Below are 57,671 nucleotides of genomic sequence, written 5' to 3'. Positions count from 1 at the left end.
ACGCAGCGAGCGGCAGCTATCGGGTGATCATGAGTGTAAAGGCGGATGGCACAGAGGCAACCCAACAAACCACCTTCACCGTTGTCCGGTAAACGGCTATGCGCGTCTGATGCGTGGGGTCGCTCAGCTCACCCCATCGACGAGACACGCTCCGGCCGAACATAGAAGGGCGCGCTAAGGATGCCATTCAAAGACGAGATCGCTACTGCCGTCGATCGGCTCTCGAGCGAGCTGATCGCCACCAGCCGCTTCCTGCATCAGCATCCGGAGCTGGCCTACGAGGAGCAAGAGTCGGTACGACATCTGACCTCACTCCTCAAGGCGCACGACTTTGAGGTAATTGAGGGTGTTGGCGGATTGCCGACCGCCTTTGTTGCCAAGGCAGGTGTCGATCAACCATCCGCAACCATCGCCTTTCTTGCCGAATACGATGCCCTCCCTTCGCTGGGCCATGCGTGCGGCCACAACCTGATCGCCACCGGTTCCATTGGCGCTGCCCTGGCTTTACAGCCGTCTCTGGCTGCGCTCGGGGGACGAGTCCTTGTGATCGGCTGCCCCGCCGAGGAAAAGGGCGGCGGTAAGATTGCTCTGGTGAAGGCCGGTCTATTCGCCAACGTCGATGCAGCACTTCTCGTTCACCCGAGCAACCGAACCGAGATATTCAAGAGCGCGTTAGCAATGCGGGCGCTCCGGGTTGAGTTCTTCGGAAAGGCAAGCCACGCCGCGGCGGCCCCACATCTCGGCATCAACGCTCTCGATACGGTGGTGCTTGCCTTCACGAATCTTAATGCGCTCCGCCAGCAGATCCGGGACGATGCCCGGATCCACGGGATCATCACCGACGGCGGTCGCGCGCCCAATATCATCCCGGACTATACGGCCGCGCGATTCTGTATTCGGGCGCTCGACCTTGACTACCTGCACGATCTGCACCTCCGCGTAGTCGCCTGCCTCGAGGCAGCGGCCAAAGCTACGGGCGCCACAGTGACAATTCGCGAAGAAGGCGAGGAGTACCATCCGATGAAAGGCAACCGAGCGCTAGGCGCCCTCTTCCAGGCAAACCTGGAGGCGTTGGGTGAACGGGTGGAGCAGACGCCTGAGAATCAAGAAACGGGTTCCACCGATGTCGGCAATGTCAGTCAGGTGGTCCCCACGATCCACCCAACTATCGCGCTCACCGACCAATCTAGCGTGGTCTGCCACTCTGCCGCCTTCGCCGAGGCCGCCGGTGGGACATCCGGGGACCGAGCCATGCTCATCGCAGCCAAAGCACTGGCAATGACTGCGGTAGACCTACTCGCCGACTCCATCGTGCGACAGCAAATTCAGGAAGAATTTGGGAGAAAATGAGTCAAGCTCGACGAAGCGCCACAGCGTCCGCGCCAATCCACGACGCATGGCCCCGGTTTAAGCCTCAATATCGGTGTTCGCCCCAGAACACTCGATGAAGCTCTCAGTCGTCATCCCGGTCTACAACGAGCGGGACACCGTGGAGTTGCTCCTTAAGCGGGTGGAAGAGGCCCCCTACGAGAAGGAGATCATCCTTGTCGATGAGGCCTCAACCGATGGGACGCGTGAGATTCTGACCAGGTTGGCAAGGGACCACGAGATCAGGTGCGCCTCGTCCTTCACCAGGACAATTGTGGTAAGGGAGCGGCGATTCGAACCGCAGTCGAACACCTGACCGGCGACATCGTCATCATTCAGGACGCTGACCTGGAGTACGACCCCAAGGACTATCCCAGGCTGCTTGAACCCATCTTGGATGGCCACGCCGATGTCGTTTTCGGCAACCGATTCCATGGAGGTCCTCATCGTGTCCTCTACTTCTGGCACTACCAGGGCAATCGGCTTCTCACCACCCTCTGCAATATGATGACCAATCTCAATCTTGGTGATATGGAGGTCGGATACAAAGTCTTTAGAACCGAAGTGCTCCAACGACTGCGACTCAAATCAAACCGGTTCGGCATCGAGCCTGAACTGACCGTGAAGGTGGCGAAGCTTCACTGTCGCATCTACGAGGTCCCGATCGCCTATCACGGCCGGACCTATGCTGAAGGAAAGAAGATCACCTGGCGAGACGGTCTGGTAGCCCTCTATTCCATCGCCCGCTTCCGGTTGTTCGATTAAACCAATGGCGACAGACCTTGCTCACTTTTTCCCGTATCCGCCGTTGAGTGATCAGACCAATCAAGCCGTAAAACGGTAGCCATGAAAGTCATTGGCCTTATGTCGGGGACGTCGGCCGACGGGATCGATGCCGCACTTCTTGAGATCGGCTCAAACAAGGGGCTCCCGAAGCCCCGACTCCTGCACTTCGCGGTATTTCCTTTTCCGGATGCGCTTCGGGAGCGCATTTTGCGAGTAGCAGACGCTGGATCTGGCGCCACCTCTGAGATCTGTCGTATGAATGTCTTGCTTGGTGAGCTTTTCGCGAAAGCGGCGATCTCGGTGGCCCGGCGTGCCGGTGTGCCGCTACGCGATGTGACGCTCATCGGTTCGCACGGGCAGACCATCGCCCACTTTCCGAACCCCGGGGTTGAGCACGGCGTGTCGGTTCGCTCCACTTTACAGATCGGTGAACCATCGATCATCGCTGAGCGAACAGGAGTGACGACCGTGGCCGATTTCCGCCCGCGAGATATGGCCGCAGGCGGCGAGGGCGCACCGCTCACACCCTATCTACATGCGCTTCTGTTTCGACATCTCCGACGGGACCGGATTGTCCTGAATCTGGGCGGGATCGCTAATCTCACTTTCCTGCCAAAGGGGCGTGGGTTTCGCGGCGTGCTCGCATTTGACACCGGACCGGGTAACGTCTTGATCGATGGTCTCGTAGCACGGTTGAGCAGCGGGGCAATACACGTTGACCTAGACGGCCGGATCGCCGGGGCTGGAGAGGTCAACCGGCGGCTGCTGCGCTTCCTCATGGCTCACCCATATTTGAAGCGCCGACTACCGAAGAGCACCGGGAGAGACGCCTTTGGTCCACCCTTGATCGACACCCTGCTCCACCGCGCCGCAGTCCGCGGCATCACGGAGGAGGACATGGTCGCTACCGTCACCGCCTTTACGGCGGAGTCGGTGGCGCTTCATGTGAAACGCGAACTCCCGCGCAGTGCCGCTTCGGCGGAATTGATCACTTGTGGCGGCGGCGCCAACAATCCGATGCTCATCAAACAGCTTCAGGAGGCCTTGCCTGAGTGCCGTCTTCTCACCGCCAATGAGGCGCGCTTTCCCGGCCGGGCCATCGAGGCTTCAGCTTTCGCACTGCTCGCCTATCTCACCGCCCACGGCCTGCCAGGGAATCTACCCCGCATTACCGGGGCGACCCATAGCGCGATCCTGGGCAAGATTATCCCGGGACGGACATTTAGGGGGCTACGATGAACAATTCAGCGTATTACGAAGCCGTAATACAACTGCTCGGTGAGATTCAGCGGACTCAAACGGACGCGATAGACCGGGCCGCCGATCTGATCTTCTCATCCCTCGTCACTGACGGAGTCCTGCACATCTTTGGAAGTGGTCACTCCCATTCAGTGGCCGAAGAGGCGTTCCATCGCGCCGGTGGGCTGGTTCCCGTCAACACCATGACCGAGTCGTTTCTGAGCCCGCTCACGTCCCCCAAAAAGAGCGGACGCCTAGAGCGGCTGAGCGGCGTCGCCGCGATTCTTCTCGACTACCACGCGCCGCAGCGCGGAGAGGTCCTCATCATCATCTCGAACGCCGGGATCAACCCGGTCTCGGTCGAACTGGCTCTGGAGGCGAAGGAGCGAGGACTCACAGTCATCGCCATCACGTCGCTCCGCCACGCCCGAGCCGTAGCTTCTCGCGATCCCAGCGGTAGGCGCCTTTTCGAGGTGGCAGACCTCGTCATCGACAATGGCGGCGAGGCCGGCGACGGCGCCCTTGCCTTTCCCAGCCTAGCGGCGAAGGTGGGACCGACTTCACTTGTAGCCGGGGCCTTCATCATAAACTCGATCGTCTGCGGCGTCGTGGAGAGGTTCATCGTGAAAGGGCTTGTGCCACCGGTCTACATCAGCGCTAATCTCCCAGGCGGTGATGAACACAATCGCCGGCTTGAAGCGAAGTATAAAGGACGAATCATATTATTGGCTTGAGAAAGCCTCATTACTTTACACCCTGACTGATGATTTATGGCTACCTATGACTTGGTAATCCGAGGGGCTGACCTTATCGACGGGACCGGAGCCCCCGCGCGGCGGGCCGACCTTGCCGTAGCCGGCGACCGGATCGCAGAGATCGGACAGATCGCCCCCTCCTTAGGGTATCGGGTCATCGAGGCGACGGGTCTCACGCTTGCCCCGGGCTTCGTGGATATCCACTCGCACTCCGATTATCATCTTCTGCTTCAGCCGACGGCCGATAGCGCCGTTCGACAGGGGGTGACCCTGGAGATCGGGGGCAATTGCGGCTACGCGGCCGCCCCGATATGGGGACCATGGCTCGAAGAACGGGCGACCATGTACCGTGATCTCTACAGTCTCGACCATGCGTGGCAGGGGGTGGCGGAGTACTTCACGAGGCTGGAGGCAGCGGGGATCTCTGAGAACTTCGGCCTCCTGATCGGCCACAACACGCTGCGGGGCTCGGCTATGGGAGGCGCCAACCGGGAGCCGTCAACAGAAGAGTTGGAGGCGATGATCGACGGAGCGCGACGAGGGATGGCTGAGGGCGCGCTTGGTGTATCCACAGGCCTGGTGTATGCTCCGGCCTGCTTCTCCAGGCCTCAGGAGCTTACCGCGATTGCGGCCGCGGTGCGAGAGGCTGGCGGCGTGCTGACCTGCCACATGCGAAACGAAGGTGATGGGTTGCTTGAGGCGATCGAGGAGATTGTCGGCATAGCAGAGCATGCGCACATCTCTCTTCAGATCTCTCACCTCAAGACCTCCGGCGAACGCAACTGGCCGAAGCTAGTCGAGGCGTTTCGCCTCATCGAAAACGCACAGGCGAGAGGTCTTGACGTATCCTGCGACCGGTACCCGTACACCGCCTCCAACACCGGGCTTCAGGCGGTCTTACCGGATTGGGCCTTAGAAGGCGGACAACGGGGGCGGGTCGAACGGCTGCGCAACCCGGCAGCGCGCGCCCGAATTGCGCAGGAGCTGACCATGCGCTACCCAGCCGATTACTGGTCCCGACTGATGATCTCCGAAGTCACTCAGGAGGCACATCGACGATACGAAGGATTGCGCGTCAGCGAGGCGGCGAAACTGGCCGAGATGGAGTCGGTTGACTTTGTCCTCGAGCTGCTTCCGGCAGAGCGGATGCAGGTCGACGCTATCTTCTTCACCATGTCTGAAGACAACCTGAAAGCGATCCTCCAGAAGCCGTATGCGATGATCGGGTCAGACTCCGGCTGTCGCAGCCATCAGGGTCCGCTCAGTCACGGTCGTCCCCATCCGAGAACCTTCGGGACGTTCCCGCGGGTGCTGAGCCATTTTGTGCGAGAAAGGCGTATACTCGATCTGCCCACCGCTATCAGGAAGATGACCTTGGATCCATGCCGAAAGCTTGGCCTGCCGGACCGGGGGCGTCTGCAACCCGGCTGCGTGGCGGACCTGGTCCTCTTCGACCCAGTGACCATATCCGACCAGGCCACCTACGAGGCGCCGATCCAGTACCCCGCCGGCATTCACCATGTCTTCGTCAACGGGATCCCGGTGGTTGAGGCCGGTGAGCACACCGGCGCTCGACCAGGACGTATCGTGCGGAGGAGCTGTTCTGGGCCTCGTCGAAGGGGATAACGGATGCGACCGAAGATCGGGATTACGAGCTGGCACCATTGGGATGACGACGAGCGTTGGGAGGCGATCCTGGAGGCCTACCCCCGCGCTGTCCTGCAGGCCGGCGGCCTGCCGCTGATCCTACCGAGCAGCCATGCGGAGACTGCCCCGAGTCCCGTCGAAGGGCCCGCCCTGGCCGAGGCGTATCTGGACGCGATTGATGGGCTCCTCCTGACCGGAGGGGCCGACATCCACCCCTCCTTCTATGGGCAGATCGTGCTCGAACGATGCGGCGAGATCGACGAAGAGCGGGATCGTTTCGAAGTGGAGCTGGTTCACGCTGCCCGCAGCCGTGACCTACCGCTCTTAGGAATCTGTCGCGGCCTCCAGGTCCTGAACGTGGCCATGGGCGGCAGCCTCTACCAGGACCTCTCCTACCGGAAAGAGACCGACCCGGCCCATCAGAGCCTTCGAGAGCGGCGCGGGGAGCCGGCTCACCAGGTCACAATTGTGGAAGGCTCTCGCCTTGCCGGAATTCTTGAGATTCGAGAGTTGCGCGTGACCAGTACGCATCATCAGATTATCCGCGACCTGGCGCCCGGCCTCGCGGTCAACGCCGTGGCCCCTGACGGAGTCGTGGAAGGGGTTGAGGGCACTGGACGCTTTCTCCTCGCCGTCCACTGGCATCCTGAACGGATGTTCACCCATTATCCCAAACAGCTTACGCTCTTTCGAGCGCTCGTTGACGAGGCGGCAAAAGCACGTCATCGCTGAATACCCCGCCTCGAATCTCTCATCCCCCTTTTTTATAAAACGGAGTTCGGGGAGATTTGTATCTCACAAGCCGCACCTGTCGTATCAGGCGCAGCAAGCAGCGCCCCTACTGCTGCCCCATGCACTCTCCCTTCGCAGTGGCAATAAGGTCGTCGAAAGGAGGGGGCACGTCTTTGAGCGGCTCGTGCCAACTCCTCCCCTGCTCCTTCTGCTTCTCACGTAATATAATCCACATCGCGCACGTCCGACCGCTGTGAAGCCAGAGTCGAAGCCCAATACGCTCCGCGTTGATCTCCTGGGCTAAGGTATATTCGCTGCCACTCATCATGCCTTCTACGATCCCGGTCAGCAGGAGACCTCCAGGCACCACAGCGATAGCGGCAAGTTCTACGGCCTGACGACTGTCTGAGACATCTGTTTTACTGACGGGATGGGCCAGCAGGTCGTGACCCATGCTGTGGGCGATAAGCTGGACTAACTCGTCGTCGGACGCATCACGAGCTGTCGGCTGACCGATATAAATGATGCCTGGAGCGATATTCCACCCGGAGGCCCGGTCATCGCCCACAATGTGGAACGTAAACGAGCGCCTGGACACGTTTGAGGGGAGGGCCTTCACGAGCGACTGAGCGCTTCGCTCCACGCGGAGCTTCTCATCAGGGACCGACACAACTTGCAAGCCGGTGCCGGGAGCAGCGCATGCGGTAAGCGCCAGTACGATGAGCGGGACAACCATCCGGCGCCGACGCTTCATGACGGAAGCTGCGCCAGTCGCTCAATGAGTCGCCGATGGGCATCACAGCCCACAACCGTGCGGATCTCCTCGACGGAAGCGACGGGCTCGCGGCGCACTACCTGCGCCTTCGCCTTGGCGATGCGGTCACACGAAACCCGCACCCTCGCCTCGGACAGTCGTCCGGTCTCTACAGCTTCAGCCACGGCGCGGAGCGCCTGCCGCTGCGCCGCCTCGTCATGACAAATCAGCATCAGATCGCCCCCGGCCTCCAGGAACCGAACACCCGCCTCACCGGGAGGGGTGCTGTCAGCGATCCCCTGCATCAAGAGGTCGTCACTGATGACCAGACCGCGAAAACCCATCTGTTCTCGCAGTAGATCAGTCAGGATCGATCGAGACAGGGTGGCCGGCTGTTCCGGGTCCAGAGCAGGGATCAGGAGATGAGCCGTCATCAGCGCCGGGATGCCTGCGTTGATGGCGATGGCGAATGGAACAAGTTCGGCCGCTGAGAGCCTGTCGAGGTCATGCGGTACGACCGGTAGCGCCAGGTGAGAGTCAACCGTGGTATCGCCGTGGCCGGGAAAGTGCTTACCAACCGCCACCACTCCCTGGTCCGCGAGCCCTCTGAAAAAGGCGATCCCATGCCGGGCCACCATATGCGGGTCTGAACCATAGCTTCGACCCGCCATAACCGGGTTAGCAGGATTCGTGAGGACATCAAGCACCGGCGCCATATTCATGTTAATCCCGACCGCCATCAACTCCCTGGCGATCGATGCGGCTATCGCGTTGGTCAACTCCGCCGAGTCCGCCGTCCCAACCGCTTCGGCGGATGGCCACTGCGTGAAAGGGGGCTGGAGGCGAGCCACCTTCCCGCCCTCCTGGTCAATCGCGAAGAAGAGCGGCGTCAACGAGGCAACTTGAAGCGCGTCGGTGAGCGTCGCGATCTCTTCCGGGCTGCCAAGGTTACGCCCAAACAGGATCAATCCGCCAGGGGCGAGATCTCGCACAAAGGCCTCAAGAGCTTCGGATGGCTTATCGCCCTCAAACCCGAAGATGAAGAGCTGACCGATCGCCTCTCGCAGGGTCATCGCACCGTCGCCTCCTTGCTGAGGAAGGTCTGCCGGAACGCCTCCAGGTCCGAAGGCTGCACATCCGGCCATGTGCTCATCTGCTGGTAGAGCCCATTGGGATCAGTCTGCACCTGGTCGAACAGCGTCCTTGTCGCCTCAACTACCATCTTCACCCGGCGATCCATAATCGATGTGATAAGCGGTGACAGGAGCTTCGTCATAACATGGAAAAACGGGTGATCGATACGGAGATAAAAGTCTGGGTTGCTGTCCATGAAGATTCGGCTCCCTTCCCGCACTTCGCGATAGCGCAGGATCAGAACCATCCGACCGGTAAAGTGAAGGATATGCCCAAGGGATCGGAACTCTCCCTGGAACCGATAGATGCGTTGATCCCCCGTCGCAGCAATCAGCCTCGCGCCGCCTCGCAGGACGCCTCGGTCTTCTACCGTATACACGCCTTCTGCAATCTGCGTAACGGTGTAGCGCTCGAGGGGTGGGTGCAGGCGCCTGGCCAGTTGCGTCGCTAATGGCGGGTGCCTCACCAGGAACTCATAGGTACGGCGATCGCCTGCAAACCGTATCGGCGAGATTCGCCGCCGCAGAGTCGGCTGCGCGATGATCTCGCGGATCTCAGGGTCCTCAACGACCAAGCTACCTTCAAGCGCCGCCTCCGCCTTTGTCAGCGAGGCGAGCGCGACAGGCGAATCGGTCAAGGGTGAGGCGCCGGGGATAACGAGGAGTCCGATGATCACAATCAGGCCCACGCGAGGACGAAATGTCAACACGGACGATCCCGGTCGGCGCGCTGCACATGAGTTGAACGCCTCCGCATGAGGACATGGAAGAAGCCATTCAGCCCCTCGCGCTCCTCCTCGATCGCCAGGATCTCGCACCGCCCGCCGAAGATCCCGGCGAACTCACGCTTGACAAAGAAGCGGTCATAGTGGTTACGGTGGACCTGCCAGTTGCGTGTCCGCTGCTCGCCGGGATAGTGTCTGAACCTGGTGCTGAAGACCGTCAGATGGAAGTATCCGCCCGGCTTCACAAGACCCAACACCTGGTCGAAGTAGATCGGCCAGTCGGCCTTCCTGACGTGATGGAATACTCCGCTATCCAGCAGCGCGTCAAAACTGCCTGGTTTAAAGGGTGGTACGAGCGCATCGCCCAGCAGGAGCCTGATCCGTGGAGTAAGACGCTTCTCCCGTGCCCGTTTCGCCGTCGTCCTGAGAGGCGCAGCCAGATAGTCAAGACCAACGGTAAAGAATCCGGCTCTGGCGAAGAGGAGCGTATGTCGTCCCTCGCCACAACCCAGATCGAGTACCCGACCGCCCCTCTTGCGCCGCCTCAGCAGATGCGCCAATCGGCCGACAGCGGGTGTCGGTTCAGTGGATGGCCAAGGCGTCAGCCCGCCGGACTCGTAGACCTGCGCAAAGAAGCCCCGCTGCCGCCGGTAGAGACCTGTGCTGGAATCGCGCACTTCACGCCTCGTACCGGCCTCAATGCCGATGGCCACCCTCGGTCAAGCTCTTCATGTAGGCCACAAGATCGATGAGTTGCTGGACCGTCATCGTCTCGTTGTAGCTGGGCATCTTTGATTTACCGTCGGCACCGAGATACCCTTTCTTTTCATCCTTATGGTGCTTGATCCGCCACGCTACGGAGGCATTCGGGTCGATCATCGTCTCGAGGAAATACTCCGCCGGATGCATCGCCCCCATCCCTGAGAGGGCGGGTCCGACATTTCCCTGCTCGGCCTTGGGTGCGGGAAAGTCCTCACCAGCAACTTCATGACACTTGAAGCATTCAAAGTCGACAAAGACTTGCCGTCCGGCGTGATGATCTCCGGCCGGTATGGCAAACCGCCATCGTGGAGGTACCGCGAGACGAGGCTGCTGTTTCACCGGACCGGTCTGTTGCTTTATCTGCGTCGGCGGTGCCACCGCCGGATGATGGTGATGTCCACCCGCCTGCGGGGGTTCATCGCTCCACCCATTCCCGTTCCAGACCAAGAGCAGACCACACATCAGAACAGCTCCCCATATCCACATCCCGCCTTTGAGAACAGAGCGCCCATCGAACTTCGCGCCCCGCACTGCGCGCCCTCCCGCTCTCCTCCTGACCCCCATTGTCTCGCTCCCTCCCAATCTCACGATATCTCCTCGTTGCACAGATGACTCATAAGACGAAGACCCACACTGTACCCTTCCATCGCGTAATTCCACGCTCAGCGATGAGCTTGAGCCCCACCCGATAGGGCGCCTCGATTGACTTGCCCCTTGATACCGCCAACTTGCCATCTTTCGCGAGTGCGATGACCGTGATCCGGATCGTACTGTTGGACTCGATGATCGTCGGCTCTGTTGACAATCCGCCTCGGTCGGTCTTTACTCCGATTGAATATGAAATACTATCTGCGGCAATGAAGGTTCCCTCTGTCCATACCAGCCGAATGGTCGAGGTGGTAGGGTTGGAGAGGGTGAGTTGTACTTCGGCGGGCTCAGCCTTTGCTTGGTCAACCGTGAACGGCGCAGGCCCCATCCTCGTGGCCGGCTGAACCGTTACCTCGTGCTTAAGCGGAGACAGTCTGATTGGTGACTTGAGCGATCTGAGCTCTGGCGGAAGGAACTGACATCCTGACAGCAGCAACAGCCCCATCAGCCCTGCAACACCTGCAACCCTCGCTAAGTCCCGTTCAGACGAGATCTTCACCACCTCCTCTGCTTTGCCCCTCATCGCATCCGACGCCCGTCAAAGGTCGCTCCATACTGCTCAATCAGCCCTTCGTCGGCGAAGCTGTAATAGCGTCCATCACCGATAATCACGTGGTCGAGCACACCGATCTTCAGTAACCGCCCCATGGCAACCAGTTCCTCAGTAAGCGACTTATCAGTCGAGCTGGGGCGCGGGTTGCCAGAGGGATGATTATGGGCTACGATCAAGGCGGCGGCCTTATGCCGGTTGGCGAGGTTTACCAAGTCCCGGAGGTAAACCGGACTTTCGGTGAGCGACCCCTCGAAAGGGGTAGCGCTCTCCAACACCTCGTTATTACCGTTGAGCAAGAGCACTTTGAACACCTCTTTGGTCAGGCCCTGCATCTGCGGTTGAAGCCACTCGTAGACTTCTTTCGAGGAGGTCACGGCGCCCAGGACCTTCTTCTCCTCGGCCATCAGTCGACGACCCAGCTCCAGGGCGGCCTTGAGCTGGGCGATCTTCGCCAGGCCCAGCCCCTTCGCCTCTTGCAGCTCTTCGGCGCCCTTGCGGTCCAGCTCGCGCAGACCTCCGACCTTTTCTAACAGGCTGCGGGCCAGTTCTACGGCGCTCTGACCGCCGGTCCCGGTACGCAACAGAATCGCCAGCAGTTCCGCCGTCGTGAGCGCGCTTGACCCGTGCGCAAACAGCCGCTCTCGCGGCCGTTCTTCGGCCGGCCATGCCTTGATCGTTGACGCATATCGCTGCTTCGGCCCCATGTCCCCTCCGCCTCGCTCTCTTCTACCCTCTCTCCCCCAACCCTGTCAAGCCAAAGCCTGGTGGTCGCACTTCGATCAGACGATCGACGTCACCAACAACAAGAGCGTGAGGACCACCATCAGAAAGGCGGTTCCCCAGGCGATCAGGTTGTAGGTCGGCGAGTTGACGCGAATGCCCATGATCGCCCGATCATTGATCAGCAGGAGCATGAAGATTAACACAAACGGAAGCAAGATGCCGTTCAGCGTCTGGGAGAGATACATGATGGTGATGAGCGGTGCCTTCGGCCAGAGGATCAGCAGCGCGCTGGCCCCAACCATGCTGAGGTAGATGCTGAAGAACCCGGGAGCCTCGCTAAAGGTTCGATTGATGCCCGTGTCCCAGCCCAACCCCTCGCACACTGCATAGGCTGTTGACAGAGGAATAACCGCCGCCGCCGCGATCGAGGAATTAAACAGGCCGAAGCCGAAAAGAAATGCGGCGAATCGTCCGGCGAAGGGCTCGATCGCCATTGCCGCCTGTTCGGCCGTCTCGACCCGGATGCCGTGCGGAAAGAGCGTCGCGCCACACGCCACAATGATGAAGAACATCATAATACCCGCGATGACGCTGCCAAGGTAGGCGTCGGCCTTGGCATAGGAGAATTCGCGCGTGCTGATCCCTTTGTCCACGACCGAGGACTGTAGGTAGAAGAGCATCCACGGGGCGATGGTCGTCCCCACGACAGTGATGAGCATCGTCAGGTATGCACTGTCCATGTGGAAACTGGGGCGCACGGTCTCGTGCAGGACCTCCAACCACGACGGTCTCGCCAAGAAGGCCGAGACGGCATAGACAAGATAGAGGGCACTGGAGACGAGGAAGGCTTTCTCGACGAACCGGTAGGTCCCTTTCACAACCAGCCAACTGAGCAGGATGGCGCTGGCGGGTACGGAAAAGTACCGGCTCACACCATAGATCTCGGTGCTGGCCGCGACCCCGGCGAAATTCGCCACGGTATTGGCGAGATTGGCTAGGGCCAGCACGCTCAGGGCGACCATGGTCACCCGGACCCCTAGCCGTTCTCGAATGAGATCGGCCAAGCCTTTGCCGGCGAAGATCCCCATCCGAGCGTTCATCTCCTGGATCACCGCCAGGCTGATGACAATCAGTGGGATCGTCCAGAGCAGGCCGAAGCCGTAGCGGGCGCCGGCCAGAGAGTAGGTGGCGATCCCCCCGGCGTCCTGATCGACGCTGGCGGTGATGATCCCCGGGCCCATGATGGCCAGGAATCGGAGGATCCGCCGCTTCTTGATCCGCGAAAGCCGCATCGAGTGTCCTGGGTGTAGAAACGGCTAAAGGAACTTTTTCGCTGCCCGTTGTTTCCATATCATCGGGAGAAGCAGGTTTAGGACATCATCGACGGTGATGATTCCTCTTAGCTCCCCCCCCTCATCCACCACCGGCACGGCCATCAGATTGTACTTGGTAAAGGTTTCGGTGACCTCGCGCAGACCGCTTTCCGGTCGAACGCTGATAATCTGTCGCTCCATGATTTCTTCAAGCCGCTGGCCCGGGCCAGCCAGGATCAGCTCCCGAAGGCTCAGCACCCCGAGTAACCGATCCAGATCATCGGTGACGTAGATGTAGTAGATCGTCTCGGCCTTGGCCCCCTCAGCAGAGCGGAGCCGGCCAATCGCGTCAACCATGGTGAGGTCAGGCGGCAGACTAAACACCTCGGTGGTCATGAGCCCGCCGGCAGTATCTTCCTCATGTGTCAGCAGCTCAACCACGTCCTGGGCCTCCTCTTCCTCCATCGTCTCCAGGAGCTCCTGCGCCTTTGCCTCCGGCAGGTCGCTCAGGATGTCCGCCGCCTCATCGGGTTCCATGCGCTCCAGGATGTCGGCAGCCTGCTCGCTCTCCATCATCTGGACCATCGAGCTCTGGACCTCCGGCTTCGTCTCGGTCAGCGTCTCGGCAGCCGTCTCTTCGTCCAAGGACGCCAACACGGTCGCTCGCTCGCTCGGGTTCAACTCTTCGATGATGTCGGCGATGTCGGCTGGATGGAGCTTTGCCAGTTTGGCATAGGCTGTACGGTGTTTGGCCTTAGCCAGCTCAGTCTCCATCGGTTCGACCACCTCCCAGGGAACCGTCTCCCGTTCCAACCGTACGTTAAAAAGACGCTCGATCCGTTCAACAAAGGCATCGGATACGAGATGCCGCAATAGACCGCGGAGCCCGCCCTCGACTGCCACCAGTTGTAGCCGTCCCTGCGCTTCTTGGAACTCAAGATCATTGACCCGGATCACATTGTGATGCTTGGTGTCCACGACCTTTCGATCGACGAGGGTCTTTCCCAGCCCCATCTCTTCGGCTCGCGGCTCGACCGGCTGAAGTGCGTCACGCTCAGAAGACAGGCGAATCGCCGCCGGCTCCTGCTCTATGCGCGCCACGACGTCCCACGGCAGGACCAGATCCTCCTTCTCGGGTGTCAGGACCACGAGCTTGGTCACCGGGGGCAGGACTCCCAACGGTAAGAGGATCAGGTCCCTAAGGTGACCCACGAGTTGCCCCTCGGCATCGAGGACCGGACAATGTCGCAACGTGGAGAAGAGGAGAGGCATGGTTTTCATACGGTCTCCTTGTTGTTCTTCTAGTCTGAACCAGACCCTTTGTCAACCGTATTTGCGCCTGTTCCGTATCTCAATTGGCCACCGGGAAGACCTTCAGGGAGTTGATAGTGACCTCGTCAGGAAGGTAGAATCGGATGCGCTCACGGGTGCGCCGCAGAGCTCGATCGAAGGCGAGAGGCCGAGGACGCGGCCCGTGGAGGGAATTGTTCGCCGCCGGTCTTTGGCCCTCCACCACCCTTCATATCTGACCGCTTCGTATACCCCTACGGACTAGCGCATTGAAGGTGGAGGAGCTTGCAATATCCTTTTTGTAGATGAGGGGATCGTTCTGGAGTCGTTTCTGGATGTAGGCGTTCACTCGATTCCTTAGCTCGTATGGCAACGGTCGATCATCACCTGTCGTCTGAGAGGTGTCAGCCGGATCGCCGTACATCGGGTGAAGTTTCCTTAGCGCCGCAGCCGCGTGCTCCGGTGTTTGACTGTCCCCCGACTCTTTTAGACAAATGACATATCGCTGGAGCCCGTCAACCTTTTCCATTAGTACTCGCTCAATGGCGGGGAGATTCCACCACCACCTGATGTCTGCATCAGTAACACCTTCTTGTCTCTTCTTGGCCAGTTGTTCCTTAACGGACGGATCTGTCAATTCTCGTTGAAGCAACTGATCGCCGTAATCTTGAGGCAAGTGAGCTTCTTCTGATCGCTTCAACTCCTCTTTCGCGTCATGGATCATGTCTCGGGCGGTACGTCTTGCCTCACTGACCGATATTCTCATCAACGCCTGAAACATCCGAGTATGAGTTTCCTCAAGCTGACGTTCGTAATCTGACTGGCTTGAAAACAGACCGGATAGGAAGCCCATGGGTAACCCTCCCTATGGTTTATACCAACCTATAACGACATTGTCCACAGCATACCATACCGGAAAGGCGGCGAACTATTGAGTATGCTGATCGACAGTGTATGCAGATACAGTGCGAACACTTCTACACAATTCTCGCCTCGAGTCACACCCTTGTCAACTAGATCCCTCCACAATGGACCTTGATATGGCCATAGGCTGACTGTCGCCCCTCATGAGAAGTTTTAGAAGGTATGAGGAACCGTCCGGAGGACGAACTCCTCCATATGGACGACCCTCTGAATAGTGAGGAACGGAGTTGAAGACAATCGTCTCAAGCGGATAGACGGACACGGACCGAGCGTTCTTGTGTGGGCCTTGGAACTTCGCCTAATTTAGAAGACATCAGTTCTGTGGCCTAGTGGGCGCGGCTGGCCTCCGCCTGCTTCGCTGCCGCTGCAGGCTCTTCCTCGACGATCGAGCCTCGTTTGCTGAAGAGCACCGACAGTCCCAGGATGGTCACGCAGGCCAGAACGATCATCGCCCGAGTACCAAACCCAATTTGACGGATGGCCAAGGGTGCGATCAGAATTGCGACCAGGTTCATGACCTTGATCATCGGGTTGATGGCCGGTCCCGCGGTGTCCTTGAATGGATCGCCGACCGTATCGCCGATAACCGCGGCCTTGTGGCAGTCGGTTCCTTTGCCGCCAAACAACCCCTCCTCGATCTTCTTCTTGGCATTGTCCCAGGCGCCGCCGGTATTGGAGAGGAACACCGCCATGAGCTGGCCGGTGAGGATCGCTCCGGCAAGGAAGCCGCCCAGCGCCGGCGCGCCGAAGGCGAAGGCGACCAGGATCGGGCTGACGATCGAAAGGACGCCTGGCCCCAGCAGCTCCTTCTGTGCCGCGGCGGTCACGATCTCTACACACCGACCGTAGTCGGGCTTCTCCTTGAACTCCATGATCCCCGGCTTCTCCCGGAACTGCCGCCGGACCTCTTCCACCAGGAGGAAGGCCGCCCGGCTTACCGCCTGGATCGCAAAGGAGGAGAAGAGGAACGGGACGGCCCCCCCGATCAGGAAGCCGATGAAGACCTCCGGCAGGTTCACCTGGATCCCCTGCTCGAAGAGATGCGCCTCGTCGATGAAGGAGCGGAAGAGGGAGACGGCCGCGATAACCGCGGTGGCAATGGCCAGCCCTTTCGTCAGGGCCTTGGTCGTATTGCCGACCGCATCCAGCTTGGCGACAATCCGATGAGCCTCGATTCCTGATGGCGTCCTGGGGGCGTTCTTCAACGCGCCAGACATCTCGAAGATACCGTTGGCGTTATCGGAGATGGGACCAAAGGTATCTTCGGCTAGCACAAATCCGGTGGTGGCCAGCAGTCCAAGGCCGGCCAGCGCGATTCCATACGCCGACAGCGAAAAGCTTCCGCCGAAGATGCTGTAAGAGCCAAAGATGGTCGCGGCAATGGCCAAGGTGGCCCAGACGCTCGACTCGAGACCTGCGGCAAACCCGGAAAGGATCAGCGTCGCCGGCCCGGTTCGGCTGGAATAGGCAATCTCGGTCACCGGCTTCTTGTCGGTTGCGGTGAAATACTCCGTCAGCCACTGAATCAGCAACGCCAGGGCAATTCCCATGACATTGGCCAGGAAGACGCGCCACCAGATGGCGCCGTACTTCTCGCTGACGATGTCGCCAAGATAGAGGTAGCTCACGATCCAGAAACCGACGACGGAACTCAGGGCTGCCACCCAAAATCCGACGTTAATCGGCTTCATCGGGTTCATGTCCGGATCGTCCTTGCCTCGAACGCACCACGTCCCGAGGATCGAGCCGAAGACGCCAACGGCGCGAATCAAGAGCGGGTAGATGATCAGGGCCAGAACAACCCTGGAGGCGCTGGCGGCTCCGCCGAACGACTCAACGAAGTCCTTATCTAGCATCGCCCCGGCGCCCAGGATAATGGCCGCGACCAGCGTCACCTCGTACGACTCGAAGACATCGGCCGCCATACCGGCGCAGTCCCCGACATTGTCGCCGACATTGTCGGCGATCGTGGCGGCATTGCGCGGATCATCTTCAGGGATCCCTTTCTCAACCTTGCCGACCAGATCGGCGCCCACGTCAGCCGCCTTGGTGAAAATGCCGCCCCCCATGCGCATGAACAGGGCGGCAAGCGACCCACCAAAGCCAAAGCCAACGAGAATCTTCATCGCATTCTCTTTGAACAGCAGAAAGATGATGGTCGCGCCCAGGAGCCCAAGGCCGACGGTGAACATCCCCGAGACCGTCCCGGCCCTGAAGGCGATCTCCAGCGAATACTTAAAGCTGTGGAGGGCTGCTGCTGCGGTCCGCACATTGCCCTTTACGGCCAGCAGCATCCCGACATACCCGGCCCCGTAGGAGGCACCGACCCCCATGAAGAAGGCGAGCGCCACGCCAAGCGGTAGGAGCATCCCCTCATAGAGCCCACGATACATGAAGAAGAGGCCGATCGTGATGGCGACGACGAACCAGATCATCGTCTTGACCTGTCGCGCAAGATAGGCCAACGCCCCCTCTTCAATCGCTGTGGCCACATCCTGCATGGCCTGACTGCCGGGGTCTTCCCGGATGGTCTTTTTCGCCAGGAAGGCGCCGTATCCCAGGGCGATGAAGGCCGAAATCAGGACAAACCAGAGGATCTTCCATTCCTGCGGGCCGAAGGTTGGCAGTACAATGCTGGCTTCACTCATCCAAGGTGTCTCCTATCCGGGGAATTCATAGTCGGTGATGTAGCGCGTACCACGTATTGGCGCGCGAGCGGTAATCTTTCTCCTCAAAGACCCAAGGGTGTGCTCGTGAGAGTGGCATGCCAAGTCGCGGCGATACCTGGGGAGGGGTTTAGCAGATCCCGGAAGGGATGTGTCCCCTACCCTCGAGCAAGATGTCTGTCAATCCCGGTTTACCGAATGCGAGGACAGGTGAGCAATTGAGCGAATCGATCCGTGGAGTACAGGCGGAGCTAATGTGTGTCTTCGTGCGATGACCAGGCATCGAGATCTCGCGAATCCTCCCTAGTCCGCAAAAAGGCGGAGTTGCTCCTGATCCTCTTCGATAAAGGGAACCGGGTAACTGCCGCTGAAACACGCATTACAGAAGCCTGTCGCCCCTTGACTCTCCTTCCCGGCGGCTTGCTGTAAACCTTTCAGGCTCAGATAACCGAGGGTGTCCGCGCGAAGGTAGCGCCGAATCTCCTCGACGTCGTGTGTGGAGGCGATCAGCTCCTTACGCGTCGGGGTGTCAATGCCATAATAGCAGGGAGCGATCGTGGGGGGAGAGCTGATCCGCACATGGACCTCCGTTGCTCCGGCCGCTCGGATCATTGATACGATCTTCCGGCTGGTGGTCCCACGGACAATTGAGTCGTCCACGACAACGACGCGCTTCCCTTCGAGCAGCTCCTGAATAGCGTTGAGCTTGATCTTGACCCCGAAATGCCGAATCGCTTGTTTGGGTTCGATAAAGGTCCGACCCACATAGTGATTGCGGATCAGGCCGTGTTCAAACGGCAGGCGCGCCTCTTCGGCAAAACCCAGAGCAGCGGGCACGCCGGAATCGGGGACAGGAATTACCACATCGGCCTGGACCGGATACTCGCGCGCCAAGTGCCTGCCGAGATCTTTGCGAATCCCTGCGACAGATCGACCAAATAAAAAGCTGTCCGGCCTGGCGAAGTAGACATACTCAAAGATACACTGAGACTTAGGTGCAGGTGGAAACGGAAAAAATGAATGCACACCGTTTTCATTGATCCGAATGAATTCGCCGGGCTCGATGTCGCGGACGAATTGGGCCTCGATCAGATCAAACGCGCAACTCTCTGACGCGAGGATCCACGCATCACCAAGTTTTCCCAACGACAGGGGACGAAAGCCGTAGGGATCGCGGACCCCCAGCAATTCGGTCTCATTCATGATGGCCAGGGAATAAGCGCCCCGAATCTGGCTCAGCGCATCGATTGACGCTTCCAGCAAGTTCGGCTCCCGCGAGCGGGCGATCAGGTGAACGATCACCTCGCTGTCGGTCGTGGAACCAAATATCGACCCCTGTGCTTCTAAATCATGCCGGATCTTCTCGGCGTTGGTCAGATTGCCGTTGTGCGCGAGGGCAATCTGACCTCGCAGGTAGCCGGCCAGCAGCGGCTGCGCATTCTTAAGCTGCGAGGTCCCGGTCGTCGAGTAACGAACATGGCCAATGGCGAGCGCGCCCCTGAGACGACGAAGCTTGGTCTCGGAAAAGACATCGGCCACCAGCCCCATGGCCTTTTCAAGATGCAGAGACCCGCCGTCCGAGGTCGCAATGCCGGCACTTTCCTGACCCCTGTGCTGAAGCGCATAGAGAGCCAGATAGGCGAGGTTGGCGGCCTCCGGATGGCCATAGATACCTACTACTCCACACTCCTCGCGAAACTTATCCGCCCGAACCTCGCTCATTTACAGCACTCGCCTGAGTCCCTGGATGGCTTGGCGAGTCCGGTGCTCGTTTTCCACCAGAGCAAATCGAACAAACGCATCCCCATATTGCCCGAACCCGATCCCCGGGGACACGGCGACCTTGGCCTTATTGAGGAGAAACTTCGAAAATTCCAGAGACCCCATGCCTAGATACGCCTCGGGGATCTTTGCCCAGACGAACATGGTTCCCTTCGGCTTGGACAGGCTCCACCCGATCCGGTTCAGCCCGTCTACCAGCGCATCGCGCCGCGCCCGGTAAGTCTCAACCGTCTGTCCCACGCATTCCTGCGGGCCGTTCAGCGCGATAATCGCCGCGATCTGTATCGGCTGAAACATTCCGTAATCCAGATAGCTCTTGAGCCGCGTCAGGGCCGCAATGATCCGCGGATTGCCCACACAGAACCCAACCCGCCAGCCCGGCATGTTGTAGCTTTTGGAGAGCGTGAAGAACTCTACCCCGATCTCCTTTGCCCCAGCGACCTGCAGCAGGCTTGGCGCCTGGTAGCCATCAAAGGTCAGATCCGCGTAGGCAAGATCGTGGACCACAAACAGGTGCTGCTCCCGTGCAAACTCCACCACTTTCTCGAAAAAAGTAAGGTCTACCGTGGCGGTGGTGGGGTTATGGGGAAAGCTCATGATCAGGAGCTTGGGCGGCGGCCAGCTTTCCCGATGGGCGGCCACAAGCGCCTCGTAGAAATCGGTTCCCTCTTCAAGGCGAATGCTGCGGACGTCCCCCCCCGCGATGATCACCGAGTAGGGATGGATCGGGTAGGTCGGACTCGGCACCAAGGCGACATCCCCGGGTTCCACAATCGCCAGGGCGAGGTGTGAAAGTCCTTCCTTGGCGCCGATGGTCGCGATCGCCTCACGCCCCGGATCGATCTCAACCCCATATCGCCGCCCATACCAGTCGGCGATAGCTAACCGGAGCTTCGTAATTCCGCGCGAGGCGGAGTACCGGTGGTTACGAGGGTTCCTGGCTGCTTCACAGAGCTTCTCGACGATATGGGGAGGGGTCGGCAGGTCGGGGTTGCCCATCCCGAAGTCGATAATGTCCTCGCCACGAGCCCGCGCCTCGACCTTCAACTCGTTTACAATGTTGAAGACATATGGGGGCAGCCGACTGATTCGGCGGAACTCCTCCATCCGTACTCCTTTCGGTCACTGTGGCGACCGCTCATCTCGATGCTAAACTCGCCCCTCACGCTACCAAAAGGGGGCCGCGCTGTCAATATGAAACCGGGCTTGCGTGTGGGAAGTTCAGGTGCAGTGACGAACGGACACAGCGTGATCCGGGACTCCTTGGCGTGGGCTATAATCGCGCAGCGCGCCGCCTCTGGCCACGCCTCCCAGTCAACATCTTGAAGGATGGTCTCGCCGGAAAGACAACGCCCTTCACATGTTCCATTTTGAGGAACGGGATCGTGCGATCGGCGATCAGGAAGCGTTCCGCCCTGACGTAGAAATGGGTGGCGGTGCTGGCCGAGGCAATTTATTTTGTCGAGAAAAATCCGGACAAGAGCAAGGCCGCCGTGAGCAGGGTACAAATGTGCGTACAAAAGGCGGTGGAGATCATCAACAATAGCTTCGCGCAGCATCTGGAAAAGTGCAGCTTCTTGAAGGAGGTGTGGGATGAGAAACTTCCAAAATAAAACTGTCTGTGAGGACCTACAGAAATAAAACAGAAATCTTGCTCAAGTTAAGCAAGCTGACACCCCCATCTTCTGCCTTACTTAGCTTTTTGTAACGCATCCAGTAATTCCTTATACCTGGCAAGGTGATGCTCCCAGAACAGATCCCCATCACCTGCTTTCATATCGTTTTTTGGACGGAATGCTCTCAGGTTTCCAACTGGCATATAATCTAGAGAACTGCCTCCATAGCCAGTTTGAGAAAACTGACCAGCGTCGACGAAATACCGGTCGTCAAAATTCTTTGTGATATTTTCCTTGTAGTTTGTCAACTTGCTCACTTGTGATGAGGCGGACCGCCTAATCCGCGCCAAGAAATTCAAGGCTGAATTCGCAAACCAGTGGCCGGAAGCTGTTGCAATGGGTTGAAGTGTTTCGCTCACAAGCTGAATCGAGAGCGGAACTTGCGGGACCCAATCCGACGTATTATTTATCGTATACGCAAGATCCTGATTCCCAATCCCTTCAGCAAAATCCATAGCGAATTGCCAGTTTCCTGGTTTAGGTTGAGCAAACACATATGACTTGAGGGAAAAATTCTTGCCCTTGAGGCCAAAGCTATTCTTGTCGTCACTGCCAGTCAAGGCATGGTTGAGAAACGCATGGGCCAGCGTCGCAAGTGCGGCTCCCTGGCTGTGGCCTGTGATGTAGATCTGGCTACCGGCAGGCAATTGACTCAACTGATTCAGAATGCCACGATCACGGTCAAACAACATGACAGCCAATCCGTAAGCAAAACCGACGTGAACTTCAGCATGGTCGGTTTTCGCCAGAGAGAATACAACGCCACGTTTCTTACCTAAAGGGTTCTGATCGGTATCAAGAAGCTGGATTCCCTTTGCAGGTATGGAGGTCGCAAGCAAATCTTCTTTAATGCTGTCACGACTTGGGATTGTGCCGCGAATGACGAGGGCGTATACACCATCTTGCTTTTTGTTTTTCCAAAGCTTCCAGCGATTATCGAATGGTCCGAACCCTTGTGCCTTTTCGTTGCGTTTGGGATCACTGTCAAAAATTGACTCCCAATCGGACGGCACCTGCTTGTCAGCGTCAATTGTGAGCCCGTCACCGTTCAGATTGATACATAACGCGAGCATCTTCTGCGCCTCGCCTATTTCAAAACCACCCTTCATGGCTGTACTTCCAAAAACCGGCTTGACAGCACACAGCAAAATTAAACCAACTCCAATAACCAGACGACGACTCATTAGGCTTCTCCTCCTGTTAGTTATGGTCTTTATAATGCTCCCCAAAAACGACAGGGCACTAAGGTGGAACAAGAGGCTGAGCGAGCTGCGCACAAGGAGGCATCATGAGCGCGGAAATGAGGAAGCGTCACGACGCAGCCTCAAGGCCAATGTCGCTCTTGACGCGATCGAGGAAGCGCGCACACTTGCACAGCTGACTGGTGACTACGGCGTGCATGCCAACCAGCTTAACCAACTCCTATTTTTGTCTTGACACTGGGGAGCACCGAATAAACCGCGCATTGTCTATTGTGAGCCGTTCTTGGCCGTCGGGTATGGAAAATCGTGTTCACAGACAGCTCGCATATCGGGCACGGACATATTGGGGCGGCTGAGATCTACCATCGCATCGTTCGCATCGCGACATCCGGCCCAGAGTTGCTTGAGGATTACCTGCTTTGTGACATCGTAGATCCCGTCGGTTAACGATGCGTTGGGCGTTATGATCAGCATGGGTTGGTACGGCAAGTCGTATTTCGGTCCCTGATTGAATGATGAAACGGGGAAGCGCGTCGGGATCTCCTCGATCTTGTTGAGGGCGGTGGGCATGGTACAGATCAACTCGTGGCGCCACTTGAGCATGTTGTTTGCTGTAATGGCATAATTGATGTCCCAGCGATATGGCGACTCTAGTGCGGCCCATACACTCCGCATGGCGATATCTCGGCCATCGTGCATCTGGCGGCATGGTTGGTTATCGCACATAGGTTGCTCAATCCTGTCGTCGAGCTTTTTGTAAGGACCCGCAACGACAATGAAGAGGCCCTGAATCGGTCTAGGATGTGGTGGTGGCTCATCGGCACCGCACTGGTTGGACGGCACAGGCACTCCGCCCGACGAGGCTAGGAGCGGCACGATCTCGCTATTTGGGAAATAGCCGGGGACCGGGGTGCTATGCCGAACGCCGCCGTCAGCGAACTGTGTCCACGTCGCCGGATCGGCATTGTCCCCCCGCTGGCGGATGAGCGGCATATCGCCGAACACAGGTATCAGCGCGCTCGCGAACACGTAGTCCAGGTATTGATCATTTTCCTCGGGATGCGGGGACGGTGAGCAAGGACTGATCTCGCGGTAACCGCCGTCGAAAAAAGAGATGTAGCCTACGCGGACGTGTCGCCCGCTTTTACGCAGCTTTTCAACGCTGATGTTCTTGCGGATGAGCTCCTTAAGCGCGGAAAAATCGTTCAAACCCTCCAGCCCGAACAAGAACATACGCAACCTGCCGAGAAAGCGCGGCGCCATGAAGGCGCTCGGGTCAGTGACGTCGCGCCAAATCTCAACAAGTGCTGACGCCTGTTGCTGAAGGTGTTTCAGCGAGTCGGATTCCATCGACGCTTGAGCCAGATACGACACATTGAGCGCTCCTGCCGAGACACCGGACAAATCCTTGAAGTCGCAGCCCCGATGCACGATGAGGTGGTAAGCAGCAGCAGCCTCATACGCGCCTTTCGTCCCTCCACCGCTCAATACGAGCGCACGGTCCGCACCTGAGCACACATCTTGCGCGAGAACAATGCCCGAAAAGAAAAGCAAGACACCGATCACTGAAGCTGTAAGCAGTCCACGTGCCATATAACCTCCTCCCGGAAAAGGTGAGAGATTCTAAGCAGGACCGCCCAAGCATGGCCTGTCCTAATCGAGCCCTACTGAGCAGATTGCACAACGTCTCCGGTAACGCAACTATTGTCGTAGTCAGCGCAGATTCTATTGTGCTTGTCGGCGATTCACAAGGCTTTTCTTGGTTCCAGATGCGGCATCGTGTCTTCGGCAGGGATCTCCAACCAGCCCCTTCTTGGCAAATATGCTATTTGAACTCGATCACAATCATGGCTGCGGAGAAGGGCCTCACGGTGGGAGTCAAGCAACTATTCGGAGTAGAATTAATCACCTGCACATATTTGATAAGCGAAAGGCACATGAGGTCAGGGCCCTCATGTGCTACTCCAAAGTCTTACCTCCTCCCGTTTTAGACAGCCCGGCTGACGATAGCCAGTTCGAGCGATGATACGGCGTCCGCCACCGCCGACCCCAGCCGCCGGTACGGATCATCATTGCGAGCGACCACGGTGAGCGCGTCTGCGGGCAGCCACCAGCGCCAGGCGGGCGCGCGTGAGATTCCTATCGGCGGAGATAATCCGATGGCGGGTGTAGTAGCCGTGAAACCGGGCGGCGAGGTCGTGCAGATAAGTGGTGAGCCTGTACAGCTCCAGCGCCTCTGCTATTCGGCTAGACCGCCGAATCCAGCAACTTCTTTAGAGTGTCTCGCCAGTCGCGGTCCGCGTATTCTCCCTCGTCCAGGACTTGAAAACGGAAGGTCTCATCCCGGAAGTCTCCCGCGTCATTGCGAAGCTGTTGCTTTGCAGCTTCAGGTTGGCTTGCCACTGTCGCCGGCACTCACTCCATCAGAATGCCGGCGTCGGCACACGGCCCCAGGCGGTCTCGACGGGGAGAGTCTTCGCATCGAGCACGTGGAGACTGTGCACATCCAGATCAACCATGAAATCGGGTGTCCGAACGGCATTCAACGCAAATACATCGACCGACTTAATGACGGCAATATTCGATACTTTCAGGAAGATGAGTCGTCTCACCGAACCGGCAGCCATGCTGTGTTTCGAATGATCTGGGGGCTCGAAGGCGGAACGCTGTGCGCCTCCCAGATGACTGAAGGGATGAAAAATCCAGTCAGTAAACCTGCTGATTGCATGCTGGTGTTTATAGAGCTTCCACTCGCCCCCAGTATCCGCAATCAGTCCCTGCATGACGTAGTTCGTCGGCAGAAAATACGCAACGTATGACTCGTTCTCTTTCAACCGCGATCGGACCTCGTCTACCTTGAGGATGTCCGCCATCCGGTTTTGCATCAGCGGCTCGTCTTCGGGCAGCACTGCAAGCGCGACCACGTTCGAGTCTGTCCAAAGGGGAAGATGCCTTACTGTGTACTGCCGTAGGAGAAATGCCCCTCCGATTGCGCAGATCGCAATCAGGACGAACAGAGCGACCTTGCTCGCGACGGTCGCAAAGGCGATCGAGCTTTCAAGCGATTTCGGCAGGAACATGCCCGTTCCTCGCATATATTCGCTGTAGGTATCTGGGTACTGCCCCAGCATGCGCCGCTCCTCGTCTTTGGACAAGGCGTAGTACACCGTAACCATCACGAGCCACAAGACAACAACGATGAACCTGGGCCAGAGGATGGCTAGACCGGCGCCCGCAATAGCGAGCGCGAGGTACTGGGGATGCCTGATCCAGCGATAGGCCCCTTTCACAACAGTCCCTCTCTGTAGGAACTTGCTCCAGTAAACCTGAATCGCGCAGATGAGAAAGATGGCAATACCGAGCAAAAACAAAATCGAGCCCATCACGCGCACGGCTCTCAGTGGCGCATTGGGCGGTACAACCATGTGGGTGAAGAAGAAAGCGCTGAGCCACTTCGTGGCCTGGTACTTTGCTAAGCCCAGGAGAACCCGATTGAACGCGGAATAGAAGAAGCCGGCAAAGGGACTGATCATTATCAGGATTTCAAAGCAGATCACGAAGTAGAGAACAATGGCGCTATTCAGAACACCTTTTGTCTTGCTCACGTCAAGGATCTCCGGAGAATGAGCCAATTTGGCGCGAAGACCTTCACGCCCTGCCTTCTTTTCTGGTTTTCTTGATAAGAATTGAGATCTCCTCTCGAATCCAAGTCTACACCCTGGAATCGATTCCAGGGTCAAGCAAATGCGTAAACTCACGCCAGTTGACCGGCTTCCTTGGAACTGCGTGCAGCGTGAATGATCGGACACTACTGGCGAGGGTTGCGCCAAAACCGGGTCCGGACAAAGTAATGGCTGTCGCAACGAAGGATCCAGAGTGAAGCGAGGGAGACTGAAGCAATATCTCAGTAGAAATACGGTGAGATTGCCACGCTCCCAATGGTCGCTCGCAACGACTGGCAATGCTTGCATGACCGCGTGGCTACATCCGTTCGGGGGCGGAGACGCCAAGCAGGCCAAGCGCGTTGGCTATGATCACACGAAGGGCAGCCACCAGCGCTAGGCGCGCTCGCGTGAGATTCCTATCAGCGGAGATAATCCGATGGCGGGTATAGTAGCCGTGAAACTGCGCGGCGAGGTCGTGCAGATAAGCGGTAAGTCTGTGCGGCTCCAGCACCTCTGTTATTCGGCTAGACCGCTGGATTGAGCAGCTTCTTTAGATCATCTCGCCAGTCACGATCCGCGTATTCTCCCTCGTCCAGGACTTGAAAACGGAATGTCTCATCCCGGAAGTCTTCCGCGAGTTTCTGCCAGGGAACTTTCTGGCCAACTTGTTGAAAGTAGCTGCCCACCGTCCGCTTGTAGGTTGTGTCTTCGTTTCCTTTGAGATGCTTGCCCTTGCTTTCGACCACAACCACAGAGGCAACCGGCTTTTTATTGTGACCCTGTTGAACCACGAAATCCGGATAAATCTTATTCCGCTTGTACCCTTGGATCGAGAAGCACTGCGCACCAACGAGATTTCGATACCACCACAGAACTTCGGGATGCTTGTCGAGATACAGTGCGACCGACTTCTCATACTCGTTGAGGTCGTCCGGCACGTAATCAAAGAGGGACCGTTGGACTGGCTCGTGGTCGTCGCGTATCAGCTTCTTTGCTCCCCGTATCTCAATCTTGGGTGGAATTTCAAAGCGCCCTTCCACACATTCAAGGTAGAAGCCGAGCCGTTTGTTTTTGAACAGCACCTCAAACGCCTCTTGGGTTTGACGGTCCGTCCCTCGCTCGATCAATCCGACAATCTTCTCACGTACCTCAAACTTAACCAGTCCCAATCGGCCTGAAAGTTCCGGGGTGAGTTGATACAAACGCTCGGTTACCCGGCCAACGATCTCCCGTAGCTGCTTCTGGCTGAAGTAATCAAACGGCAGGCTGGCTACCAACCAGGCCTTCACCTGTTCATCAGTCTCCAAGGTAACCGATTCGCGTTCCATCACAGGCTCAAGGTCATCTTGTTCAAGGGTCAGGCGATAGATGGAATCTTTCGCCGCTTCGAGTGCCGCCGCCATGTTCCAATCTATTTCGGCGTAATCGAACCGTGTGACATCGACCTGACTGAGCAAATGTCGGAAATAGTCGAGGACATCGTACTTGTCTCCGTGCTTGACGCAAAAGCGTGGCAGATAGATCTTGCCCTCGAACTCCCGATAGTAACGGCGGAATTCTTCACGAATAGTCGTAACGCGCTTCTGTCCGGCTTTGCCGTCGTCCGTGCTGCGGTCAACAACGCTGGCCGCGTCGCCTTCGTAACCCTCCTGCTCCAGCGCCTTCTTGACCTCACGAGAAATATCCGCCGCCTTTCGCCGCAAACAGAACACGTAGCTCTCATTAAGCTCGTCGAATGGCGTCCTTTCCACATCGGGCTGCCGAAGTACCCGTCCGACCAGTTGCGTCATGCTCTGCTGGCTACCGGTGTTATTTAGAGAGACCAGGATATAAGCGAACGGGCAATCCCATCCCTCCTGCAAGGCCGACTTCGTGATGATCCATTCCACACGGCATCCTTCGGCCAAGAGATCCATACCTTCAATATCGTCCTTGTCGGAGGTCTTGATAGCGATGGCCGATTCATGGACACCCTCTCTCTGCATCAGGTATTCTTTCACATCTTCGCTGTGGACGAAGCCGCTGTCCCGCTGGTCTTTTCCTGTCCGTTCAACCTGGACCAGCACGATCGGGCGAATGAGCTTTTCGGTCGCCCGATAATGCCGCTCTGCCAGTTTCGCCAAGTCCTCTCGCTTCTCTCGCGCCTGCGTCAGGCAATTCTTCCAAGACGGCTGGTTGGCGTTGGCGATGTTGATCGGCAGCTTGATCATCTGTTCATCAAGCAGTTCCTTGCCGGTTACCCGCACAAGGACGTTGGCCTCCTTATGTGGGGTGGCGGATAGTTCGACCACCACTGAGGCATTGAATCCCTCGATGGTCTTCCGAGCGAGGTCACTGGTGGCCTTGTGTCCTTCGTCCAGGATGACCGGCGGCTCGCAGAGACGGACCAAGTTGCCTAGTGAGGTTTTGACCAACCTCTCGTCCTGGTCGTTGTCATCGCCCAGCATGTCCAAGTTCAGGAACTGAGCCTTGAGCGCCTTGTGCTTGTCCGGATCACTTTCAGGCGGGAAATGCTGGACGATGTTGCCACCGCTATCACGAAAGAACTTGAGCTGTTCCCGCGTCTCGCGGTTGGTGCTGGCGAGTTTCAGAAGTAAGATGTTCAGGTTGCTGCGTAACTGCCCAGGCGTCAGGCGGAAAATCTCGTGCTTTTCCCACACCTCAATACGGCGTGACAGCACGAACTCCAATGATTCGCGATAGAAGTGCCTACGGTCGCGAAGCGCCTTGAGCGTATCCTTGTATATCTGATCACTGGGAACCACCCACAGCACCAACCCGGAGCCGTTGCGGTTCTTCAGGATGGTCTGATAGACAAGGCCCAGGATCTGAGTCGCCAAAAGCGTCTTTCCACCGCCGGTGGGTACCTTGATGCAAAACGTCGGCAGATCCTTCCCTAGGCCGTTTTTGCGCGGATGGCAGTCTCCCCTGATGAAAAACTGGCGTTTGGAATCTTCCCAGGCGTCGAGAGATGCGTGTCTGTTTCCTGCGACCTGCTGCGCGGCCAGCGCTTCCAGAAAGAGCTTAACCTCCCGAATGACACGCTCCTGGTAGCGTTTTAGCTCCATTCTCGAAGCCTACCCATGCGCGGCTTCGAAGCGCGTCACGAAGACCTGGGTGTGTAAACGACGCTTAATTTCTTCGGAGTCCGCACACTCCAAAAATAACTCTACAGCTTCCTTCAAATTGGCGGTGGCCTCTTCCACCGTAGTCCCCTGGCTCGCCACATCGAGCTCCGGGCACAGCGCGACATAGAGGCTGCCTTCTTTCTCGACGATTGCCGTATAGCTGCTCATTGCCATGAACGCGTCTCCTGTTACTTCAAATTGAACGGGACAATCATGGGCCGCACCGTCCGCTTCGTTTCCTGCTCAAACTTCGCCAGGTCATCACGGTGCACCCAAATCTTCTCACAATAGACCACCACGTTCCTGTTCTTCTCCATCTTGCCGAGACCCCTGAGCCATTCCATGTCCAATCGGCGATCTTCCTGACCGTCGGGCGTGTAGAGCAGATAGTAACTCGTCCCGTGATGTTCACCGATCTTCCCGGTCTTCTCATTCATCATCTTTTGGTCGAAGTCTCGGCTGGTCTCAGTATAGAAGATGTACTTGGCGAGATCCTCATAGCCGGGCAACTGCTTGCCCCAATCCCGATATTCTCCAAAGAGCGGATTACCGACGCGGGCATAGGTGAAAGAGCCGCCTAGTCCGGCAACCTTTTCCTTCTTGCCCTTCGGGCTCGTATACGTAAACCCCTGAATAACCCGCCGGACCCGCTCCGCTGTGATCTTCTGGCAGATATTGAACTTCTCTTTCTCTTGGTCCTTGGTGTCGTAAGGCATCTGGACAAGAATGCATTGGCGATTGCCGCCGTCTTCTCGGTTTAACTTTAGTACAGCTTGACCTGTTGGTCCGCTCCCAGCAAAGGAATCTAGAATAATGTCATCCGTGGTGGCCACCTGCCGGATGAGCGTCTTGATGAATTCGGAAGGCTTGGGGAAGGCAAAAACCTTCTCTCCAAATATCTCCATCAACTCTCGCGTACCGTCTGTTGTATATGGCTTTAATAGTACGGAGGAGAAGCCAGTCCACATGCTTAACAGATCCTTCAAAAAGTGTTTCAGTCTTGGTCTGCTATTGGGATTAGCTGGATAAATAATCTGACCCTTCTTAATGAGATCGTTTATTACCTCCTTACTCTTTGACCATCCTCTATTGGGCGGTGGGAGATATTTCCGACCGGTCTTAGGATCCACGATCGGGTAGTGCAAGTTTGGGCGTTCTTGCGCGCTTGCCAAACCTGTGAGGTTGTCACTCATCCACGGTCCGTTGGAATCGTTGTCAGGATTTTTATACTTTGAGAGATCTTTCTCCTTCCCCAGCAAAGTAGCAGCTTCAGTCCTGCCATATGTTAGGACATATTCATGATCAATCGACACGCCACTCTGGTTTCGGCTATCGGGGTTCTCCCTGCTTTTCCAGACGAACATGGCAAGAAGGTTTTCGGCGCCGTATATTTCATCCATAATCAATCGAAGGTGCTGCACTTCGTTGTCGTCAATGCTGACAAAGATGACGCCATCGTTACGGAGAAATTGTTTCAGCAGTTGTAGGCGCGGATACATCATGCAGCAGTACTTATCGTGACGGGTGGCGTCCTCTCCTTCTTTGCCGACCGTCTGGCCTATCCACTCCTTGAACTGCGGTTGCGTGAGATTATCGTTATAGACCCACCCTTCATTACCGGTATTGTATGGCGGATCAATGTAGATGCACTTGATCCGTCCCGCGTGGGTGGGAAGAAGGGCCTTCAAGGCGATGAGGTTGTCACCCTCGATGATGAGGTTGCCGTCAAGTCCTGGTTTCTCGCCCTTCCCTGGGACCGACAGCTTGGCGTCGAACTCCACGGTGTGGTGCGCAACCGTGTGATGATAGCCCTCAATCGCGGTCTTTCCTTTGAACCGCAGAACCGGCATCTCTAGTAACACTCCTGTCGGGTTGGGTGGGAGAATGACTGCAACCTAGACCACTGCCAACTATGCGTCAACCAAAAACAAAAAGACTCTATTCGCTCCGAGTCGAACCTTCGCGAGAGGTTGAGGACCACGTTTTGACGTTAACAATTGAAGTCCCTCACATGAATAAACGGCCCTTATCGGCCCTCGCTCCAAATTCAGATGTGACTCCATCGCCCCCTGCCCGTCTGCCCATCTGCTCCCGTCGCCTCGTACGGTTCCGTCTGCCGAACGCTAAGTCGTCCGCTACCCCAGGTATCGGTCACGCGTTGGGCGAAGCCACTTCGTTCTGCCCTTTTTTTGGCTGCTCTTCTTTCCCACGAGGTCTCAAAAGAGAATTATAAGAGAAGCCGTGGAGTTACACAAAGAAAGGGAGAGGCTAGGCAACATATCGTGTAGCCCTTGGTCAGACCACACAATCTTGTGAATTTGTCAGTTCTTGACCTCCAATTCGCGTAACGGTACGACGATGCTATGACCCGTCAGCTTTTTCACCATGACCTCATCTGCCGTGATGAGCGGGTATCCCAGTTGCTCGGCAAGAGCCACATAGAGAGCGTCATAGATGGTAATCTTGTAGGCCCAGGCAATGGCGTTGGCTTTTCGCAGTAGTTGAAAATCGGTCTCTGTGACATTGAGGTTTAGCCCTTCAAGCCCGGCGATGGCTCTTGCGCCATGCTCTTCCTTGGCCTTTGAACCGAAGCGAATCGCGTTGAGTACCTCCAGGAAGGCGAGCTCCGTAACATAGATGGTGGAGCGCCCTGATATATGGAACTCTTTGAGCGCCAGAGCCCGGTCTCGGTCAGGTTCATCGTGCTCAACAAACCATTTGGTGAGAACCGACGCATCTACCACGTAACCCTGGTGATAGGCGGGGATCATCGATCTCCCTTTAAATTGGTATCGCGGAAGCGACGAATGATCGCTACGGGATCCCAATCCCCAAGCTCTTTAGCCAGATCGTCAATCCTGCGAGAGGCCTCTTTCATCTCTTTCCGTTTTTCCTCTTCTTCCCTCTTCTTCCGTTTTGCCTGCAAGTATTCTTCTAGCGCAGTCTGAATCAGAGCACTGCGATTGGTTCCCTCATCTTTCGCTTCCTCGTTGATCTCATCCAGCAGTTCGTCTTTCAGGAAAACGTTTACACGCGCCATGACGCACCTCCTATATTATTATTAAAACACATCACTAGTGTGTCGTCAAGTACACACGAGAAGTGCTTAATGATTTGAAGAAGTTGACAGGGAGAATGGAGGATTTACGTGAACTGGAGCGTGCGCTACATCCGCTCGGGGGCGGAGACACCTAGCAAGCCAAGCGTGTTGGCCATGACTACACGAAGGGCGGCGACCAGCGCCAAGCGTGCGCGTGTGAGATTCCTGTCGGCGGAGATGATCCGATGGCGGGTATAGTAGCCATGAAACTGCGCGGCGAGGTCGTGCAGGTAGGTGGTGAGTCTGTGCGGCTCCAGCGCCTGCGCCGCCCCGATTACCAGCTCCGGGTAAAGCGCCAGTTGCTTGATTAACCCGATCTCTTCCTGCAGATCGAGCGGATCGAGGTCGTCCTCTGGGGCGGGAACTGGAAACTGAGCCTTTGCCGCCTCCCGGAGAATGCTGCACAGGCGTGTGTGCGCGTACTGCACGTAGTAGACGGGGTTTTCCTCGGACGCCGATTTGGCAAGCTCCAGGTCGAAGTCCAAATGGCTGTCGCATCGTCTGGTGAGAAAGATGTAGCGCGCGGCGTCCCGGCCCACCTCCTCAACCAGCTCGTCCATCATGACGAACTGCCCGGATCGCTTGGACATCCGGACCTGCTCGCTCCCTCGCATCAAACGGACAAGCTGCACGATGAGTATTCTGAGCGCCTCCGGAGGATGGTCGAGCGCCTGCATGGCGGCCCGCATCCGCGCAACGTAGCCGTGGTGGTCGGGTCCCCAGAGATCGATCACCTGTTCAAACCCTCGATCGAACTTATCCTGGTGATAGGCGATGTCCGGCAGAAAATAGGTGATCTCGCCGTCGCCCTTTACGAGGACCCGGTCTTTATCATCGCCAAAGGCGGTCGAGCGAAACCACACGGCGCCCTCATGCTCATAGAGGAAGCCGCGCTCCCGCAGCGCCTCCACCACCCGCTCCGGCTCGCACCGCTCCCGCAGCGCTCGCTCGCTGAACCATCCGTCAAAGGTGACCCCGTACGCCTCAAGCGAGGCCCGCTGCCACTGAAGGATCCGCTCAACCGCAAAGCGACCCAGTTGGTCTCGGCGCTCCGGCTCCGACGCTGAGAGCGTCTCTGGCCCATGTCGCTCAAGATATTCGCGGGCCAGATCGATCAGATAGTCACCCGGATACGCCTCCTCAGGCATGGGGCAGTCCTCGCCTAGGTGTTGACGGCACCGCACCTCCATCGCCAACGCGAGGTTGCGGAATTGGTTTCCCGCATCGTTCACGTAGAACTCGCAGTACGGCCGATGCCCGATGGCCTCTAAGAGCCGAGCGATGGCGTCACCGATCGCCGCGGCCCTGGCATTAACCACGACGAGCGGGCCGGTCGGATTCGCGCTGACAAACTCTACGAGCACCCGTCGTCCGCCGCCGACATCAGCCCTTCCGTACATCGGTCCAGCTCGGAGGATCTCCTGAACGAGATGACGCCAGAACGGCCGGGCGATAAAGAAGTTCAGATAGCCGGCTCCCGCCACCTCGACGCGATCAACCAGATCAGGAGGAAACGCCGCTGAGGCGGAAATCTGGAGCGCGATCTCGCGAGGCTTCCGCCTCAGCGTCTTCGCCAGGCCGAAGGCCAGCGTAGTCGAGAGATCGCCGAAAGCCGGGTCGGCCGGATATTCCCACGTAAGCGGTGCGGGAGTATCCTGCGCTAACCCGCTTTCTAAGCCAGCCTGCTTGATGGCGGTCAGAAGCGACTCGGTCAGGTTTGCTTTGAGATCACCAATCATAGGACAAGTAAAGTCCCTTATTTTCCAGGTTTAACTTTCGATTATGCCGGATCATACGCTACCCTCCCTCTGAATCCTGTCCGCGTACGTCTTCGCCCAGTCGAGTAGTCGAGAGACCTGACCCTGAGTCTGGGCCTCGGCGTAGAGGCGAAGCACGGGTTCTGTCCCCGACGGTCTGATGAGCAGCCAGCCGCCGTCTGCCCCGACCAGCTTCACGCCATCCAGGGCTTGCACCTCTTTCACCCGCCACCCGTCGATATGGGCCGGCGGGTCCTCTCTGAAGCGCCTTCCGAGCTCGCGCCCATCCTCCTGGCGAGCGAGCTGCAGGTCAAGGCGTCGATAGCAATGAGGTCCCACCTTCGCCTCCAGCTCCCTGAGTAATACCCCAAGTGGTTTCTCTTCTGTCGCCAGACACTCCAGCAGCAACAACGCACTGGCAATCCCATCCCGCTCAGGGATGTGCCCCGAAACCCCAATCCCCCCGCTCTCCTCTCCTCCGATCAAAAACCGCTCCCCTCGCATGACCTCGGCAATATGCTTGAACCCGATCGGGGTAACCGCAAGCCGCAGACCATGACTCGCGGCCAACCGATCGATCATCGTGGTGGTGGAAACGGTCTTGATCACCGTTCCAGTGAGTCCGCGTCTGGCCACCAGATGCTGCAATAACAGCGCAAAGACCTGGTGAGGCGTGACATACGACCCGGTCTCATCGATAGCCCCCAGGCGATCGCCGTCGCCGTCAAAGGCCAGTCCGATCTTTCTTGGCCCATTCAGACCCTTCACTCGTTCAGCAAGCTCTCCGAGGCTCGCACCCAGCGGTTCGGGAGACACCCCTCCAAACCAGGGGTTGATCTCCGAGTGGATCTCCTCCACCTGAAGACCGATCCGTCGAAGCAGTCCTGCCACAATGCCCTGCGTCGCCCCGTACATCGGATCGATGACCACATGGAAACGCGAGCGGCCGATGCGCTCCATATCGATCAGGGTGCGCAGCCGCTCCTGATACAATGGAAAGGGATCGAACAGATCGATCGCGCCCGCGCTGGTCTGATCCATGGCCGGCAAGGCGCCCCCGGTCCATCCGTCAAGATCACCCGAGAGGCGACGGACCTCTGCCTCGATCTGGTCGGTTAAGGTCGCAGTCGCGGCGCCGCCATCGGCTGTACGGACTTTCAGCCCGTTATAATATGGAGGATTGTGACTAGCGGTAACCATCAACCCGCCCCGCGCCTGAAGAATTGGGATAGCGCATGCCAACATCGGGGTGGGAACGTGAGAGGGCGTGAGGTAGGCGTCTACACCAAGGGCACTCAAGACGTCTGCCGTTGTCTGCGCGAACCGCCGGGAGAGAAAGCGGGTATCGTGACCGACGGCGACGAGGAAACGATGGCCTTCGGGATAACTCGTTCGAAGGGTTGCAGCTACGGCGCCGGCTACCAGTCTAACGCCCTCGAAGGTAAAATCTCTGGCGATGACCCCGCGCCACCCGTCTGTCCCGAACCGGATCTGTAGCGGCGTCGGCATCAGTGGACGGAGTCAGATGACCATAAGCGGATCGTGATCATCGCGTAAGGGAATAGCCCTGCTTCAGCCAGGCCTTGGTTCCCCCCTCGAGGTTAAACAGTTGCGTCCTGCCGATAGCCGCGGCAACCTCGCAGGCCACCGCGCTCCGGATCCCTTCGGCGCACACGAAGATGATGCCATCCTGCTGGAGCAACTCCCGCGGACGGTTCATCAGCGTTCCCAAGGGGATAAGTACCGCCTCGGGGATATGCCCCTGGCTCCACTCCGCCGGCTCGCGGACATCAACGACGACCATGCCCCCTTCTTCGATCAGCTTCTTGGCCGTCTCAACGTTGATACGCTCAAATGGATCTCGGATCTCCTCTGTTGATGCCATGACACCCCTCTCAAAACCCGATAGTCTATCGCCCCTTACTCTGCAACACGGAAGACCGCGTTCTCCGGCAATGCACCAATGTACTCATCATAACGCATCGCTCTCCATGACTTCAAGGGCGATCCACTGACAGCGCCGGCTCATCCGCGGCCCCAGCAGGGAAGCGTCCCCTCTCGTATTCACTCCTCCAGAAAGTTCTGTACGCCTCGATAGAGTTGGAGGCGGTTCTTCTCCAGCAGCGCGTAATGGGTCGAATCCCCGATGTCCAGTCGCCGCTTGGATGGCGCCGCCGTGAGCTTCTGGAGGAGCTCATCAGCCGCTTCGTTGGTTATCAGCTCTTCCGCGCTCCCTCGAACAATCATGGTCGGCGCCTTGACCCTCGCCGGGTCAAACAATGATCGTCCCGCGTGGATTTCGTGCCAATCGATGTACGGACCGTTGGGGACCTCGACTGATTCCGGACTGCGTTGTTTGGCTGTAGGATCGGAACTCAAGAACGCGCTGATCCAGGTGTGGACAACCTCTTTGTCTCGCCATTCATCCTGGAGCTCTGGCTTGATCCATCCATCCCACTGATCAAGCAGCTCCTTTCGAGCGAGATAGCGATAGGCTCCCATTTCAAGGTTCGGTCGGTCCGGGTTGCTCGGATCACCGAACGCGCTGACGAAGGTAGAATTCTTCCCGTAAATCGCCCCGAACATGACCAGCTTGTTCACCTTTTCCGGATGCAGCGTCGCATAGAGGGCCGACCAGGATGCGCCAATAGAGTATCCAATAATATTGACCTTATCCACCTTCCGCTTGGAACGAATGTAATCGACGGCGACATCAATATCCCGCATTACCTGATCTGCTCGAACGAGGGGAAGGTTCTGATGCGGAGGTTCTTTCATCTCCGCCGGCCTGGTCGAGCGTCCGAATCCCCTGATATCCAGAGTAAAAGCGTCAAAGCCGCGTTCGGCCACATACTCCAACCAAGAATATCCGGGAACGGCAAGATCAAAAATGACTGAGCCAGGATTCGGAATCCCGTGAATAAATAGAATCACATTCTCTTTCGTGATCTTCGGCAGGTTTGCGAGCCGCTTCTCTCGAACAAACAGTTTAACCCCCTGGTCCCTTCCCTGCACCAAAAATTCCTCCTTCACAATGGCGTTCTCCTGCTCCGCCGCGCCCACGGTAGAGGCGCTCATCGCGACCATAGCGACCACCATCCGGCACATTATGCCAACTCGCGACCAGCGATCCATCCTGCGCTCCTTTCTTCGAGAATCGTGCCGAAGCATCAATGCCTTCTTTATCAAAATCTTACTAGTATAGGGCTATGAGAGGCTGGAGTGTCAACTCCTTTTCACAATGGAACCGGTGGAACGCTATAGCACTGATACCGGTCATCAGCAGTTTGCCTCCGCGACCCGATTTTTCTATAATATGATCTATGAATCAGATGAGTGACCTTCGGACCAACAGCCGCACGATCACCAAGCAGAGTGGGTCGAATTTCTATTACGCATTTCTCTTCCTCCCAAAGCCAAAACGGGAGGCACTCTACGCCGTATACGCCTTCTGCCGGCTGAGCGATGATCTGGTGGACGAGTCACAAACCGAAGCTGATCCCGCAGCGGCGCTGACCCGATGGCGCAAAGCGCTAGATACCCACTTCGAGGATGGTGTTGATTCCCCCGTCATCACTGCCATTGGCCAAGCCGCGCGCCGGTTTCATATCCCGAAGATCTATTTCGAGGAGCTACTCAATGGCATGGAGATGGATCTGACGCGCGCCAGATATACGACATTTGAGGAGCTATACCCGTACTGCTACCGCGTCGCCTCAATTGTGGGCCTCATCTGCATCGAAATCTTCGGCTATACCAATTCGCAGACAAAGACGTACGCCGAACAACTGGGCATCGCGTTTCAACTGACCAACATCCTTCGGGACGTGGGAGTTGATGCGCAACGAGGGCGGATCTATCTTCCCCAGGATGAGTTGAAGCGGTTTGGATATTCTGAAGAAGAGCTGCTGGCAGGGCGTTACAACCACGCCTTCACGGAACTGATGCGGTTTCAATGTGAGCGGGCCCGAGGCTTTTTTCGAGCCGCCTCAGCCGCCTTGCCGGCGGAGGATGAGCGATCGCTGCTGGCCGCAGAGATTATGCGAGCCATTTACTACCGCCTGTTGCTCAGGATCGAAGCGCAGCAATACGATGTCTTCCACGGAAATATTACCATCGGCAAACCCAGGAAGCTTCTGTTGGCCGGCGGCCTCTGGCTACGATCGGCGCTGAACTTGTGGCCGTAACAAGTCTCGAAGGCACTACTGAAACATCTCCGTAGAAAGCGGGGTCACGTCCTGATTAGCCGCCGGCGCCGTGGTGATCAATCCCGATGTGAGCTTTGATGAATGTGACGATGCGCGCCTCATCGAACTCATCGAACTTGTCGATACTACCCCATGCCGTCAACGCAATCTTCCGATCCAGGCCGGCGTATGGCGCGAGGATCACGCGATCGTAGCGCTCCGCAATCGTAGTGAGCTGCTTGACCATGTCAGGGCAATCCTGACAGGAGTAGTTGATCGCCACGCCGCCATCCTCGAGATTGTGAACCTGCATCTCCTTGGGAACCGGCTCGGTATGAATGCCCCACTGAGCCAGTCCAGGCGCATGGGGCCCTGACGTTGGTGGATCGCTGTTATACGGCGGATGCGGGGTGCCGAGAGGAACGTGGGAGCTCGGCAGGATCGGGACCGTGGTCCAGGTGTGCTGTTCCGTCATCTTGCCGTATCCCCAATAGCCGCCAACCAGCAGGACGGCCGCAATGGCAGCATAGAGCCCGATTCGCCCTGCAAGCCCATGACGACGCTTCGTCTCCTGCTCTACAACCCTTTCTTGCCTTGCCTTCTGCTTCGCCTCTTTCTTGGTCTGTGATTTCGCAATCTGCGGCTTTGTCATCGCCCCCCTGATTTCCTCCCTATACAACTGGCCTTAAACGCCCGGCTCCGTCCTTCTCGTGCTCTTCCGACGGGCGCCGGCACCCTTCCGCTCGGTCGGCTGCGGCGCGTCAGGCGTGGCTATGAGCGTCAGTACCTCGCTCGCCGCCTCCTCGATCGATTTACTGGTCATATCGATGACCGGCCAGCCCGCCTTACGAAAGAGTGATCGACTATAAGAAAGCTCAGCGCGCACCTTCTCCAACTCAGCATAGGCTTCAGCCACTGGCGCATGCTTACGCTCGAGTCTGGCTCGTCGCAACTCCACCAACCTGTCCACAGCTACAATTAGCCCGACGATCCGCTCTTGATTGGTCGTCATCAACCGGCTTGGCAGCGGAAGATTGAGAATAACCGGAACGTTCGCCACCCGCCACCCCTTTCCGGCCAGGTAGATGCTCAACGGCGTCTTGGAGGTCCTCGAGATGCCAACCAAGACGATGTTGGCTTGATCAAGTCCAAGCGGATTCTGTCCATCGTCGTGCTTGACGGTATATTCGATGGCCTCGATTCGATGGAGGTACTCCTGCCCCAGTTGTCGGAACAGACCTGGTTGCATAAGTGGTGGAACACCCAGTTGGTCGCTCAGGCGAAGGAGGAGCGGCCCGATCAGATCGATGGTTTCCACTCCCCGCTCCCGGCCCTCCCGTAACACGACCTGGCGAAGCTCTTCCGACACCAGCGTATGCACGATGATCCCGTGGCTTACTTGCGCCGTCTCAATCGCACGTCGCGCCTCCCCAACCGTTCGGATATTAGGAAGACGACGGATCTTCACCTCTGCCCTCTGAAACTGGGCCAGCGCCGCTCGAACAACCATCTCGGCGGTGGCGCCGGTAGCGTCGGAGAGGGCAAAGATCTGATAACGGCCCTCGGCTGATAATCGGTTCATAGCGGCCATCCTGTCATATCCTTTACAGTTCGAGGAGGACCGCCACCTCGTCGCAGTAGTCCCACTTGCTGCACTGCCGGCAATCCTTCCACACCTTCTCCGGCAGTGTGAGCCTGTCAACCACGCGGAATCCGAGACGCTCAAAGAAAACCGGCTTGTACGTCAGGGCAAAGACTCGCCTGATCGGCAGATCTTTCGCGATGGCGATGCAGGCCTCGGTTACTGCCCGGCCGATTCCCTTCCCTTCAAACTCCGGCCAGACGGCCAGTGATCGAATCTCCGCCAGGTCCGGTCCGTAGACAAAGAGGGAGCAGACCCCGGCAATCCGCCCCTCCTGCTCAACGACGTGAAAGTCCCCGATCCGACCGTCAATCTCCTGCAGCGTCAAGGGCAACAGATCGCCCCTGCCCGCATACACATTCACCAGGTGCGCAATAGCCGGTGCATCGCTCGTCTTCGCCTTCCTCACCATATGCTGCCTCACCTGTCTGCATGCGGGGCACAGGCAGGAGCGCGTGCCGTCGCCCCCCATGACGCGGCTTTCAGCCCGACCCCGTCGATGCTGAGGCGGCCCGGTCCGCCAAGCCGGCCTTCAAGCAATACCGTTATCGGCAGAAACTGCTGAATCGTCCACAGGTTCGTAAGCAGATGTTGGCTCACGCGCGCCGTGGTGAGGGCCGAGCGACCGTCGGCCAGCGCCATGAGTACCGCGAGTTGATCTGCCAGATGACCCTCGGTGGCGGTATCGCCTGCAAGAAAGTCGAGTAGGCCGTCGGCTGCTTCATCAGCGACGCGCTCCGCGGGTTTACCGCGCTCGCCAAGCGCACCGAAGCCGGCACGAGCCCGCTCAAATTCGGCCCAGACAAACACGGTATTGCCCGGGCAAGCGGCGTCGAGCCCTACAACCTTGATCTCGATCGTATACCCGGCGTCGATGAGCCGGCATCGGAGTCGATTGGCCTGTCGCTCGGCAATGCCTCTGGGGAGTCCGGCTACGGCTGATATACCCCGAATAGCCAGCAGCGCTCCGCGCTGCGTGAGGTCAATCGAGCTCAGCCACGCCAGCGGCTGCACGGCAGCTCGCACCTGTCCACCTCCCTTGGGATAAAAGCCGCCCCGTTCCAGTTGCCAGTCGGCAGTCAGCCCCATCCCTTCCACTATCGGCAGAAAGACCTCGGAGATGTATGGAGCCGGCGGACTCCATGGAACGTGCGTGCCGCCCGTAAGGCTGAGAATCGATGGTTCGCCTGCAAATGTAAGCGGGGCAAGGATTGCCTGAAACACGAGCGATACCGCGCCGGCTGTCCCGACGTCTAACCGACGTAATCCTCCATTAATTGGTCCAGGGGCAAAATACAGCCGGGAAGAGCCGAGTTCCGCCCCGTGCACTTCGGCGCCCGTAATCTCGGCGAGCGTCTTGACAACAGAGAGGTGCTGCGGTTGCAAGCCGGGCTTCGTTCGGCCCGCCCGAATTTTGATAAGCTCAACAGGTCTGCCAAGGACGGCGGATAGAGCCACGGCCGTCCTGAGAATCTGCCCGCCCCCCTCACCGTACGATCCGTCTATCCTGAGCACACCACTCGCCGCGCCGCTCATCAATGCGGAAGCCCCCTCATCCTGACCTTCTCCCCCTTTTGGGGCAAAGGGGGAGAAAATAGACCTCCTCTCCCCACTGGGGAGAGGACGAAGGTGAGGGGGTGCAGACCCTCATGCTCACGCCAGTACCAAAGGCCGTGAAATAAAGTATCGCAGTTATAGTCCGCATCCGAAACGGTATTATTTGCCCGCTCGCGGAAACTGTCAAGGAAACTCTTGGACGCCGGACCCGCCGCTTCACTCACGCGGCCATCCACCTCCCGCCTTCCTTTCAGTCTTCTCGTGGAAGCGCGCAAGGTCCACGATGACCCGCTCATGCTGACACTCGGCAATCTTCTCCACCTCGTCGAACGCTTCGATCCGGAAAGTAAGACGTCGTCCTCCCATCTGCGTCAGCGTCGCCACCACCTTTACCATGAACCCGATCGGAGTCGGCGCCAGATGCCTCATCTCCATCATACTGCCGACCGTACCCTGGCCATCCTGTAGATACGGCTGCACACCCATCGTCGCCACCTCCTCCATCCACTCGACCACAACCGGCGTGGTGAGCACATGAATCAACGGGTTGCCATGCCGGTCGGCCGCCTCGGCGCCAGTCACCCTCCAGACCCTCTCAAACATCATCCCTTCACGCAGACTCATGGACTCCTCCCATCCCGGACCCTTGCGTCGGTGGTCTTCAGCCGGAATAATGCTTGACAGGCTCAAGGAGAGTGGCTAGATTGAGCCGGCTTTGCTGAACGCCATGCCCTGTATCCCCTATGCTATCACACGAACAGGCCTGTGAGAGCGCAGGTCTTCATCGCGCTCGCCAACTTGACGGAATAAGTTGACCGGGATAGCATCCTTACACGCGTTTTGGCGCTCAGATGACCAACCGACCTCGCTGATCCTGCACATTGTACCGTGAGGCAATCTGTGCCTGCTCTCGAAAAAGAGAACGAAACAACCATCTTACGGCGAACCGCCGAATACCAGCCGCCTCACTCCTGGCGAACCTGGTTGATCGGCCATCCGCTCCGGACCGCCGATGCCCCTCATCAGGCCATTGGCAAGACCATCGGTCTGGCCGTCTTCGCTTCCGACGCGCTCTCCTCCACCGCATACGCCACCGACGAAATTTTATTCGTTCTGGCCGCTGCCGGGGCCGCAGCATTCGTCTATGCCCTTCCGATTTCGCTGGCCATCGTCGCGTTGCTCACTATTGTCACGCTCTCCTACGAGCAAACGATCCACGCCTATCCGGGGGGCGGGGGCGCCTATATCGTGGCCCGCGATAACCTGGGAGAATTCCCCGCCCAAATGGCCGGGGGCGCACTGTTGACCGATTATATCCTGACGGTAGCCGTTTCGGTAGCTTCCGGCGTGGCCCAGATGACGTCCGCGTATCCCTCCCTTTTCCCCTATCGGGTACCATTGGCGGTTGGGTTGGTGCTGTTCATGATGCTGATTAACCTGCGCGGTGTTCGAGAATCCGGCGCGGTGTTTGCCGTACCCACGTACTTTTTTCTCGGGATGCTGTTTCTGACCGTAGGGAGCGGTCTCACTCAGTACCTGATGGGGGGTCTGGGCGCTGTGCAGAACCCTCCGCATCTCGGGAAAGAACCCTTCATGCAGTCGGTCTCCCTGTTTTTGGTTCTCCATGCCTTCTCCAACGGGACCACCGCCCTCACGGGTGTGGAGGCCATCTCTAACGGGGTCCCTGCGTTTAAGGAACCACGCAGTCGCAACGCAGGGATCACGCTCATGTGGATGGCCGCGATCCTGGGCACGCTCTTCCTGGTTATCTCTTTCCTGGCTCTGAAGGTCGGCGCTATTCCATCGGAGGCGGAAACGGTGATTTCTCAACTCGCGCGCACAACCTTTGAGGGCCGGGGCCTGTTATACCTCTGCACCATCGGGGCCACGACCCTCATCCTGGTCATGGCGGCCAATACAGCCTTTGCCGACTTTCCACGTCTGAGCGCCCTCCTCGCGGCAGATGGCTTTTTGCCCCGGCAACTGACTTATCGGGGAAGCCGGCTCGTTTACTCACGCGGTATTGTGGCGCTGGCCCTCATCGCCTCGTTCCTGATCTGGCTGTTTCAGGCCAGCGTGAACGCGTTAATCCCGCTCTATGCCATTGGGGTGTTCCTCTCTTTCACCCTCTCGCAGGCCGGCATGGCCCACAGGTGGTGGAAGGTCGGACATCTTCCACCGGGGCAGGAGGTGCAAGAACGAGGCTCTACTCTCCGCCGCGAGCCCAGATGGGTGCTGAAGATGGCGATCAACGGTTTTGGTGCGGTATGTACGGCGGTGGTGATGTTGGTCTTTGCCATGACAAAGTTTCACGATGGCGCGTGGATCGTGATCCTGCTGGTGCCAATTCTCGTGGCGATGTTCTCTGCCATCCATTACCATTACCGCGACTTGGCTGCACGTCTTTCGTTAGAGCAGTATGGCGCGCCGCCCCGCGTATCCCGCCAGCGAGTCATCCTGGCGATCAGCGGTGTCCACAGAGGTACGCTGGAGGCGCTCCGCTATGCCCGCACGCTGTCTGACGACATTACGGCCGTGCATATCTGCACTGATCCCGTGGAGGCCGAGACGCTGAACAGGAAATGGGAATCGTGGGGCGACGGGGTCCGTCTGGTGGTGCTCGATTCCCCCTATCGGTTGCTCCTGGAGCCTTTGTTAGGGTATATTGAAGAAATTGCCGCGCAGCGTCAGCCGAACGAAATTATCACCATCGTCGTACCGCAGTTTGTCCCCCGCCGCTGGTGGCACAACCTCTTGCATACTCAGGCCGCGATGCTGCTGCGACTGATGTTATTGTTCAAGCCGGGGATCGTAATTACCGACGTGCCCTATCAAATAGAGTAATGGCGAGAGGGTATCGGAGAAACAGCATACGCTATGAACATTATTGTCGTGGGGTGTGGACGGATAGGCGCAGAGTTGGCCTACCGCTTGTTCCAGAAGGGGCATCAGGTGGCCATCATCGATCAGGTGGCCTCCGCCTTAAATAATCTGCCCACAGACTTTCGCGGACGCACCGTGCACGGTGAAGCGCTGGCCACGGATGTGCTGCGCAGAGCGGGCATTGAGCAAGCTGATGGTCTCGCCGCCGTCACCAACTCCGACTCGCTCAATGCGGTGGTGGCGCACGTGGCGCAGACCGTCTATCACGTGGCCCAGGTCGTCGTCCGCAACTACCATCCGCGCTGGCGAATCTTGCACGAGGCCTTCGGCCTCCAAGTAGTCAGCTCGACCAGTTGGGGCGCGGCGCGTATCGAGGAGTTGCTCTACCCCACGGTCGCTCGGAGCGTATTTTCGGCCGGCAATGGTGAAGTCGAAATCTATGAACTGGTCGTGCCTAAGGCGTGGCACGACCGGTCTCTGCACGATCTCCTTCCCGCAGGCGAGTGTCTGGCTGTGGCGCTGACCCGGGCAGGTAAAGCCATGCTCCCTTCCTCCGAAGAACGTCTGGAGGTAGGCGATATCCTACACCTGAGCACCAATCTGGCAGGAATCGAAACGTTGCGTCGCCGGCTGAAGGCGGCGTAAGGGGGGGGTAGCATGTTTGTGTTGATCGCCGGAGGAGGCCGAACCGCAACGCACCTGGCCGCCCTCTTGCTGGCGCGCCAGCATGAGGTCCGAGTGCTCGAGCACCGACGTGACGTGCTGGCGCGCGTTCATCACGAGCTGCCCACGGAGGTGATCTACGAAGGTAATCCCATCGATCCGCAGGTATTGGAGCAGGCGGGCATCCGTCGGGCGAAGGTGTTAGCTGCGTGCACCTCTGTCGATGAAGACAATCTCGCACTCTGTTTCTTTGCACGCACCCGCTACAACGTGCCTCGTACTATCGCGTGGGTTAATAATCCTCGCGCCGCCTGGCTCTTCGACGAAAAGTTTCACGTAGACGTCGCCTTAAACCAGGCGCAGATCTTCAGCAGCCTGATCGAAGAAGAGATGTCGCTCGGCGATATGATGACACTGCTGAAACTGCGGAGAGGCCGCTACTCGCTGGTGGAGGAGAAGATCCCACCGGGAGCCCGCGCCCTGGGCATCGCCATCAAAGATCTGACGCTGCCCTCGAATTCGGTGATCGCCACCATCATCAGGCACGGCCAGATCCTCATCCCGCGGGGGGACACCCGATTTGAAGCCGGAGATGAAGTACTCGCGATTGCAGACCGTGAAGGGGCCGAAGAGCTGGCCGGACTGTTCGGTCGACCGGATGCGCAACCGAAAACGTAACCGCTCAATTGTGTGATCACGCATGACATCCCCTAACTGCCTTCAGTCTTCAGCCTATCTGCCCGAGTAGTTACCAGAAGACGTCTTAACAGCCCAGTCGATCGAGGAAGGCTTCAATGCTTTCACTCACCTCGTCAGGCTTCTCCAGCATAACCATGTGGCCGGCCGCACGGATGGCTGCAAGTTGCGATTGGTTAATCTGCCGGTGCAGATACTCGGCGTATTTCGGTGGCGTCATCAGATCGTCAGTTCCGCAGATCACCAGAGTCGGAAGGGTGATCGCCTTCACCTGCTCCGTAAGGTCAAAGACATCGCACGCCCGAAGGTCTCCCTCAATCACCGATACCGATGTGCGCAGCATCGCTTCGGCATCCCGTTTGAGCAGTTCCGCCGACGCCCCGGGTGCGCGCCCCCATTCGCTCATCAGTTCAACCGTTCCCGTAGCATCGTCCTGAAGACCGGCGAAGATCTTCGGATGGACGCGGAGTTTTGCTCCGGTCCCTACCAGCACAATCGCCGCAAGCAGTCGCGGCTGGGCCAGCGCAATCGATTGGGTAATCGCCCCACCCATCGAGTGGCCTACCATGACGGTCCGGTTGAGACCCAGGGCCGTTATAAATTCTGCAACAACGTCGCGGTAGGCCTCGATCCGATCAGCGCCGCTCCCCTCAGAATCGCCATGCCCAGGAAGGTCCACAGCGATCACCCTTCGCCGCCGCCCTAACGCCCTGAACTGCTGAAGCCACACCTGATGGCTTCCACCCGCCCCGTGGATAAAGAGGATCGGTGGCAGATGACTCGCCGGACTCAGCTCTTGTTCAATGAAATGGATGCGAGCGCGACCAACCTGTACGTACGGCACGTCCAGCCTCTATGCCTCTTCGGATTTCAACGCCCTGCCCAGCAGACTCGTCACCGCTTCCTGCAGCGATCGACGCTCAAAGAGGACCGCATAGGTTTCCCGACAGATGGGCATATCAACAGAGAAGCGGCAGGCAAGATCGACGGCAGCCTTCGAGGCATTGACCCCTTCCTTCACCGTCGGGCTGTGCTGCAGCAGTTCGAATAGCGACGCGCCCCTGCCTAGCGCCAACCCGAGTTGGCGGTTGCGTGAGAGGTCCCCGGTGCATGTCAGCACGAGATCCCCAAGCCCAGCCAGCCCGGCGAATGTCTCGGCGCGCGCGCCCATCGCGACACCCAGCCGGCTCATTTCGTGCAACCCTCGCGTGATGAGAGCGGCCAGCGCATTATGCCCGAGTCCAAGGCCGTCCACTATTCCAGCGGCGATGGCGATTACATTCTTGATCGCCCCCCCCACCTCTACGCCTAACGGATCGCTTCCGGCATAGACGCGAAAGGTTGGGGTACCGAGCAACGCCTGAACCTGTAGTGCTACAGCCGCCTCCGCTGATGCCGCGACCGCCGCCGCAGGCAGTCCCCGGCTCACCTCCTTCGCGAAGGTAGGACCGGACAGTACGGCCGGTGTCCGTGGCGATGGCACAATCTCATGTAACACCTGCGACATCGTCATACAACTACCAGGCTCCAAGCCTTTCGTCGCGATGATGAGAAGTGTCGATTCCCGGATCAACAGGAGCAACTCCGCGCACACGGAACGTAGGATATGAGAGGGCGTAACCAGCAGAAGGGCCGAGCAGCCTCGAGCAACCTCAGCGAGAGAGTTGGTGATCTCAAGCGCCTCGGGCAGCTCAACCCCAGGCAGATAGAGACTGTTCTCGTGCTCCTTCGCCATAGTCACGGCGAGCTCGCGCTCCCACACCCAGAGGGCGACTGAGTATCCCTTCTCGGTTAACAGCTTGGCGAGCGTAGTCCCCCAGGCCCCAGCTCCGACGACGCCGACCCGTTCCATTACCCTGCTCCTCTTAAGGCCGAGACCGCCTGGCAGCGGCATTCAACCAGGCGAGCCCGGCTACTGAGAGCACGATCAAAATCAGGCTCATCACCTGCGCCGCGCGGAGGGGCCCCAGCATCAGGCTGTCGATCCGGAGCCCCTCAACGAAGAATCGGCCCACAGAGTATAGCCCAAGGTAACAGAGCGTCAACGCGCCAGGGATCCGCTGTAGCCGCCGGCGAAGCAGGAAGTAGAGAATCCCGAAGACCAGGAAGTTCCATAGTGATTCGTACAGGAACGTCGGATGAAAATACTCGTAGGCAGCCAGATCGGGCGGCCGGTGAGCAGGCTCGATGTAGAGTTTCCACGGCAGGTCGGTCGGGATCCCGAAGGCCTCCTGATTGAAGAAATTTCCCCACCGACCGATCGCCTGCCCGAGCGGAGCCGAAGGGGCCATGATGTCCAGATAGGTCAGCACAGGCAGCTTCTTGCGGACGGCATAGATGACTGCAGTCAATCCCCCGGCCAGCAAGCCACCGTGGATCGCCAGCCCCCCCTCCCACACCGCCAGGATCTTCAGCGGCCTGGAGCCGTAGTAGCCCCAATTGAACAGGACATAGTAGAGTCGCGCGCCTATTAAGCCCGTCATCACGCCGAACACGATGACGTTGAGAAGCTGCTCAGAATCCTCACCACGGCGGATCGCTTCGCGCTGCGCCAGCCAGGTCCCCAGCAAGACAGCGGTAGCGAAGAGCAGGCCATACCAACGAATGGCAAGTGGGCCGATCTGCAGAACGAATGGACCAGGCGATGCGAACATACGGACCTCTGTAGGGGTTGACGTCAGAGTTCTCGACGAGTTGCGTTCCGGCTCACTCTAGCCAAAAATGGCCTGAAGTCAAGGCAAATAGTGCGCAAAGAGCCGATACAGCAGGGCGATTGCTCCTGCCAGGAGCAAGATGAGCGTCGACGGTCAAAGATGGAACTTCTGTTTTTCCATCGTCAGTCACCTCCCATCATCACTCTATCATATAGCCGACATCAGGATGACGCCAGTTGCAGGTTCCACCGCTACGGAAGCCCAGCATAACACTGTCCGTGATGGACACGATGGACAATCCGAGATATCATTTGCCTGGGACCGCGCGTGAGTACGCCCGTGTCAGGGACGATGCGCCACACCGGAGGCTCGTTCAGATGCTGCACAGGACTACGGTAAAACTCCTCATCTTTGCTGCGTTCGTGCTGCTGCTTCCGGCAGCCGCTTTAGGGGCTGTTGAATCCGCAACGACTGGACTCACGGCAAGCGAATTAATCAGAATGGAAAAGGGCGGAGTAGTCGTCAAGACAGATACCTATCCCACAAGAGACGGCGCGCGCGGTACCAGAATCATTGCCTACTGCGTCATCAACAGGTTGCCGGACGTTGCGTGGGCGGTCATGCTCAATTATCAGAAGTTCGACGAATTTATGCCGCGGCTCGAGAAGGTGGAGGTTCTGGAAAAGACACACAGTACGATGAAGGTCACCGAGACGGTTCGCGTCCCGCTCGGCGTCATCAGCTATACGATCGATCTTGTCTTCAAACCTGACCAGAAAACAGTGAACTGGACGCTGGATAAATCAAGGAAACACGACATCGCGGAGACGTTCGGTGGTTGGGAGTTCCTCCCGTACAACCAGGGTAAGACTATTCTTCGATACACAACCACCCTGGACAGCGGCTTCTTCATCCCCAGGTTCCTGGAAGATTTTATGCTCAGGAACGATTTATCGGATGCGCTGTTGAGCCTGAAGCGACGCACCGAATCCGACGGGATGTGGAAGAAGAAGGACTAAGCCGCAGCGCTGCTATTCAACATAGACAATAAGTTGTACGCCCATAAGGATCACGAAGAGAGCCGGAACCAGCCCCCACCAACGTTGTTTCATGATCCCCAACGTTCCCAGAAGGTACGTCATGCCGGCAAGGATCGCGGTGATTCCCTCGGTCGTGTGAGGCGAATTGCTGCGCCCAAGGTAGTTGAAGTTGCTGATAGGATGCAGATGAAATAAAAGGGTCGTCCCCCCCATGATGGCAAGCCAGGGAAAGATCATTCCCCACACCCAATGGCTGAATGTACCTCGCGCCCGCAGCCATTCTACAGATCCCATTGCGAGGACGATGACGCCGGAGAGCTTGTGTTCGATGGCCTCCCGGTCGCCCATGAGTTCGGTCAGGGTTCTCGGGCCGAACGGCCAATACTCCGGGTCGCTCCGGTACAGAATGAAGAGCGCCACACCCAGCGTCAGCATCGGCCACAGATGGGCGAACCTCGATTCCCGACCTCCCCACAGGGCGGCACCCGTCATCGCCATCCCCATGACGAGCACCAGCCATCCGGAAAAGTGGTGGTTAAAGTTCGAGAAGGCCGTATGCGCTTTCCACGTCTCCCAGCTTCCCGCTTCATCCGGCGGGATCGTGTGATCATCGAACGGCGCCAGAAGCGGGTTCATGCTTGCGAACAACCCGTACGGATTTGGATACCAGATCCAGAGACGGATCACCCACGTGTCCGGATACCAGGCGGTGAACGCGCTCTGTGTTTCAGGATGAACTTGAGGACAACCTTCCCGGGAGGGTGATCGAAACTCCTGCCAGTCCGCATAACGGCAGATCGCCAGACTCCGCTCCCAGTCTATTCCTTGAAACGGGCTCTCGGCGGGACGAGTTCCGGAAGCCGTGTACTGCAAGCCGACCAGTTGCCAGCGCCCCCCCCTTTCAGAGAACAGGAGCGTGGAGGGGTGATGATAATCAAATTGCGTGATAGCTGCCTTCTGAAAGTGGTAGCCCTCTAACGGCACATTCCCCGATATCTGCGTGTACCCATCCGCCTTGGCCTGCTCCAGATTCTGATACTGCTGAGTAGCCGTCCGAATGTCGGCGATCAGCCTCGCGAGGGCGAAGTCCTTTTCCGGTTCCTTTGCGTACCAGTGTCCGTGATTCATATAATAGTCAGAGCCCCAAGCCAGTCCTCCGGCCAGCAGCGTGATGACCGCAAACGCGATAACTTGCCTCTTCACGTCTCCTTCTCCTCTTCAGCCTGTTGGATCACAGCAACATTCCGCGTCGCCCCTTCACCGAGGAAGGCCCTCTCCGTTAGAGTCTCTCTCGGCGTGGACCGCTCGCTGCCCGGCCGCCACTGGAGCGTGGACGAACAGTTTGACCGGCGTTGGCTTTGCGGCCTGTTGGTCCGGCGGCGGGCTCAGGGCGTATTTTACCTCTTTCAAGTGGTCCCCGTACTGCCGATCCGGATTGTACACCTGCGAAAACTTCCAGAGCATTCGAACGAAGTTGGTCTGACCTTGCAGCAGCAGTTTCGATGCGGTGGAAAAGGTCCCGCGCACCGCAGCCCAGCCCAAGTGCTTACGATTCAACACCGCCTGGGTCTTCACCAGCTCTTCATAGAACCGCTTCAGCGGAAGCGTCGTCGGCAGGACGGCATGCTGCACGTCGAAGAGGCGGTAGTCGAGCGAGGTCAGCCGCCTTGACTCGGTCAGCCAGGTCTCTGTTCCCGGATACGGTGTATTGACGGTCAGGTGGACGATCTCGGGTACGCCGGCCGCCCACTCGCGGATAACCCGGAACCGTTCTTCGTCCCAGCCCGAATCGGCAATAATGTTGAGGGCCACTGTGAATCCCATTGTCCGCGCCACCTCCAGGGCCTTGAAGTTGTCGCTGGGCGTCACCCGCTTGCGGATACGCTTCAGGCCTTCCTCGTCAAGGGCCTCCAGACCGAGGAACATATACCGGAGCCCGAGGCGCTTCCAATAGGCGAACACCTCCTGATTGCGGAGCAACACATCACATCGAGTCTCCAGGTAATACTGCTTCCGGATCCCCCGACGTTCGATCTCACGGCCGATCGCCATCCCGTCCTCGGGATGAATGAAAGCCACATCGTCCACAATGAAGGCATTGGGCTCTTGGATCCTCGCCAGGTCCTCCCCCACCACCTCGGGAGAAATCTTGCGGTAGCTCCGACCGTAGAAGGTCCATGCGCTGCAAAACGAGCAGTCCCAGGGGCAGCCGCGGGTAAACTCAATTGAGGCGCAGGGATCCAGAACCCCGATGAAATACTTGTGGCGTCGGCGGGCAAGGTCCCGGGCGGGTAGCGTACTATCCAAATCGTGCAGCATCATCGGTGGGGGGCCTACACCGTAAGGCGTTACCATCCCGGGAAGCGTTTCGATCCCTCCATCCTGGATCGCTTCCAGCAGGGGCGCAGTAATCGGTTCCCCTTCTCCCCGAACAATACAATCCATGGCGCCTTGTCCATGTTCCAGGAGCTCTTGGGGGACAAAGGAAGCGCTGTGGCCCCCGGCAAACACGAAACAGTCGGGGAGCAGACGCTTGGTCTCTTTTGCCAGATCCACCACCTCCGGGACATTGGCGAGAAAGTTCAGCGAAAAGCCTACGGTCTGAGGGCGGAACTCCTGGAGCTCCCGCAGGTAGTCCTCACGATGAAAGACCTGGAGATCAAAGAGCCTGACCTCATGGCCCGCCAGCCTGGCAGCCTGGGCCACCCGCTCCAGCCCCAGCGGCTCCAGCCTGAGGAACAGCTCAGAGTACATCAAGCAGCTTGGGTGTACCAACAAGACCCTCACTACACTCCTCCAATACCTAGCTAACAGCTATCAGCTATTCGCTGCATTAGGACACAATCACGTTCTCCGTGAAGATGGGGAACGACCGCGCCCGTCCCTCGCGAATAGCCTGTTCAATCAGCGCCTTGGCCTCCTTCGCTCTCGCTTTGGGCAGCGTTGCTTCGAAAAACTTGATGTAGAAATCGTCCGGCACGACGACGACGGACGCGCGCAACGTAAGCCCTGTCCGATCGATCGCTCTGACATAGCGGACGATACGGCTTGTACCCGGCGCAATCCTGGTATCAGAGAGTTCTTGCGTCAAGTCAAGCGTAACCTCCCGCCCGATCCGTTCCTCTTGCGCACTCTTCTCCACCGGCTTTCCGTCTGCATCTGCCAACTCAAACCGGACGACGATCTTCGGCGTCACATAAGTTGGGAAGTCATGTCCAACCCCGGTATTGGCCAACGTGATCTCGGCCCGGAGTTGCTCGCCGACCTGATAGTGCGCCCTATCCAACGCCAGGCGGACAGCGACGCCTTGCTTGACCATCTCAGGATCATGGATCCCTCGCCACAGATGCCGTCGCTCCGGCATATGGCAGCTCTGGCAGGCCTTGCCTTCCCGCGCATACGGCCCTTCTTTCCATTCATTGTAGGTATTTTCAAGCAACTTGCCGTTCAGCGCATACCCGTTCAGCTCGAACTGGTGGCACCCCTTGCAGAACTCAGCTCGTTCAAAGGCCGCCGTCCTGATGGCGCCACCGTGGGGAATCTGCGCCGCCGGCGCGGAGTTCTCGGTCGAGCCGTCTCGCTTCGGCGGCCCGAAGCGCTGATGCCCTCGCACATGGCACCCGGCACAGGTCAGGCCTTTTTGCTGTAGCGCGGCTGAAAAGGCGCGGTTAGCTTTGAATTTCATCACGGTGCCGGCCCGATTCTCTATTGCATTCGGTAGCAAGGTCGAAAAGGTGCGGTGCCTCCTGAAAAGAGAGGCGCGGCCACCTTTGTCCACGACCTTCTCCTGCTGCTCGGTGAGAGGGACATGGCAACTGTAGCACAGAAGCGCCACTTTGGGATCGTCATGGATCAACTCCATTGTCTGCCCTCTCACCCCTGGCCCCATGCTTTTGCTGTGGAGGCTGCCGATCCAGTCCTCGTACTGCGCTCGATGGCAGACGGCGCACCCTTCCGGATCAAGTGACGCCTCAATCGATGAGAAATGGGCAGGCGGCTCGCCTTGAGGCGGGATGGGTACCTGCCAATGGCGCATGAGAAACTCGTTCTGGGTGTGGTCATCGGCAGCCGACGTCGGATCACTCATGGCCCGTACTCCAGACGAGAGTCCCAGGCCTACGCTCATCACTGCAATGTACAGGAGCAACCGTTTCATCATTCAATGTCTATAATCTTCCGTCGAATCACGTACCACCTCAGCTCTTACGCGAGGTCTTGGCAAAAAAGGTCGAGAAGATGGGCGCCGGTTTGCCTGCGCCACATTTCGGACATTTCAACCGCTTGGTCTCTCGCTCCTTGATGCTCATAGTCAGTGAGAATTTCTTGCCGCACTTCTCACACTTGAAATCATAGCTAGGCATCAGTCTTCCCCTCCCTTCGTACGGTTATCGTTGGAAAGATCCTACCGGAGACCAGACTGCGCGACCCGGCGAAACAGTCGCTGATTGGTTACGATATATTTTCAGTCCTTCAACAAGCGGAGTGTCACGATAAACATCGATATTATAGGGCGAGCAGCGTGAAGAAATCAATGTGGAAAGAGTCAGCGATAACCCGGTCCAACTCTGATCAGCTCACGACTTGCGACAGAAGTCTGGCGACGGCCCGCAAAAAGAGTGGTATATCAAGAGGTTTGGTAAGGAAGTCTGCGCAGCCGGCCTCCAGAGCCCGCGCGCGGTCTTCAGGTCGACTGAAGGCGCTGGTGACGAGCACACAGGAATCGCGCGCGTCTCGATGTCGGTCTTAAGCTGTTGAGTGAGCGTGAAGCCATCAATGTACGGAAGCTGTACGTCCATGATGATGAGGGCCGGCCGCTCGACCTTGACCCGCTCTAAAAGCCCCTGGCCATCCTCCGCCTCAAGCACGATGTATCCCATCGCTTCCAGAGTAGTGACGATCAACTCCCGGTTCATCGGGTGATCCTCTACCACGAGAATCTTTCCTTGTGCCATCTTACGTATCCCTTTCTGACAACCCTTGAGGGGAGAGCGGTAACCGGACCGTAAAGGTACTCCCTCGGCCCTCTCCCTTTGATGACGCCCAGATCGATCCTCCATGCAACTCGACAAGTTGCTTCGTGAGTGCAAGACCCAGGCCCGTACCCTGAAACTGCTTAGTAATGGCAGACTCGAGCTGGGTGAAGATCTGGAAGAGCTTGGCGAGATCCTCCGACTTGATCCCGATTCCGGTATCAGAGACAGCGATTTCGACACAGTCGCCAGAGTACAGAGTACAGGATACAGGGTACAGGGGCTCCACGTCCTGGTTTCCCGCCTCCCGGTGCCCGGCGCCTGAAATAATCTGCGCGGTCACACTGATCCGCCCGCCCGCCGGGGTGAACTTGACGGCATTCGCAAGAAGGTTATAGAGAACCTGCCTAAAGCGGGTGGGGTCTGCCATGATGATCGGTTTGTCGTCATCCATCGAGAGTTCAAGTGTCTGTTGTTTCTGCTCGGCCTGCAGGCGAATAGCGTAGATGGCCTCCTTGATGGCGTCCCCGAGAGGGAAGGACTGAAGTTGAAGGACAACCTTCCCTGCCTCGACTTTAGAGAGGTCAAGGAGATCATTAATCAGGGTAAGGAGGTGCTCCCCACTTGTGGCAATGTTCCTCGTGAACCGTGTCTGCTTCTCATCCAAGGAACTAACGGCAGGGTCCTGCAGTAGCCAGGCAAAGCCGAGAATAGAGTTCAACGGTGTTCGGAGTTCGTGAGACATATTGGACAGGAATAACGACTTATGACGGGAGGCCTCCTCGGCTCGCTGTTTGGCCTCTTGCAGTTGCCGTGTGCGGTGCTCGACCGTAGCCTCGAGTTGGTCACGCGCTTCTTGAAGCGCTATATCCCGTCGCTGGACCTGTGTCAACATCTCGTTGAACCCATCGATCAGTTGGCCCAATTCATCCTGGCTGGACCCAGCGACCCGAACCGAGTAGTCTTGCATTTCTGAAACAATTGCTGCCGTACGCGCAAGATTCAAAACCGGCTGAGAAATCACGCCCTCGAGTTTTGAAGCCAGGAACAGCGCCACCAGTGAAGAAGCCAATAACACACCAAGAACGATCACTGCGCTTACCCGCAGGCGGGCATACACCTCTTGCGTGTCTGCCTGGATGTAGAGTGTCCCGATCTTCTCCTGGTCGAGGATAATCGGGTGAAAGATGATCAGACGCCTTCCCTCTAACCTACTTCCATCCGCCAAGGGCACGATCGGAATCGCGTCCCTCTGTAGATGTCGGCGTCGGTACACGGCAAAAACATTTCTCTCTTTCGTGTAGATGGCCGCTAACGTGATCCGAGAGTCCTTCCGCAATGCGGAAAGCGTCTCTTCCGCGGCCTTCGGATCGTTGAATGTGAGAGCGGCTGCGCTGTTCGCTCCGATGACGTCAGCCAAACTCATCAGCTCGCGGGTCGTGACAGAACGGTATGTCACCAACTCGTAAACGATGAGGGCGGCGCCGGTCAGCAACAGTGCGACACTGGTGGTCAGCATCGTGATGCGCCTCAGCTTTTTCTGGATAGGGACATCCCGAAAAAAGCGCATGCTAGCGTCCCCCCGGCACGATTCGCGCCAGCCTGAGCAGATGCGAGCTGATCTGCAGCTTCGCCCTCTCGGCGGCCTCTACGTTGATCTCAAACTGGATCTTGCCCTCAACCATAATCAAATTGATCATCCCGCCGCGCCGGGCAAATCCATCGATGTCGCTGACCGTCAGTGTGCTTGTCTCCTTGAGCTGGTTCAGAATCTCCGCCAAGTGGCTCTCCATGACAGAGCTGATATACAAGATATGGCAGAATTCCAGGTCCTCCAGTCCCTTAAACCGTTTTACTACGACTCGACGGCCCTTTGCCTCCTTGCCCTCAATAGACTGAAGTGCACTCGCCATGGGGCCGCCATCGATCACTCCAATGCAGATCGTGTATTGGCTAGTGCGGAAAGCCTGCGCCGGCCACTCAACGAATTTGGAGAACTGATACAGGAAAGCCGCCTTAACCTGGTATTCGAGAGGCAACGACTGGGCATGCGCCTTATTGAGGCGTACCCCATCCGCACCGCTTGCCATCAGTAGAAGACAGAGCAGCATAATGCGAGTAAGAATATACCACCTGACCAAAGATCAGAACCGCCACGAGGCCTGCACGTAGACACTACGCTGGACCTCAGTAGGCTTGACAGGAATACCGAAGATGCTACCCCACTCCGGATGTCGGTTGTCCAGAAGGTTCTGGCCGACCAGGCTCAGATCGAACGCCTCGGTTGGACGCCACCCCAGGCGGAGATCGAGCCGCAGGTAGCTCGGGACAGAGGGGACGAGTTCAGGCAGTCGATCGACAAAGAAGGCCGATGCATCAAACTGAAGGTGCCAGGGAAGATCCAGGAGGGAGCGCACCTGGACTTGATGACGCGGCGAACGTCCCTCATCGGCCGTCGGTTCGACACTGGTCGCATCGGGGTGGAGTTTAACCATGAGATAGGAGTAGTTGATGTGCACTCGCCAGAAGCTCACAAGGTGCCAGGTACTGGCGATCTCCGCGCCATATGTGTTGCCGGACATCCGATTGTCGAATAAAAAGGGCTGCACGATGTGAGGCGGACCCGCGTCCGCCATAAGCGTAGGAGCGCTGGGTTCGGACGTCCTCAGGTTGTCATAGATGGTGTAGAAGCCGGCCAGATCGAGCGTCAGCCACTCGACCGGCTGTACCCGGTAACCCAGTTCGAAGGCGAGCGACTCCTCAGAGGTAAAGTCGGAGTTGCCCGCCGTCTGGACGAGCGTAGGAAGTCCGCCGGGGCCAGGAAACGCGGCCACGTTGGTCTGGACATCTCGCTCGAATCTGGCCGGTGTCCTGACCACTCGCGAGATCGCCGCCCACACCCGATTCCAGTCGTTGGGGGAGTACAGCAATCGCGCGTTCGGCTGGAACTCGAAACCGGAGAACGAGTTGTGCTCGAATTTGGACCCGAGGGTAAGCGTGAGCCGATCCTGGATCAGCGCGATCTGGTCCTGGATAAATCCGCTTACCAGG

Annotated in this window: 55 protein-coding genes and 2 pseudogenes (1 of these 57 running past the window's edge); 13 read left to right on the top strand and 44 right to left on the bottom strand. The window is 58.0% G+C overall.

All coding sequences use genetic code 11. The features are described from left to right. The 7 genes and pseudogenes from KGL31_01025 to KGL31_00995 all read left to right on the top strand — a co-directional run. Window positions 1-92: the final stretch of a hypothetical protein gene (locus KGL31_01025; protein MDE2320493.1), read on the top strand. The gene continues 538 nt to the left of window position 1, outside the view; 92 of the gene's 630 nt are visible here — the last part of the coding sequence; the start codon falls outside the window, past its left edge; the stop codon is at window positions 90-92. A gap of 88 nt (window positions 93-180) precedes the next feature. Next, on the top strand, window positions 181-1,350 hold the full coding sequence (locus tag KGL31_01020) for a M20 family metallopeptidase (GenBank protein ID MDE2320492.1): 1,170 nt from the start codon (window positions 181-183) through the stop codon (window positions 1,348-1,350). 94 nt (window positions 1,351-1,444) lie between these two features. Beyond that, a pseudogene (locus KGL31_01015) lies at window positions 1,445-2,133 on the top strand (glycosyltransferase family 2 protein). Between the two features lie 81 nt (window positions 2,134-2,214). Further along, window positions 2,215-3,393, top strand: a complete 1,179-nt coding sequence (locus KGL31_01010; protein ID MDE2320491.1) for an anhydro-N-acetylmuramic acid kinase — start codon at window positions 2,215-2,217, stop codon at window positions 3,391-3,393. After that, window positions 3,390-4,127: an SIS domain-containing protein gene (locus tag KGL31_01005; protein MDE2320490.1), complete on the top strand. Its 738-nt coding sequence runs from the start codon at window positions 3,390-3,392 to the stop codon at window positions 4,125-4,127. Before KGL31_01010 ends, KGL31_01005 begins: the two co-directional genes overlap by 4 nt. 36 nt (window positions 4,128-4,163) lie before the next feature. Then, window positions 4,164-5,774 (top strand): D-aminoacylase, encoded by a 1,611-nt coding sequence (locus KGL31_01000; protein MDE2320489.1) that lies wholly within the window; start codon window positions 4,164-4,166, stop codon window positions 5,772-5,774. Between the two features lie 3 nt (window positions 5,775-5,777). After that, complete coding sequence (locus tag KGL31_00995; protein MDE2320488.1) at window positions 5,778-6,527, top strand: gamma-glutamyl-gamma-aminobutyrate hydrolase family protein; 750 nt, start codon at window positions 5,778-5,780, stop codon at window positions 6,525-6,527. Window positions 6,528-6,633: 106 nt separating this feature from the next. Here the strand turns inward: KGL31_00995 and KGL31_00990 are convergent, their stop codons facing one another. The 13 genes from KGL31_00990 to alaC all read right to left on the bottom strand — a co-directional run bounded on the left by KGL31_00990 (window position 6,634) and on the right by alaC (window position 20,907). Then, the gene (locus tag KGL31_00990) at window positions 6,634-7,281 is read right to left on the bottom strand and encodes a hypothetical protein (protein ID MDE2320487.1); all 648 of its coding nucleotides are present in this window, start codon (window positions 7,279-7,281) and stop codon (window positions 6,634-6,636) included. Beyond that, entirely contained in the window at window positions 7,278-8,354 is a 1,077-nt protein-coding gene (gene nagZ / locus KGL31_00985; GenBank protein MDE2320486.1) for a beta-N-acetylhexosaminidase, read from the bottom strand. The genes KGL31_00990 and nagZ overlap by 4 nt, the downstream gene beginning before the upstream one ends. Then, a complete protein-coding gene (locus KGL31_00980) occupies window positions 8,351-9,121 on the bottom strand; it encodes a hypothetical protein (GenBank protein MDE2320485.1) in 771 nt (256 codons plus the stop codon). The genes nagZ and KGL31_00980 overlap by 4 nt, the downstream gene beginning before the upstream one ends. Beyond that, entirely contained in the window at window positions 9,118-9,852 is a 735-nt protein-coding gene (locus KGL31_00975; GenBank protein MDE2320484.1) for a class I SAM-dependent methyltransferase, read from the bottom strand. The genes KGL31_00980 and KGL31_00975 overlap by 4 nt, the downstream gene beginning before the upstream one ends. Continuing rightward, window positions 9,836-10,432, bottom strand: a complete 597-nt coding sequence (locus KGL31_00970; GenBank protein ID MDE2320483.1) for a c-type cytochrome — start codon at window positions 10,430-10,432, stop codon at window positions 9,836-9,838. Before KGL31_00970 ends, KGL31_00975 begins: the two co-directional genes overlap by 17 nt. An 82-nt stretch (window positions 10,433-10,514) precedes the next feature. Further along, window positions 10,515-11,072 (bottom strand): hypothetical protein, encoded by a 558-nt coding sequence (locus KGL31_00965; GenBank protein ID MDE2320482.1) that lies wholly within the window; start codon window positions 11,070-11,072, stop codon window positions 10,515-10,517. Continuing rightward, a complete protein-coding gene (radC, locus tag KGL31_00960; GenBank protein ID MDE2320481.1) occupies window positions 11,069-11,806 on the bottom strand; it encodes a DNA repair protein RadC in 738 nt (245 codons plus the stop codon). Before radC ends, KGL31_00965 begins: the two co-directional genes overlap by 4 nt. Window positions 11,807-11,881: 75 nt before the next feature. Next, a complete protein-coding gene (locus KGL31_00955) occupies window positions 11,882-13,117 on the bottom strand; it encodes a divalent metal cation transporter (protein MDE2320480.1) in 1,236 nt (411 codons plus the stop codon). Between the two features lie 24 nt (window positions 13,118-13,141). Beyond that, entirely contained in the window at window positions 13,142-14,419 is a 1,278-nt protein-coding gene (locus tag KGL31_00950) for a magnesium transporter (protein MDE2320479.1), read from the bottom strand. 238 nt (window positions 14,420-14,657) lie between these two features. Then, complete coding sequence (locus KGL31_00945) at window positions 14,658-15,281, bottom strand: hypothetical protein (protein ID MDE2320478.1); 624 nt, start codon at window positions 15,279-15,281, stop codon at window positions 14,658-14,660. A 397-nt stretch (window positions 15,282-15,678) separates the two neighbouring features. Beyond that, window positions 15,679-18,000 carry a sodium-translocating pyrophosphatase gene (locus KGL31_00940; GenBank protein MDE2320477.1) on the bottom strand — a complete coding sequence of 774 codons (2,322 nt, stop codon included), beginning with the start codon at window positions 17,998-18,000 and terminating at the stop codon, window positions 15,679-15,681. A 321-nt stretch (window positions 18,001-18,321) separates the two neighbouring features. Next, entirely contained in the window at window positions 18,322-19,740 is a 1,419-nt protein-coding gene (locus KGL31_00935) for an amidophosphoribosyltransferase (protein ID MDE2320476.1), read from the bottom strand. Further along, the gene (gene alaC, locus KGL31_00930; protein ID MDE2320475.1) at window positions 19,741-20,907 is read right to left on the bottom strand and encodes an alanine transaminase; all 1,167 of its coding nucleotides are present in this window, start codon (window positions 20,905-20,907) and stop codon (window positions 19,741-19,743) included. A gap of 323 nt (window positions 20,908-21,230) precedes the next feature. Here alaC and KGL31_00925 point away from each other — a divergent pair, with 323 nt between their 5' ends. Then, the gene (locus tag KGL31_00925) at window positions 21,231-21,413 is read left to right on the top strand and encodes a hypothetical protein (GenBank protein MDE2320474.1); all 183 of its coding nucleotides are present in this window, start codon (window positions 21,231-21,233) and stop codon (window positions 21,411-21,413) included. Between the two features lie 77 nt (window positions 21,414-21,490). Here the strand turns inward: KGL31_00925 and KGL31_00920 are convergent, their stop codons facing one another. The 15 genes from KGL31_00920 to KGL31_00850 all read right to left on the bottom strand — a co-directional run bounded on the left by KGL31_00920 (window position 21,491) and on the right by KGL31_00850 (window position 37,463). After that, a complete protein-coding gene (locus KGL31_00920) occupies window positions 21,491-22,660 on the bottom strand; it encodes a lipase family protein (protein MDE2320473.1) in 1,170 nt (389 codons plus the stop codon). 285 nt (window positions 22,661-22,945) lie between these two features. Then, window positions 22,946-24,271, bottom strand: coding sequence for a patatin-like phospholipase family protein (locus KGL31_00915; protein MDE2320472.1), 1,326 nt, complete (start codon window positions 24,269-24,271; stop codon window positions 22,946-22,948). Between the two features lie 476 nt (window positions 24,272-24,747). Further along, window positions 24,748-24,939, bottom strand: a complete 192-nt coding sequence (locus KGL31_00910; protein MDE2320471.1) for a hypothetical protein — start codon at window positions 24,937-24,939, stop codon at window positions 24,748-24,750. Further along, complete coding sequence (locus tag KGL31_00905; protein MDE2320470.1) at window positions 24,926-25,093, bottom strand: hypothetical protein; 168 nt, start codon at window positions 25,091-25,093, stop codon at window positions 24,926-24,928. The genes KGL31_00910 and KGL31_00905 overlap by 14 nt, the downstream gene beginning before the upstream one ends. Before the next feature lie 8 nt (window positions 25,094-25,101). Beyond that, window positions 25,102-26,283 carry a hypothetical protein gene (locus tag KGL31_00900; GenBank protein ID MDE2320469.1) on the bottom strand — a complete coding sequence of 394 codons (1,182 nt, stop codon included), beginning with the start codon at window positions 26,281-26,283 and terminating at the stop codon, window positions 25,102-25,104. 376 nt (window positions 26,284-26,659) lie between these two features. Further along, complete coding sequence (locus KGL31_00895) at window positions 26,660-26,881, bottom strand: hypothetical protein (GenBank protein MDE2320468.1); 222 nt, start codon at window positions 26,879-26,881, stop codon at window positions 26,660-26,662. Beyond that, window positions 26,868-29,411, bottom strand: coding sequence for a DEAD/DEAH box helicase family protein (locus KGL31_00890; GenBank protein ID MDE2320467.1), 2,544 nt, complete (start codon window positions 29,409-29,411; stop codon window positions 26,868-26,870). The genes KGL31_00895 and KGL31_00890 overlap by 14 nt, the downstream gene beginning before the upstream one ends. A gap of 9 nt (window positions 29,412-29,420) precedes the next feature. Continuing rightward, entirely contained in the window at window positions 29,421-29,645 is a 225-nt protein-coding gene (locus tag KGL31_00885; GenBank protein MDE2320466.1) for a type II toxin-antitoxin system HicB family antitoxin, read from the bottom strand. Window positions 29,646-29,659: 14 nt separating this feature from the next. Then, window positions 29,660-31,321, bottom strand: a complete 1,662-nt coding sequence (locus KGL31_00880; protein ID MDE2320465.1) for a site-specific DNA-methyltransferase — start codon at window positions 31,319-31,321, stop codon at window positions 29,660-29,662. 471 nt (window positions 31,322-31,792) lie between these two features. Beyond that, the gene (locus tag KGL31_00875) at window positions 31,793-32,242 is read right to left on the bottom strand and encodes a type II toxin-antitoxin system VapC family toxin (protein MDE2320464.1); all 450 of its coding nucleotides are present in this window, start codon (window positions 32,240-32,242) and stop codon (window positions 31,793-31,795) included. Next, the gene (locus KGL31_00870; GenBank protein MDE2320463.1) at window positions 32,239-32,511 is read right to left on the bottom strand and encodes a ribbon-helix-helix protein, CopG family; all 273 of its coding nucleotides are present in this window, start codon (window positions 32,509-32,511) and stop codon (window positions 32,239-32,241) included. The genes KGL31_00875 and KGL31_00870 overlap by 4 nt, the downstream gene beginning before the upstream one ends. 125 nt (window positions 32,512-32,636) lie before the next feature. Continuing rightward, complete coding sequence (locus tag KGL31_00865) at window positions 32,637-34,310, bottom strand: arginine--tRNA ligase (protein MDE2320462.1); 1,674 nt, start codon at window positions 34,308-34,310, stop codon at window positions 32,637-32,639. Between the two features lie 51 nt (window positions 34,311-34,361). After that, complete coding sequence (locus KGL31_00860; GenBank protein ID MDE2320461.1) at window positions 34,362-35,837, bottom strand: phosphoglucomutase/phosphomannomutase family protein; 1,476 nt, start codon at window positions 35,835-35,837, stop codon at window positions 34,362-34,364. A gap of 37 nt (window positions 35,838-35,874) precedes the next feature. Then, window positions 35,875-36,213, bottom strand: a complete 339-nt coding sequence (locus KGL31_00855) for a rhodanese-like domain-containing protein (protein ID MDE2320460.1) — start codon at window positions 36,211-36,213, stop codon at window positions 35,875-35,877. A 179-nt stretch (window positions 36,214-36,392) separates the two neighbouring features. Beyond that, window positions 36,393-37,463 (bottom strand): alpha/beta fold hydrolase, encoded by a 1,071-nt coding sequence (locus tag KGL31_00850; protein MDE2320459.1) that lies wholly within the window; start codon window positions 37,461-37,463, stop codon window positions 36,393-36,395. Between the two features lie 188 nt (window positions 37,464-37,651). On the opposite strand from KGL31_00850, the gene hpnD reads away from it, so the two are divergent. After that, window positions 37,652-38,515 carry a presqualene diphosphate synthase HpnD gene (gene hpnD / locus KGL31_00845; GenBank protein ID MDE2320458.1) on the top strand — a complete coding sequence of 288 codons (864 nt, stop codon included), beginning with the start codon at window positions 37,652-37,654 and terminating at the stop codon, window positions 38,513-38,515. Between the two features lie 55 nt (window positions 38,516-38,570). Here the strand turns inward: hpnD and KGL31_00840 are convergent, their stop codons facing one another. From KGL31_00840 to KGL31_00820, 5 genes are all read right to left on the bottom strand, one after another. Further along, window positions 38,571-39,167, bottom strand: a complete 597-nt coding sequence (locus KGL31_00840) for a DUF3105 domain-containing protein (GenBank protein MDE2320457.1) — start codon at window positions 39,165-39,167, stop codon at window positions 38,571-38,573. 33 nt (window positions 39,168-39,200) lie between these two features. Then, window positions 39,201-40,097 (bottom strand): kinase/pyrophosphorylase, encoded by an 897-nt coding sequence (locus tag KGL31_00835; GenBank protein MDE2320456.1) that lies wholly within the window; start codon window positions 40,095-40,097, stop codon window positions 39,201-39,203. Between the two features lie 22 nt (window positions 40,098-40,119). After that, entirely contained in the window at window positions 40,120-40,581 is a 462-nt protein-coding gene (locus KGL31_00830; protein ID MDE2320455.1) for an N-acetyltransferase, read from the bottom strand. Further along, window positions 40,578-41,693 (bottom strand): RNA 3'-phosphate cyclase, encoded by a 1,116-nt coding sequence (gene rtcA, locus KGL31_00825; GenBank protein ID MDE2320454.1) that lies wholly within the window; start codon window positions 41,691-41,693, stop codon window positions 40,578-40,580. The genes KGL31_00830 and rtcA overlap by 4 nt, the downstream gene beginning before the upstream one ends. Before the next feature lie 237 nt (window positions 41,694-41,930). Continuing rightward, a complete protein-coding gene (locus tag KGL31_00820; protein MDE2320453.1) occupies window positions 41,931-42,338 on the bottom strand; it encodes a thioesterase family protein in 408 nt (135 codons plus the stop codon). A gap of 276 nt (window positions 42,339-42,614) precedes the next feature. On the opposite strand from KGL31_00820, the gene KGL31_00815 reads away from it, so the two are divergent. The 3 genes from KGL31_00815 to KGL31_00805 are packed head-to-tail and all read left to right on the top strand — an operon-like array spanning window position 42,615 to window position 45,938. Then, window positions 42,615-44,558 (top strand): APC family permease, encoded by a 1,944-nt coding sequence (locus tag KGL31_00815; protein MDE2320452.1) that lies wholly within the window; start codon window positions 42,615-42,617, stop codon window positions 44,556-44,558. 33 nt (window positions 44,559-44,591) lie between these two features. Next, window positions 44,592-45,242, top strand: coding sequence for an NAD-binding protein (locus KGL31_00810; GenBank protein MDE2320451.1), 651 nt, complete (start codon window positions 44,592-44,594; stop codon window positions 45,240-45,242). Window positions 45,243-45,254: 12 nt separating this feature from the next. Then, window positions 45,255-45,938 carry an NAD-binding protein gene (locus KGL31_00805; protein MDE2320450.1) on the top strand — a complete coding sequence of 228 codons (684 nt, stop codon included), beginning with the start codon at window positions 45,255-45,257 and terminating at the stop codon, window positions 45,936-45,938. Between the two features lie 85 nt (window positions 45,939-46,023). Here the strand turns inward: KGL31_00805 and KGL31_00800 are convergent, their stop codons facing one another. The 3 genes from KGL31_00800 to KGL31_00790 are packed head-to-tail and all read right to left on the bottom strand — an operon-like array spanning window position 46,024 to window position 48,610. Continuing rightward, window positions 46,024-46,800, bottom strand: coding sequence for an alpha/beta hydrolase (locus KGL31_00800; protein MDE2320449.1), 777 nt, complete (start codon window positions 46,798-46,800; stop codon window positions 46,024-46,026). Window positions 46,801-46,809: 9 nt separating this feature from the next. Beyond that, window positions 46,810-47,850, bottom strand: a complete 1,041-nt coding sequence (locus tag KGL31_00795) for an NAD(P)-dependent glycerol-3-phosphate dehydrogenase (GenBank protein ID MDE2320448.1) — start codon at window positions 47,848-47,850, stop codon at window positions 46,810-46,812. Continuing rightward, window positions 47,822-48,610, bottom strand: coding sequence for a prolipoprotein diacylglyceryl transferase (locus tag KGL31_00790; GenBank protein MDE2320447.1), 789 nt, complete (start codon window positions 48,608-48,610; stop codon window positions 47,822-47,824). Before KGL31_00790 ends, KGL31_00795 begins: the two co-directional genes overlap by 29 nt. Before the next feature lie 290 nt (window positions 48,611-48,900). On the opposite strand from KGL31_00790, the gene KGL31_00785 reads away from it, so the two are divergent. Next, the gene (locus KGL31_00785) at window positions 48,901-49,629 is read left to right on the top strand and encodes an SRPBCC family protein (GenBank protein MDE2320446.1); all 729 of its coding nucleotides are present in this window, start codon (window positions 48,901-48,903) and stop codon (window positions 49,627-49,629) included. A 12-nt stretch (window positions 49,630-49,641) separates the two neighbouring features. Here KGL31_00785 and KGL31_00780 read toward each other — a convergent pair whose 3' ends face one another. The 8 genes and pseudogenes from KGL31_00780 to KGL31_00745 all read right to left on the bottom strand — a co-directional run. Next, a complete protein-coding gene (locus KGL31_00780; protein ID MDE2320445.1) occupies window positions 49,642-50,853 on the bottom strand; it encodes a hypothetical protein in 1,212 nt (403 codons plus the stop codon). A 54-nt stretch (window positions 50,854-50,907) separates the two neighbouring features. Continuing rightward, complete coding sequence (gene hpnR, locus KGL31_00775) at window positions 50,908-52,437, bottom strand: hopanoid C-3 methylase HpnR (protein MDE2320444.1); 1,530 nt, start codon at window positions 52,435-52,437, stop codon at window positions 50,908-50,910. Window positions 52,438-52,483: 46 nt separating this feature from the next. Next, window positions 52,484-53,737, bottom strand: a complete 1,254-nt coding sequence (locus KGL31_00770) for a hypothetical protein (protein MDE2320443.1) — start codon at window positions 53,735-53,737, stop codon at window positions 52,484-52,486. 109 nt (window positions 53,738-53,846) lie between these two features. Then, entirely contained in the window at window positions 53,847-54,011 is a 165-nt protein-coding gene (locus KGL31_00765) for a zinc ribbon domain-containing protein (GenBank protein MDE2320442.1), read from the bottom strand. 208 nt (window positions 54,012-54,219) lie between these two features. Continuing rightward, window positions 54,220-54,602: pseudogene (locus KGL31_00760) on the bottom strand (response regulator). A gap of 1 nt (window position 54,603) precedes the next feature. Beyond that, on the bottom strand, window positions 54,604-56,190 hold the full coding sequence (locus KGL31_00755; protein MDE2320441.1) for a HAMP domain-containing protein: 1,587 nt from the start codon (window positions 56,188-56,190) through the stop codon (window positions 54,604-54,606). A 1-nt stretch (window position 56,191) separates the two neighbouring features. Next, window positions 56,192-56,731, bottom strand: coding sequence for a YfiR family protein (locus tag KGL31_00750; protein ID MDE2320440.1), 540 nt, complete (start codon window positions 56,729-56,731; stop codon window positions 56,192-56,194). 33 nt (window positions 56,732-56,764) lie between these two features. After that, a partial coding sequence (locus KGL31_00745; GenBank protein ID MDE2320439.1) for a TonB-dependent receptor occupies window positions 56,765-57,671 on the bottom strand: 907 nt, incomplete at its 5' end.

The organism is Candidatus Methylomirabilota bacterium (assembly GCA_028870115.1).
Taxonomy (GTDB): Bacteria; Methylomirabilota; Methylomirabilia; order Methylomirabilales; family Methylomirabilaceae; genus Methylomirabilis.
The sequence above is the reverse complement of the archived record's forward strand: the minus strand, read 5'-3'. Positions and strand labels throughout refer to the sequence as shown.

Coding starts and splice junctions, on each gene's coding strand:
- KGL31_00945 (MDE2320478.1), bottom strand. CDS start 15,281: ATGGGCTTCCTATCCGGTCTGTTTTCAAGCCAGTCAGATTACGAACGT.
- KGL31_00995 (MDE2320488.1), top strand. CDS start 5,778: ATGCGACCGAAGATCGGGATTACGAGCTGGCACCATTGGGATGACGAC.
- KGL31_00805 (MDE2320450.1), top strand. CDS start 45,255: ATGTTTGTGTTGATCGCCGGAGGAGGCCGAACCGCAACGCACCTGGCC.
- KGL31_00795 (MDE2320448.1), bottom strand. CDS start 47,850: ATGCCGCTGCCAGGCGGTCTCGGCCTTAAGAGGAGCAGGGTAATGGAA.
- KGL31_00915 (MDE2320472.1), bottom strand. CDS start 24,271: ATGGCACGTGGACTGCTTACAGCTTCAGTGATCGGTGTCTTGCTTTTC.
- KGL31_00865 (MDE2320462.1), bottom strand. CDS start 34,310: ATGATTGGTGATCTCAAAGCAAACCTGACCGAGTCGCTTCTGACCGCC.
- KGL31_00955 (MDE2320480.1), bottom strand. CDS start 13,117: ATGCGGCTTTCGCGGATCAAGAAGCGGCGGATCCTCCGATTCCTGGCC.
- KGL31_00770 (MDE2320443.1), bottom strand. CDS start 53,737: ATGAGTGATCCGACGTCGGCTGCCGATGACCACACCCAGAACGAGTTT.
- KGL31_00940 (MDE2320477.1), bottom strand. CDS start 18,000: ATGAGTGAAGCCAGCATTGTACTGCCAACCTTCGGCCCGCAGGAATGG.
- KGL31_00790 (MDE2320447.1), bottom strand. CDS start 48,610: ATGTTCGCATCGCCTGGTCCATTCGTTCTGCAGATCGGCCCACTTGCC.
- KGL31_01020 (MDE2320492.1), top strand. CDS start 181: ATGCCATTCAAAGACGAGATCGCTACTGCCGTCGATCGGCTCTCGAGC.
- KGL31_00820 (MDE2320453.1), bottom strand. CDS start 42,338: ATGAGTCTGCGTGAAGGGATGATGTTTGAGAGGGTCTGGAGGGTGACT.
- KGL31_00750 (MDE2320440.1), bottom strand. CDS start 56,731: ATGCTGCTCTGTCTTCTACTGATGGCAAGCGGTGCGGATGGGGTACGC.
- KGL31_00765 (MDE2320442.1), bottom strand. CDS start 54,011: ATGCCTAGCTATGATTTCAAGTGTGAGAAGTGCGGCAAGAAATTCTCA.
- KGL31_00835 (MDE2320456.1), bottom strand. CDS start 40,097: ATGAACCGATTATCAGCCGAGGGCCGTTATCAGATCTTTGCCCTCTCC.
- KGL31_00870 (MDE2320463.1), bottom strand. CDS start 32,511: ATGGCGCGTGTAAACGTTTTCCTGAAAGACGAACTGCTGGATGAGATC.
- KGL31_00950 (MDE2320479.1), bottom strand. CDS start 14,419: ATGAAAACCATGCCTCTCCTCTTCTCCACGTTGCGACATTGTCCGGTC.
- KGL31_00755 (MDE2320441.1), bottom strand. CDS start 56,190: ATGCGCTTTTTTCGGGATGTCCCTATCCAGAAAAAGCTGAGGCGCATC.
- KGL31_01000 (MDE2320489.1), top strand. CDS start 4,164: ATGGCTACCTATGACTTGGTAATCCGAGGGGCTGACCTTATCGACGGG.
- KGL31_00850 (MDE2320459.1), bottom strand. CDS start 37,463: ATGGATCGCTGGTCGCGAGTTGGCATAATGTGCCGGATGGTGGTCGCT.
- KGL31_00935 (MDE2320476.1), bottom strand. CDS start 19,740: ATGAGCGAGGTTCGGGCGGATAAGTTTCGCGAGGAGTGTGGAGTAGTA.
- KGL31_00840 (MDE2320457.1), bottom strand. CDS start 39,167: ATGACAAAGCCGCAGATTGCGAAATCACAGACCAAGAAAGAGGCGAAG.
- hpnD (MDE2320458.1), top strand. CDS start 37,652: ATGAATCAGATGAGTGACCTTCGGACCAACAGCCGCACGATCACCAAG.
- KGL31_00990 (MDE2320487.1), bottom strand. CDS start 7,281: ATGAAGCGTCGGCGCCGGATGGTTGTCCCGCTCATCGTACTGGCGCTT.
- KGL31_01005 (MDE2320490.1), top strand. CDS start 3,390: ATGAACAATTCAGCGTATTACGAAGCCGTAATACAACTGCTCGGTGAG.
- KGL31_00860 (MDE2320461.1), bottom strand. CDS start 35,837: ATGCCGACGCCGCTACAGATCCGGTTCGGGACAGACGGGTGGCGCGGG.
- radC (MDE2320481.1), bottom strand. CDS start 11,806: ATGGGGCCGAAGCAGCGATATGCGTCAACGATCAAGGCATGGCCGGCC.
- nagZ (MDE2320486.1), bottom strand. CDS start 8,354: ATGACCCTGCGAGAGGCGATCGGTCAGCTCTTCATCTTCGGGTTTGAG.
- alaC (MDE2320475.1), bottom strand. CDS start 20,907: ATGGAGGAGTTCCGCCGAATCAGTCGGCTGCCCCCATATGTCTTCAAC.
- rtcA (MDE2320454.1), bottom strand. CDS start 41,693: ATGAGCGGCGCGGCGAGTGGTGTGCTCAGGATAGACGGATCGTACGGT.
- KGL31_00880 (MDE2320465.1), bottom strand. CDS start 31,321: ATGCCGGTTCTGCGGTTCAAAGGAAAGACCGCGATTGAGGGCTATCAT.
- KGL31_00890 (MDE2320467.1), bottom strand. CDS start 29,411: ATGGAGCTAAAACGCTACCAGGAGCGTGTCATTCGGGAGGTTAAGCTC.
- KGL31_00810 (MDE2320451.1), top strand. CDS start 44,592: ATGAACATTATTGTCGTGGGGTGTGGACGGATAGGCGCAGAGTTGGCC.
- KGL31_01010 (MDE2320491.1), top strand. CDS start 2,215: ATGAAAGTCATTGGCCTTATGTCGGGGACGTCGGCCGACGGGATCGAT.
- KGL31_00875 (MDE2320464.1), bottom strand. CDS start 32,242: ATGATCCCCGCCTATCACCAGGGTTACGTGGTAGATGCGTCGGTTCTC.
- KGL31_00785 (MDE2320446.1), top strand. CDS start 48,901: ATGGACAATCCGAGATATCATTTGCCTGGGACCGCGCGTGAGTACGCC.
- KGL31_00885 (MDE2320466.1), bottom strand. CDS start 29,645: ATGGCAATGAGCAGCTATACGGCAATCGTCGAGAAAGAAGGCAGCCTC.
- KGL31_00965 (MDE2320482.1), bottom strand. CDS start 11,072: ATGAGGGGCAAAGCAGAGGAGGTGGTGAAGATCTCGTCTGAACGGGAC.
- KGL31_00920 (MDE2320473.1), bottom strand. CDS start 22,660: ATGAGTCGTCGTCTGGTTATTGGAGTTGGTTTAATTTTGCTGTGTGCT.
- KGL31_00855 (MDE2320460.1), bottom strand. CDS start 36,213: ATGGCATCAACAGAGGAGATCCGAGATCCATTTGAGCGTATCAACGTT.